Raw genomic sequence first — 52,002 nt, forward strand, 5'->3', positions numbered from 1 at the left:
CGGGCATCCCAAGTGGAAGCAGGTGAAGCTCGAGCTCCCTGCGCTGAGCCAGGGGTGGCGCTACTACGGCCCGATGGAAAAGCGCTTGCGTGCGTGCATTGCCGGCCAGAGCGGCTTTGGCACGCCGACTTCGACCAGGGCGCCAGCGCCTGCCCGCCCCTGCACCGAGCAGGAACTGGTGCTCGGCATCTGCAGGCGGTAACAAGTCGTGCGGCGAGCCGGGCAGTGTAGACTGCCGGGTTTATCCAATTTGGCAGCATGGTGCAAGTGTCACGGCGCACAGGTTTCACCGGCTCGGCGCTCATTCGCTTGCTCGCTCGGCTGGCCGACACCGGCGTCCCCGAACCCAAACAAGCCTTCGCGGATCGATTGAGTCAGTGGGTCAGCTGGACCGACGCCATCTCCCTGGCCGGGGCGTTGGATGGCGGTCCCGCGACGGCGCCCTCCGGCGCACGAGTTCCCCTGAGCGCCGAAGAAAGCGAATGCACCCGCGCGCGCGCCACCCTGGTGCACGCCATCGCCGCGCCGATGGAAGCGGCGGCGGACTTCTCGCCTTACCGCCAGCGCTACCTCTCCCGGCAACAGGCGATGGAGGCGAGCGTCGGCCCCCTGCGCGAGCGCCTGCGAGCCAGGCTGGCGGCCGGATCGCCGGCAATGGCCCGTCTGGCCGCGGTGGACGCCGTCATGGAGCAGGCGCTGGGTGTGCATGAGCACCGCTTGCTGTCGACCGTGCCCTCATTGCTCGAAAAGCACTTCAAGCGCTTGCGCAAGGCCGACGAGACAGCGCAGGTCGCCGCAGTCACCGCGGCCGAGTCCGTCGGCGGGGTTCACCCCGGCGCGTGGCTGGATGTGTTCCGCAAGGACATGCAAGGCGTGTTGCTCGCTGAATTGGACATTCGATTTCAACCGGTCGAAGGGCTGCTCGAAGCCCTTCGCGTGAGTTAACCAGGCCTTCATGACCAGATTTCTTCATTTCACCGCCTTCTTCGTCGGCCTGGCCGCCGTCTGCTGGGTCGGCGTCGGCTACATCGGCTCGAACCCGCTGGCGCTGGCGATCACCGTGCTCATCGGTGCCTTCTACCTGATGGGCGCGCTGGAGCTGCATCGTTTCCACCAAGCCACGTCCGGCTTGACGCATGCCGTCGCGGACTTGACCGCGCCCCCGGCGAGCCTGGGCCCATGGCTCGACCAGCTGCATCCCTCCTTGCGGAATGCAGTGCGCCTGCGCGTCGAAGGTGAGCGCGTCGGCCTGCCGGGCCCGGCCCTGACGCCTTACCTCGCAGGGCTGCTGGTGCTACTCGGGATGCTGGGCACCTTCGTCGGCATGGTCGTCACGCTGAACGGCACCGGGACGGCGCTCGAAAACGCATCGGATCTGCAAGGCATGCGCGCCTCCTTGGCTGCACCCGTCAAGGGCTTGGGCGTGGCGTTCGGCACCTCGCTGGCCGGCGTGGCCGCGTCTGCGATGCTGGGCCTTGTCTCCGCCCTGTGCCGGCGCGACAGAATCCAGACCGCGCAGTTGCTCGACACGCGGATCGCGAGCACCTTGCGCGTCTTCTCACAGGCCCACCAGCGCGAGGAATCCTTCAAGCTGCTGCAGCAGCAGGGTCAGCTGATGCCCGCACTGATCGACCGGCTGCAGGCCATGATGGCGACGATGGAGCGGCAGAGCCAGGCGCTGAACGAACGACTGATCACCAACCAGGACACTTTCCACGACAAGGCCGAGGCCGCATACGCCACCCTTGCCTCCTCCGTCGACCAGTCACTGAAGGAGAGCCTGACCGAAAGCGCCCGGGCCGCGAGCGCGACGATCCAGCCGGTCGTCGAAGCGACGATGGCGAGCATCGCGCGCGAAGCCACCTCGCTGCACCACACCGTCGAGCACGGCGTGCAACGGCAACTGGATGGCCTGTCGAGCCGCTTCGAGGCCAGCACCGCCACGGTGGCGGACCTCTGGAAGACCGCGCTCGCGGGGCATCAGAGCACGAGCGAAGCGCTGTCCAGGGATTTGCGCACCTCGCTCGACCGCTTCGCCGAGACTTTTGAACAGCGCTCGGCATCGCTCGTGGACGGCGTCTCTGCCCGCCTGGAGACCGCGGTCGGCAGCGTGTCAGACACCTGGGGCAACGCCCTGGCGCAGCACGAGCGCGTGAGCGAGAACCTGTCGAAGGGCACGCAAGGCGCCCTGGCAGCGGCTGCGGCGACCTTCGAGCAGCATTCGACTTCGCTTTTGCGCACGGTCGACGAGGCGCACGCGACCCTCCAGACGGAGATGGCGTCGCGCGACGCGCAACGCCTGGGCGCCTGGACCCAGGCGCTTGCGGCCATGGCCGCATCGCTCCAGCAAGAATGGCAGCAGGCGGGCGCGCGCACCGAGAGCCAGCAGCACGAAATCTGCAGGACGCTGGCCGAGACCGCGCGCGACATCTCCACGCAATCCGAGGCGCACGCGAAAAACACGATCGCCGAAATCGCCCAGCTCATGCAAGCCGCTTCGGAAGCGCCTCGCGCCGCCGCCGAAGTCATCGCCGAACTGCGCCAGAAGCTGTCCGACAGCATGGCGCGCGACAACGCGATGCTGGAGGAGCGCAGCCGCATTCTCGAAACGCTGGAGACTCTGCTCAGCGCCGTGAACCATGCCTCCACCGAACAGCGCTCGGCCATCGATGCGCTGGTCGGCGCGTCGGCGGAACTGATGGACCGTGTCGGCACGCGCTTCAACGACAAGGTCGAGGCGGAAACCGGGAAGATGGCCGAGGTCGCCGCACACATCACCGGCAGCGCCGTCGAAGTGGCGAGCCTCGGGGAGGCATTCGGCTTCGGCGTGCAGTTGTTCAGCGATTCGAACGACAAGCTGGTGACGCATCTGCAGCGCATCGAAGGTGCGCTCAGCAAGTCCATCGCGCGCAGTGACGAGCAACTGGACTACTACGTGGCGCAGGCGCGTGAAGTCATCGACCTGAGCATCATGTCGCAAAAGCAGATCGTCGAGGACCTGCAGCAACTCGCCAGCAACCGTTCAACGGCAGGCAGCGAAGCGTGATGACAGAGGAGCTCGACGCCGGCGTGGAGCCGACCGTGCCCGTATGGGCCGTTTTCGGCGACCTGATGTCGGGGCTGCTGGGGGCCTTCGTGCTGATCCTGGTGTGCGTGGTCGGCATGCAACTGGATCTCTCGACCAAGCTGGAGGCCGAGGTCAAGCAGCGGCAAGAGGCGGCGCAGCGTCTGCAGGCACTCGAAAAAGCACTGGCCGGGCCTTTGGCGGCAGGCCGGGTGACATTGAACAACGGGCGCATCGGCATCAGCGGAAGCGTGCTGTTCGCGGTCAACTCCGCCGAGCTTCAGCCCGAAGGCCGGCAACTGCTGAGGAGCCTGACCGGGCCGCTGGCCGCATACCTGCAGGCCCGCGACGAAATCCTGATGGTGAGCGGCTTCACCGACGACCGGCAGGTGCGCGGAGGCAACCGCCAGTTCGCCGACAACTGGGAATTGTCCGCACAACGCGCCCTGACGGTGACGCGGTCGCTGATCGAAGAAGGCATCCCATCGTCCTCGGTCTTTGCCGCAGCGTTCGGCTCCGAGCAGGCAGTGGCGTCGAATGCCGATGCCGAAGGTCGGTCGAAGAATCGGCGAGTCGAGATGGCGCCCACGCCGAGGCCTTCCAACTCCCACGTGAATTCCCGTGAGTAGCGACGAAGCGAGCGACGCCCTCGCGATGATCGACGCACGGCGCCGCCGTGGCGATCATCGCTTCGACCCCGTCCGCTTTCGTTTCATCGAGGCCCTGGCCAAGCGGTCCGCCACGCACCGTGGTGAAGCGCGGCGGATCCTCGACGGCAAGGTCGCCAGACTGCTTGCGGCGTATGCCGGGGATCTCGAAAAGGCCCCGCCCTCCGACGGTGGCACCGCGAAGCAGAACGCGAAGGTGCAGCGCCAGCGCGGCGCGCTCGGAGCGCTCGTCGATCACATCGGCCAACATGCTTCGCCGCTGGGTGACGATCCGGCGACAAGGGATGAACTGAAGACGCTCACGCAGTTCAGAAGCACCTGGTCGCGGCTCAGCGCCGATCGACGGCTGACTCAATCCCAGGCGACGGTGCCGCAGAATGCCGGCCCGCTCAACTCGCACCATCTCGTGCACCGATCGCTCCGGTTGATGCGCGACGTGTCGCCGGAGTACCTGAGCCGGTTCATGTCGTATGTCGATGCCTTGCTGGGGCTCGACCAGTTGCACAGCGCCGGTGGTCCCGGCAGCGCGGACGCTCCACGCGCCGAAAAGAAGGCCGCCCGCGGCAAGTCGGGCTGACGCGATTCATGACGGGATCCGGATTCGGAGAATGTGCGTAGAGTCTACGCATCTGTCGAATTCACGATGACCGACCTGACCGCGACCACGGGCAAAAAGTAGGCGGCCGCTGGCAGACATCGCACCGCCGGAATGCGCAAATTCGAAGGATTGCGTTTTCACGCTTCTGGAGAGCAACTAATGCCGGTGATTTGCGCTGTCTGCAATACCGAAAACCGCGACGCCGCGATGTTCTGCCATGGCTGCGCGCGCAAGTTGCCTACCTTCGCGGCCACTGGACCTTCTTTGCTGGATTCGATGAAGCTGAGGCAGGCGGGTGGCGAGTCGTTCGCTGCCGACGCTGCCGACGCTGCGGACGCTGCGGACGGCCCGGGCCGCATCATGATGTCTGCCGAAATGCGCAGGTTCTGGATTCACATCGGCGTGCTGATACTCGCTATTGCGCTCGGCTTCCTCGGCTGGTTTGCCTATGTGACACGCAAAGTACCCTTGCATGCACCGGAAACGGCGAAGGTTCTGCGCGCAGCGCCTGTTGCCCCGTCCGGCCCGCCAACGGCAACTGTCACGGCGGCGCCAAAGGTGCGGGAGCCGGCCAAGCCTCTGGAGCCCGTGCCGCTCGGCACCTCATTGGCCGCGGGAGAAGTCGAGGTTCCACCAGGTCCGGCCGCGGCGCCGGTGCACCCTCCGGTCGTGTCCGCTCCGCCGCCCCCTTCGCCCGAGCGGAGGCAGCCGCCGCGCGCCGCCCCGCCCGCTCGCGCAATGGCACTCGATCCCAGGGCCGGATGCGAGACTCTCAATTTCATCTTTGCCGCCCGTTGCGAAGCCGCGCATTGCGACAAGCCGGAATACACGAGGCACCCGCGCTGCGACCTCGTGCGAGAGGAGCGTCGGCGAGACGAAGCACGGCGCAATCCGACACTGGCCTTCTGAACCGCCGCCGAAGCCGGCATCAGCCACGGGCAGGCAGCCAGCTTCCGTGAAAGCCGGAGGGCACCCGGTGTGAAAGCTGAACGGTGGCGATCGGACCATCGACCAGCGCCTGCGCATTGAAGACCACCAGGTCGCTGCGGCATTCGGCCGCGCGGTAGACGGTCGCCAGCAACCAGCCCTCGCCTTCTGGCGCATCCGGCGCTCGCGGGACGAACACAGGCTCGGACACGCGATCGCCCGGCGGCAGGTAATGCAGCGTGCGATGGCCCGTCACGGCGTCGTAGTGCGCCAGGCCTTCGTTGCCCGCGCCGTAGCGAGCCTCACGCTGGCAGGCGTACCAGCCGTGGCGGTAAGGCAATCCGGCTCGGCGTTCGTCGATGCGCGGAAACTCGCCCGCGAGGTCGTCCAGCGGCTGCTGTTCGAATCGGTTGCCGGGTGCCGAGAGATCGAAAGTCCAACGGCACAGTCGTGCCACGCTGCGCTGCGGATCGGTCGGCCGGCCATCGGGATAAGGAAACAGCGGCGGTTCGTCGTAGCGCATCACATCGGCCACGATGCGGTGGGCGCCCTTGTCGTCCTGCTCCTCCCATGCATTCATCACGTGGAAGACATAGCCAGCATCGCCTTCGAACCAGCGGATGTCCTCGACGCGGCCGTCGCGCGGCATCACGCCGACGCGAGCGCCGAGTTCAGGCTCCCACGCGAAAGGCGGCAGGCCCCGCTGCGCGCGGGCCATGCTGGCCGACAGCGGCAGCACGGGGAACAGCACGTGGCCCTCGGTCACGGCGAAGTCGTGCACCATGCTCGCGTACGGCGCCTCGAAGCAATCGAATCGCGTGACATGGCCTGCCGGATCCATGGCACCGTAGGTCATGCCGCTGGACAGCGGCCCGGTGGTGCCGTAGCCGAAGAAGAGCATCTCGCCGGTCACCGGATCGGTCTTGGGGTGTGCGGTAAAGGGGCCATTCAACCCACCACCGAAGTCGAAAGGCCCACGCGTGGCGAGCGTGACGGGATCGATCTCGATCGGCAGGTGAGCTTCTTCCAATGCGAGCAGCCGACCCGCGTGCCATGCGACATGTGTGTTGGCGACGCCCTCGTCCGCTACTCCCGCAGCAGCGCCATCACCCTCTTTGGGTAGCCCGAAGCCGTCGAACAGACGGCGGCCGGCCTGGTGCTCGGCCTTCCAGTGGGCAGTGCGGACCCAGCGGTTGCGATAGCTCGCGCGCCCGTTCGCCAGTTCGAAGGCATGCAACATGCCGTCGCCGCCGAACAGGTGCGCATCGGCGCTCGGGAACTGGGGATTCGGGCCGTTTCGGTACAGCGTGCCGTTCAGGCCGGCGGGCAGTTGGCCCACGATTGGCAAGAAGGCGGCTTCGGCCTCGAAGGTGATCGGGGCGCCGTTCACGCGCCGGGGAGGGGTTTCCTGGGTCATTGCAGGTTCCTTGGAGTTGATATTGACGCTGTCAACACTCGAATTGGAAAACTGTTCAGAAGCGAAGTCAAGTAAAATTGACGCCGTCAACATCAACGCGCACCGTCGCCCTCCTACGCCCGCCATGCCCGCCCCCGCCACGAAGACCCGGCGCGAACCCGCATCTGCATCTCGCGGGCGACCCAATCCCCTTGCTGCCCCCTATCACCACGGCGCGCTGCATGCCGCCCTGCTCGCAGCGGCACAGGACATCCTTGAAAGCCAAGGGCTGGAAGGTCTGACGTTGCGCGCTGCCGCGCGTGCGGCCGGTGTCTCGCACGCGGCGCCCAAGAATCACTTCGATGACCTGACCGGCTTGTTGAGCGAGCTGGCGGCAGTAGGCTTTCGCCAGTTCGCCGATGCGCTGCAGCTGGCGGCTGCTGGCCATGCCGTCGCCTCGCCTGAGCGATTCGAATCCATCGGCCACGCCTATGTCGCCTTCGCGCGCGAGCATCCGGCGATGTTCTTGCTGATGTTTCGCAGCGAGCGACTCGACATGGAGCGGCCCGCCTTGCGAGAGGCGATCGAGCTGGCCCGACAGGCGCTGGCCGGTGCCGCTGCCGGGCGCCTTGGTTTGTCGCAGGAAGCGGGTGCGCCGGTCACTCCCGATCAAAGCGCGACGATGGTCGCGGCGTGGTCGCTGGTGCACGGCTTCGCCATGTTGTTGATCGACGGTCGACTGAACCCGGTGTTGGCGCGCAGGCCCGAGGGTGCTGACTGGCAGACCTTGCTCACTGCAGTGTTCAATTCGCGCCGGGCGAGGTGACGCCTAGTCGCTCCCTGCAACCCCGCGCATCAAGTTGACTTGGGCTGCACAAGCTTGATGACGCTCGAGAAATCGAGCGCGCCATGTCCGGCCAGGCTGTGCGCGGCATAGAGATTGCGCGCCAGTCCGCCCAGCGGCGTGGCGGCGCGCACTGCGGCGGCGTTCTCCTGGGCGAGCCCCAGATCCTTGAGCATCAGGTCGGTGCCAAAGCCGCCGGCATAGCCCTTGGAGGCCGGAGCAGCCTCCATCACGCCGGGCAGCGGGTTGTACTTCTCGAGGGCCCAGTTGCCGCCCGAACTCCGCCGCATGATCTCGGACAGAACCTTGGGATCAAGCCCGTTGGCAACGCCCAACGCGATGGCCTCGGACGTGCCGATCATCAGAATGCCGAGCAGCATGTTGTTGCAGATTTTCGCCGTCTGGCCTGCGCCTGCACCACCGGCGTGGAAGATGTTGGCCCCCATCTTCTCGAGCACGGGCCGGGCGCGTTCGAGGTCGGCTTCCGAACCACCGACCATGAAGGTCAGCGTGCCGGCGATGGCACCGCCGGTGCCGCCCGACACGGGCGCATCGATCACGGCCACGCCACGCTTCGCGCCTGCCTCGGCCACCTTGCGGGAGGTCGCGGCGGCGATGGTGCTGCTGTCGATCACCAGCGTGCCGGCGGGAATGCTTTCGAGCAGCCCCGGCTTGCCGTCGCTGCCGAGGTAGAGCGCCTCGACGTGCTGGCTCGCGGGCAGCATGCTGATCACCACCTCGGCACCCGTGAGCGTGTCGGCCGCGGACTTGGCGATGGCTACGCCGTCCGCGCCGAGCTTCTTGCATGCGTCCGCCGACAGGTCGAAGGCGCTGACCGCATGTCCGGCCTTATGCAGGTTCAATGCCATCGGGCCGCCCATATTGCCCAGTCCGATGAATGCGATCTTCATGTGAGTGTCTCCGTTGGTTTTGTGAGGTCGGCTCAGACGAGCGCGGCGAGCGGGTGCGGGCCTTCGGCGCGCACCCGCAAGTGGTCTTCGATGAACTCCGGCGTGATCTCTTCGAGCGTCGCCGGACTCCAGCGCGGAGTGCGGTCCTTGTCGATCAGCACTGCGCGGATACCTTCCGCGAAATCCTTGTGGGCGCAGAAGCCGAGCGAGGCCCAGTACTCCAGCCGGAACACTTCGGCCAAGGACATGCGCGGCACACGCTGCCAGAGTTCGAAGGACAGGGCGGCCGAGCTGGGCGCGCCCTTGGCGAAGGTCTTGGCGGCGTTCTGCAGCCAAGGATCGTCGGACTTCAGTTCGTGCAGGCGCCTCGCAATGTCGAGCAGGTCGTCGCCGGCCATGAGTTCGTTGATGGTGTCGAAATGCTCGCGCACCTTGGACGGCTGCTTCTCTGCGCCTTCACCGGCCTGCGCGAGAAGGCGCGACAGTGCGGCCCGGTCGACCTTGGCTTCGCCCTTCCACGCATGGGCGGAGATGGCTTCCAGCAACTGCGACTTGCGCTCCTGCGGCACCACGATGTCGGCCAGGCCGCAGAAGATCGCATCCGCCGCGTTGAGCGGCGCCGCCGTGAGCGCGAGGAACAGCCCGACCCGGCCCGGCGTGCGACGCAGGAACCAGCTGCCGCCCACATCGGGGTAGAGGCCGATGCTGATCTCGGGCATCGCGATGCGGCTCTGCAAGGTCACGACGCGGTGCGAGGCGCCCGCCATGAGGCCGACGCCGCCCCCCATCACGATGCCGTGGCCCCAGCACAGGAAGGGCTTCGGAAAGGTGTGGATCAGGTGGTCGAGTTCGTACTCCTCGCTGAAGAAGCTCTCGGCGTAGGTGTTGCGCGCAGGCCCACATTCGAGCAGCGTCTGGTAGAGCTGGCGCAGGTCGCCGCCGGCGCAGAAGGCCTTCTCGCCACTCGCGTCCAACAGCACGCCGACGACGCCTTCGTCCTGCGCCCATGCGCGCAGCTGGGGAATGAGGAGCCGCACCATTTCCACCGACAGCGCATTGAGCGAAGCGGGCGCGTTGAGGGTGGCGACGCCGAAGCGCTTGCGGTTGGATGCCTTGATTTCTTTGAAGAGGACGACGGGGTCAGTCATGTTTCTTGGCAGGTTCATCGAATGTCGCTGTCGCCCTCGAGGAGCTTGCGGGCGACGATGACGCGCATGATTTCATTGGTGCCTTCGAGGATCTGGTGCACGCGCGCGTCGCGCACCAGCCGCTCCAGCGGGAATTCGCTCAGGTAGCCATAGCCGCCGTGCAGTTGCAGTGCATCGTTGCACACGTTGAAGCCGGCATCGGTGGCGAAGCGCTTGGCCATCGCGCAATAGGTGCTCGCGTCGGCATGGCCCGCGTCGAGCTTGCTCGCGGCGAGCCGCACCATCTGGCGTGCGGCGACCAGTTCGGTCGCCATGTCGGCGAGCTTGAACTGCAGCGCCTGGAAGCTCGCCAGGGGCTTGCCGAACTGCTGACGCTCGTGCAGGTAGCGACGGGCCGCATCGAGCGCCCCCTGCGCGGCGCCGACCGAACATGTCGCGATGTTGATCCGCCCGCCATCGAGGCCTTTCATCGCGATGCGGAAGCCCTCGCCTTCGCTGCCCAGCAGGTTCTCCGCCGGCACGCGCACGTTGTCGAAATTGATGGTGCGGGTGGGCTGGCTGTTCCAGCCCATCTTGTGTTCCTTCTTGCCGTAGCTGATGCCCGGCGCGTCCGCCGGCACCGCGAAGGCGGAGATGCCGTTCGCGCCGCCACCGCCCGTGCGCGCCATGAGCACCAGCACGTCGGTCGAACCCGCGCCCGAGATGAAGGCCTTGCCACCGTTGATGGCGTACTCATCGCCTTGCAGCTCGGCGCGCGTCTTGAGCGAACCGGCGTCGGATCCGGCGCCCGGTTCGGTGAGGCAGTACGAGGCCAGCTTGCGACCGCTGGTCAGGTCCGCGCCCCAGCGCTCGCGCACCGCGGGGCCGCCCCATGTGCCAAGCATCCACGTCGCCATGTTGTGGATCGTGATGAAGGCGGTGGTCGACGGATCCACCGCCGCCATCTCCTCGAACACCAGCGTCGCATCGAGGCGCGGCAACGCCAGGCCGTCGATGCTTTCTGGCGCATAGAGCCCGCAGAAACCCAACTCGCCGGCCTTCGCGATCGCGTCCTTGGGGAAGATCGCTTCCGCGTCCCACTGGGCGGCATGCGGCGCGAATTCGGCCTGGGCGAATTCGCGCGCCGTGTGCGCAAAGGCCCGCTGCTCTTCAGTTAGCTCGAAGTCCATGCGGACGAGCTTACTTGAGGCTGATCGTCGTGTTGAGCCCGTGCGCCGTGCTGTCGTCGAACCAGCGCGAGGTCACCGTCTTGGTCTGCGTGTAGAACATGATGACCTGCTTGCCGTACGGACCCAGGTCGCCAAGCTTCGATGCGCGCGAACCGGTGAACGAGAACATCGGCACCGGCACCGGGATCGGCACGTTGATGCCGACCTGCCCCACGTCGATGTCTTCCTGGAAGCGACGCGCCGCCGCGCCCGACTGCGTGAAGATCGCGGTGCCGTTGCCGTTCGGGTTGGCGTTGATCAACTCGATCGCTTCGTCGATGCTGTCGGCGTTCGCCAGGCACAGTACAGGGCCGAAGATTTCCTGGTCATAGATGGTCATCCCAGGCTTGACGTCGGCGAACACCGTCGGGCCGACGAAGTTGCCCTTCTCGTAGCCGGGGACGGTGGGCTTGCGGCCATCGAGTGCCAGCGTCGCGCCATCGGCCAAGCCGCGTTCGATCAGGCCGTTGACGCGGTCGTACGCCGCGCAGGACACCAGCGGGCCGACGTCCACGCCCTTCTCGGTACCGGCGCCAATCTTCAGCGTCTTCGCCTTCGCGACCAGATCCGGCACCCACTTCTGCGCATCGCCCACCAGCACCGCGACCGACACGGCCATGCAGCGCTGACCCGCGGCGCCGAAGCTCGCACCGGCCAGCGCATTGAGCGTCTGCTCCTTGTTGGCGTCGGGCATCACGATGGCGTGGTTCTTCGCGCCCATCATGCATTGCACGCGCTTGCCGGCGACCGTGGCGCGGTTGTAGACGTGCGTGCCGACCTTGGTCGAACCGACGAACGAGATCGCCTTGATGTCCTTGTGGTCGCAGATCGCATTGACCACGGCCTCCCCGCCATGCACGACGTTGAGCACGCCGGCCGGGATACCGGCTTCGAGCGCGAGTTCGCACAGGCGCATCGTGACCATCGGGTCCTGCTCGGAGGGCTTGAGCACGAAGGTGTTGCCGGTGACGATCGCCATCGGGAACATCCACAGCGGGATCATCGCGGGGAAGTTGAAAGGCGTGATGCCTGCGCAGACGCCGAGCGGCTGCAGCAGCGTGTACGTGTCGACACCGTTGGCGACGTTATTGGCCATCTCGCCGAGTTGGAGGTTGCCGATGGCCGATGCATGCTCGACCACTTCGAGGCCGCGGAAAACGTCGCCCTCGGCATCGGGCAAGGTCTTGCCCTGTTCGGCCGTGAGGATCGCGGCCAGCTCGGCCATGTTCTCGCGGATGAGCTGCTGGTACTTCAGGAAGATGCGGGCGCGCGCGCCGATGGGGGTCTTGCGCCAGGTCTTGAAGGCTTCCTTGGCGGAGTCCACGGCGGCGTCGACTTCGGCCTGCGTGGCGAAGGGCACTTTGGCGAGCACTTCCTGCGTGGCCGGATTGACGATGTCGCGCCACTCGGTGGTTTTAGATTCGACGAACTTGCCGCCGATGAGCAGCTTGACGGTGGCGATTTTGGTCGCGGGCGTGGTGGTGGCGTCCATGTACTTTGTCTCCTGATTGGGGGGTGCAGGAGGGGGATGCTAGCTTTGCACTTTTGCATTAGCAATAGACAAATACGCACCCGCGATCTGCATAATTGCACATCATGGATTGGGACAACCTGCGCTACTTTCTGGAGCTTGCGCGCTCGGGCACGCTGGTCGGCGCTGCGCGGCGGCTGGCGGTCGACCACACGACGGTGGCGCGGCGCATCCAGGCGCTGGAGAAGCAGGTGGGCACGGCCCTCTTTTCGCGCGAGGCGGATGGGCATCGGCTGACGGAAGCGGGCCGCCGGCTGCAGCCGCAGGTGGAGGCGATGGAGAGTGCGTTTCTCACGGTCGAGAGCGCGACGCCTACGTCGGACGAAGGGTTGTCGGGGTTGGTGCGGATCGGCGCGACGGAAGGCTTCGGCACGATCGTGTTGGCGCCGCATCTCGCGCTGTTCGCCCAGCAGCATCCGAAGCTGGTGATCGATCTGCTGGCAATGCCTCGGCTGGTGCATCTGTCGCGGCGCGAAGCGGACATCGTGATCTCGCTCGAACGGCCAGCGCGCGGACCGGTGGTGGTGACCAAGCTCACGGACTATGTGCTGCGCCTGTACGCATCGAAGCCCTATCTGGCGAAACACGGAGCGATTCGCACGCGCGACGATTTGCGCGGGCACACCTTCATCAGCTATGTGGACGATTTGCTCTTCAGCAAGGAGCTGCAGTACCTCGACGAACTCTACAGGCCGGATTCATTTGCGCTGCGCAGCACGAGCATCCTGGCACAGCACCAGGCTACGTTGGCGGGCGCGGGGATCGCGGTGTTGCCGGCATTCATTGCCGAACGCGACAAGTCATTGCGTCGGGTGCTGCCGGATGAAGCCAACTTCACGCGCACGTTCTGGATGTCTGTACCTGCTGAGACTCGGCACTTGGCACGGATGAAGGCGACTTGGGATTTCTTGCGGGAGACAGTGGAGGGGCAGCGTTCTCTGCTGTTGCCGGACTGACTCTTGGCTCAACCCCAACGTCTCAGCGTCGTCGGCCGGCACAGGGCACGCCGCCTGAAGAACTAGCCAGTCAAGCGACAGCGAGATTAGAAGGGGCAGCGCCAGCAATCTGGCGCAAGGCGCGTTCAAAGACCTCTACGGGCTGGCCACCGGAGATCAGATGCTGGTTGTTGATGATGATGGCCGGCACCGAATGAATCCCGGCATCCGTGTAGAGCCGCTCGCGCTCACGAGTCTCGCCTGCGAACTCATCGCTATCGAGGATTGCTCGCGCCCTTTGCGGGTCAAGCCCAGACTCACTCGCGAGGCGCACCAGCACCGCAGGGTCTGACGGATTCTCGCCATCGGTATGGCATGCCTTGAGCAGCGCCTTCTTCAATGCGACCTGCTTCGCCACATCCTCCAGTTCGGCCCAGTGCAGCAGTCGGTGCGCGTCGAAAGTGTTGTAGACACGCGAGCGCCCTTCACGCCTGAACTCGAAGCCGACGGCCGCGCCTCGCGCACGGATCGCTTCACGCGCCTGCGCCTGCTGCTCGCGGCTGGAGCCGTACTTCTGGTTCAGATGCTCGAAGGCGTCCTGGCCTTCGCGGGGCATTTGCGGGTTCAGCTCGAAAGGCTGAAAGCGCAGTTCGGCAGTCACGTCCGGCGCAACGTTCCTGAGAGCGGCTTCGAGCGCACCAAGGCCGACGGCACACCACGGGCAGGACACGTCGGATACGAAATCGATTTGAAGTTGGGTAGGCATGGGACGAATGATGAGGCCGCCCGTCCAACTTTCAACCGTCGCGGCGGCGATCACCCCACAGGCTTTGCGCCTTCGCGATCGACCAGTTCCCGACCGAACTGCGCCACCAGGCCGCGCAGCCAACGGTGCGCCGGCGAATGGTGCACACGGTCGTGCCAGAGTTGATAGAAGCGCATGCGCGGAAAACCGTCCGGCGCCTTCAGCAACGCCAGCGGCAACAGGTGCGCGTGGTACTCGGCGAAATGGCGCGCCGTCGTGAAGATGAGCTGCGTGCTGGCCGCGATCGACGGAGCCAGTCCGAAGTAAGGCACCTGCACGCGCGCATCGCGCCCGAGACGCCGCTCGCCGAGGTAGGTCTCGACCACGCCGCGCTGCGCCATCGCATACGGGACCGGCACGACGTGCCCCGCAGTCAGATAGTCCGCCTCGCTGACCTGCGTCGCGCCCTGCGCCAACGGATGGTCACGCGCCATCAGGCAGACCAACTCGTCTTCCAGCAACAAGGAGATGTGCAGGTGCTCGGGTGGCGAAGGCCAGTTGCCGATGACGAGGTCGAGTTCGTCATCGCCGAGCGCCCGTTCGAAGTCGAAGGTGGGGCCGAGCGCACGAAGCTCGATGCGGCAATGAGGCGCCTCGATGCCCACGTGCTGCGCGAGGCGCGCGATCCACGAAGGCGCGATGTAGTCGGGCGATGCGATGCGGAAGCGCTGCTCCGCGTGGGCCGGCACGAACTCATCGGGCTCGACCAGCAGTGCCTCCAGCTCGCTCAACGCCCGTCGCGCCTGACTCGCAAGTCCCGCTGCACGGGCGGTCGGCACCATGGTCGTGCCGTCGCGCACCAACAGTGCATCTCCGAAGATCTCGCGCAAGCGCTTGAGCGAGCCGCTCACCGCTGGCTGCGTCTGTCGCAGACGTGCAGCGGCACGCGACACGCTGCGCTCTTCCACCACCGTGGCGAGCACGCGCAGCAGATGACCGTCGAGCAGATCAACGCCGCGTTGCATGGTGTTTTCCCGTAGTCGCTGTCTATCGATATGTCCGATGCAGTCTATAGCGATTCGCATGCCGCGGCGGTATCGACAGGTCGGGGTGTCGGCTGGCCCAATCCCCAGACCCCTTCGAGACCCTCATTGACCCGCCAAGGAGTTTGTTCATGGCCACCCTGGAAATCCCGCAACGCGCAGCGCCCACCGCTGCGCCCAGCGCGCTCGACGCGGCATACAGCCGCATCACCTGGCGCATCATTCCTTTCATCTTCGCGCTCTGGGTGCTGGCCTGGATCGACCGCGTCAACGTCGGCTTCGTCAAGCTCACCATGCTCGACGAACTGGGCTGGAGCGAAGCGGTCTACGGCCTCGGCGCCGGCATCTTCTTCCTGGGCTACTTCTTCTTCGAGGTGCCGTCGAACCTGCTGCTTCAGAAGATCGGCGCGCGCAAGACGATCATGCGCATCACCATCGGCTGGGGCATCGTCTGCGTCGCGACCATGTTCGTGAAGACGCCGGCAATGTTCTATTTCCTGCGCTTCCTCATGGGCGTGTTCGAGGCCGGCTTCTATCCCGGGATCATCCTGTACCTGACCTACTGGTACCCGAGCGAGCGGCGCGCCAAGGCGTTCGGCATCTTCATGTCGGCGTCGGCGATCGCGGGTGTTCTCGGCGGCCCGCTGGCCGGCAGCATCATGAACAACCTGCACGGCCTGAACGGCTGGTCGGGCTGGCAGTGGGTGTTCCTCATCGAAGGTGTGCCCTCGGTCATCGCCGGCTTCGTGACCTGGTTCTACCTGACCGACCGCCCCGAGCAGGCCAAGTGGCTCTCGGCCGAACAGCGCCGCCTGGTGCACGAGGACCTGGCGCGCGACGGCAAGGCGCTCGGCCATCGCGAAGAGAGCCTCATCGCATCGCTGAAGGACCGCCGCATGTGGCTGCTGATCCTGATCTTCTTCTGCATCATCGCGGCCAACTCGTCGCTGACCTTCTTCGGCCCGTCGGTGGTCAAGGAAGTGGGCTTCACCAATCCCGCGACCGTCGGCTGGATCATGGCTTTCTCGTACCTCTGCGGCGCGGTCGGCATGATCTACAACGGCCTGCACTCCGATCGCCATCAGGAGAGCCGACTGCACTGCGCTTTCGCGGCGGCGCTCGGCGCAGTCGGCCTGGCACTCACCGCGCTCTTCATGAAGCAGAGCCCAATGCTCGCGCTGGCCGCACAGACCCTTGCCATCGTCGGCACCATGAGTGCGATCCCCGTCTTCTGGCAGCTGCCGGGCCGTTTCCTCGCCGGCGCCGCCGCAGCGGGCGGCGTAGCCCTGATCAACTCGATCGCCAATCTCGCGGGCTTCGGCGCGCCCTCCATGCTGGGCGCCATCAAGGCGTCGACCGGCCTGCTCTCGCCGGGTCTCTTCATCGTGGCTGCCGTCGAAATCTGCGCCGCGATCCTCATCATCGCGTTCGTGCCGCGCTTCGTGAAGAAGGCGGTGGCCCGATGAGCGCCGTACTTGCTTTCGAAACGCCGGCATTGACGCTGGCCGACATCAACCAGCTCGACCGCGTGCGCTTCGTCGCCGCGCTGGGCGGTGTGTTCGAACACTCGCCGTGGGTCGCGACCAGTGCGTGGGCCGAGCGCCCCTTCGCAAGCATCGACCACCTGCACCGCACGATGATGGGCGTGGTGCGCGCAACGTCCCGCGAAGTGCGCATCGATTTCCTGCGCATGCATCCGGAACTGGCGGGCAAGGAGGCCCAGGCCGGCACCATGACCGGCCATTCGACCACGGAGCAGGCCGGCCTCAACGCGCTCAGCCGCGACCAGTTGCAGACGCTGCGCGCGCTCAACGCCGCGTATGCGGCGAAGCACGGCTTTCCCTTCGTGATCGCCGTGCTCGCCAACACCCGGGCGCAGATCTTCGAGGCGCTGCGCACGCGCACTGAACGGGATACCGACACCGAACTCGCAGCCGCGCTGGAGCAGATCGCGATCATCACGCGGCTGCGGCTCGGCCGGCTGCTGGCGTCACCGGTGATGTAGCAGCGCGGAACAAAGAGACAGGAGACAAGACACCATGGCTTCCCCCACCCTCACCCGCCGCGCCTTCCTGCCGGCAGGCCTCGCGCTCGGTAGCCTGGCCGCGGGCACTGCGGCTGCGCAGAACGCGCCAGCCGGCCTGACGACGGCACCGGTCTCGCAGATCAATCTGAGCCCGCGCCTCACGATGCACGCGATCGACACCCACAACGGCAGCCCTGGCGCCGGCATGAAGGTGCAGCTCTCGATGCACGACGGCAACGACTACCGCGTGCTGCGCCGCTTCGAAACCAACCGCGGCGGACGCACGGACGAGCCGCTGCTGGTCGACCAAAGCTACCAGCCCGGCCGCTACGAATTGCTGCTGCAGGTCGAGGACTATTTCGCGGCGCGCGGCACGGCGCTGCCCAAGCCGAACTTCCTCGCGCAGGTGCCGGTGCGCTTCCTGATCGCCAATCCGGCGGAACGCATCCACCTCGCGATCCTCTTCACGCCGTGGGGCTACTCGTACTACCGCGGCTCATAACCAGCATAAGGAGACAAGGACCATGGCCGGCATATCCACCCATGTACTCAACAGCGGCACCGGGCGTCCCGGCGCCGGCATGCGCATCGACTTCTCAGTGCGCGAAGGCGACCGCTGGAAACTGGTGAAGAGCATCACCACCAACGCCGACGGCCGCACCGACCAGCCGGTGCTGGCGCCCGACGCGGCCCGCACCGGGCAATACGAACTGCTCTTCCACGTCGGTGACTACTTCCGGCGCCAGCCGGGAGGGAACGACACGCCCTTCCTCGACACGGTGCCGGTGCGCTTCGCGATCTTCGACACGCAACAGCACTACCACGTGCCGATGCTGTGCACGCCGTGGAGTTGCTCGACCTACCGCGGCAGTTGAGCGCCGCGGCTGCAGCGCATCACAGGCTGCGCCAGAAATCCACGAGCAACTGAGTGAACTCCACCGGCCGCTCGACCGCGCTCAGATGCGCGGCCTCGATCGTGGCGAGACGCGACCCCGGGATCGCCGCCACCATCGCCTCGGACATCGAGGGCGGCGTGGCCTCGTCGCGCGTGCCGGCGATCACCAGCGTCGGCACCGAGATGCGACGGTTGCTCTCGCGAAAGTCGATGGCCGCGACGGCATTGCAGCTCGCGATGTAGCCGGCCGCATCGGTACCCACCAGGGCGTCGTGCAGCGTCACCGCGGCTGCGGCGCCTTCCGGCGTCGAGACGTATTCCGGCGTGAGCCAGCGTGCCACGGCACCTGGGGCGATGGCAGCCACGCCTTGCGCCTGCACCGTCTCCACGCGCGTGCGCCAGGGCGCAGCATCGGGATAGTGCGCCGACGAGTTCGCGATGACGACGCTCCTGAGCAGCTTCGGATGCTTCGGCGCAAGCGCCTGCGCGGTCATGCCGCCCATCGACAAGCCGACGAAATGCACCGGCTCGCCTTGCGCCTCGCGCTCGATCACCTCGGCCGCATCGTCGGCCAGCGTCTGCAGCGTGAGCGGTCCGGCGATGACTTCGGAAGCACCGTGATTGCGGTGGTCGTAGCGCACAACCGTATGGGCGCGCGCCAGCAAGGCTGCGACGCCGTCCCACATGTGGAGGTCGCAGCCCAGCGCGTGGCTCAGCACGACGATCGGGCCATTGCCCTCGCGCACAACGTTCAAACGGGTCATGGAGTTTCCTTTCGTGAATGGGAGAGTTGCAGACGTGGCAGCCACAAGTAGGCGATCAGCACCAGGGTGACGCCGGCCAGCGCCATCGGCACCACCATCGGCCAGGCGCCGTTGCTGAACTGGGGATTGACGAAACTCGCGGCGATCTGCCCGACGACGAACGCGACCGCCATCATCGCAAAACCTGACCACGATACGGCGCGCCCCGCCAGGTGCGGCAGTTCGCCGACGGCGCCGGCCTGCCCACAAGGCTGGTGAATGCCGTGGCCAACGCAGTAGATCGCGTGGCCCAGCAGCAGCGGCCAAGCCGACATCGGCAACATCCAGCATCCCAGCGCCTGCACCAGCGGGCCGGCAAGACTCAGCAGCGAGCCCATCTGCACCGTGCGCACGGCGCCATGGCGCGTCAGCAGACGCCGACACATCGTGGTGCTGAAGATGTAGACCAGCGATCCGCCCGCCGGAATCCAGCCGTACCAGCCTGGCGAAAGCCCGAGAAAGCTGATGTAGACCATCGGCGAAAACAGCAGGAAGCAAAACAGGCCGCCGTAGGTCACAGCGGAGACGGAGGCCCAGGCGCGAAAGCTCTGGCTCGCGAAAACCTCGCGAACGCTGCCCTTCGGCGCGGACGGATCGGACGACCTGACCCGGGTCTCGGCAAAGCCGCGCAAGCACAACGCCCACAACACGAGCGCATACACCGCCATGCCACCGAGGACCCAGCGCCAGCCCGTCGCCTGCACCGCGTACGCGCCCAGCACTGGCGCGATGAGTGCCACCACGCCGAGCCCCGTCAGGCCGCGCGCCATGACATGAGGCCCTTCGTGCGCCGGGTAGAGATCACGCACCGCCGCGCGCGCACAAACCAGAATCGCCGCCATCGAAAAGCCTTGCAACGCACGGCAAGCCACGAGCATGGGAATGCCCGGCGCCACCGCGCAGCCGAGCGCTGCCAGCGCATAGATGGCGAGACCGGTCAGTAGCACGGGGCGCCGACCGAAGCGGTCCGACAGCGGACCGCAAGGCAACTGCCCGAAGCCGAAGGCGAGAACGAAAACAGTGAGGCTGGCGCTGGCGGAACCGAGATCCTGCGCAATGGCCGGCAGCGCCGGGAGATAGCTGTCGGTCGCCACCGGCTGGGCGGCGAGCAGCAGCGGCAAGAGCAACGCGAAGGAGATGCCGCTGCGCGCGGCAGCCCCGGTCACTTCGGTGCGTCCGCGAGCAGGCCCTTTTCACGCAGGATGCCCGTCGCGATGCCGAAGGCATGATTGGCAACGGGCACGCCGCAATAGATCGCGGCCATCATGATCACTTCCTTGATGTCGTCGGGCGTAAGCCGCGATTCGGGTGGACCGTCGAGCGCCGCGCGCACATGCATCGCGAACTCTTCATAGGCGTGAATGCCGAGCATCATCGACAGCACCATGTAGCGGCGCGTCTTGTCGCCCAGCGCGGCGCGGCCCCAGATGTCGTTCCACGCGTGGCGCGTGATGAGTTCCTGGAACTCGCTGTTGAAGGCGTTGCGGTTGGCGAGCGACTTGTCGACCCAGGCGTCGCCGAGCACGCGGCGGCGGTTGACGAGGCCGCCTTCGTACGAATCCAGGGAGGCGTTGGCCGGTGTTTCGGGGGAAGTCATCGTGCGGTGTCCGGTGTGTTGAGTTGAGCCTGAAGCGCCAAGGCCTGCGCCAGCGCGATCGCGCCGGCCGGCTCGGCCAATGCCGCATCGAACCATTCGTCCGCGGCGTCGCGCGGCAATTCGGCGCGCAGGCGTTCGATATTGGAACGCATCCGCTCGACGTCCACTTGCAGCCCGGGCAATGCCCCCGCGAGCGCGCGCACGCTGCCATGCGCGGACATCAACAGTTGCGGCCACTCGGCCAGTTCGGCCTGCCAGGCGCCGAGAGCGCGTTCGTGCTCCTGCGGCATCGCGCTCAAGAGCGCTGCCACGCGCTGGGGCGCCCGTTGCGCGGCGGCGAGCGCGACCATCGAAGCCACCGGGTTGCGCTTGTGTGGCATCGCCGACGATCCGCCGCGCCCCGGCTCGCTGGGCTCGGCGAGTTCGCCGACCTCGTACTGGCCCATCAACGCGATGTCCTTCGCGATCTTTCCGAGGCTGCCGACCATGAGCCCCAGTTCGCAGCCGAGCGCGATCCATTCGTCACGCTGCGTGTGCCAGGTCGCGCCGGGATCGCCCAGGCCCAGCGCCTGGGCCATGTGGCGGCGAACTTCAGGCCCCTGCCCTTTCATTTGCGAGAGCGTGCCGACGGCACCGCCCAGCTGCACATTCAGCGCCCGCCCGGCCGCTTCGGCAAGGCGAGCCTTGCTGCGCACCAGCGGCGCCGCCCAGCCGACACACTTGAACCCGAAGCTGGTCACCGACGCAGGCTGCATCAGCGTGCGCGCCAGGATGGGTGCGGTGGCATAGCGCTGCGCGTGCTGCAGCAGCGCCTGCGCCGCCTTGGAGAGATCTTCCTCGACCAGCGCGACCGCCTCGCGCGTGACGAGGGCCATCGCCGTGTCGATCACGTCCTGGCTGGTGCTGCCGAAATGCACGAAGCGCACCGCCTCGGCATTGAAGAGGCCCACGGCTTCCTTCAGGCTCTTGACCAGCGGGATCGCGACACTGCCCGCGCGGCCGCTGTCGCGCACGATCTTGGCAACGTCGAACAGCTCGACCTTGCAGCTGCCGACGATCGAATGCGCGGCCGATTCGGGAATCAGCCCGACCTGCGCCTGCGCGCGCGCGAGCGCGGCCTCGAAGCGCAGCATGGCGTCGACGAAATTGCGGTCGCTGAATGCGGCCAGGGTTTCGGACGTCGAGAGAAAACCTTCAAAGATGCTCATGGAAGTGCTCAGTAGGCCAGCGTTGCCACGGCCCGCAGGTCTTCCGGCGTGGCGGTGCCATAGCCGAAGAATTCAAGATAGGCCGGGATCATCTCGAACAGCATGTCGGTGCCGACCTGGACGATGCAGCCTTTGTCGCGAGCGGCGCGCAGCAGCGGCGTGTATTCGCTCTTCATCACAACCTCGCCGACGAAGGTGGTCGGCGCAATGCGGCTGACATCGAAGGGCAGCGGATCGCCCTCCTTCATGCCCAGCGGCGTCGCATTGACGATCACGTCGTAGCCGGCCGGATCGCTGGAACCGGTGGTGACCTTCAACTTGGGGTAGTGCGTGCGCAGCCGACCTGCGAGCGCTTCCGACGACGCAGCGTTGAAATCGTAAAGCCCCATCTCGGCGACGCCTGCCGCAGCCAGCGACGCAGCGATGGCCGAGCCCACACCGCCGCTGCCCGACACCAGCACACGCGCACCATCGAGCGCACGGCCCTTGCGCAGCACGCCGCGCACGAAGCCCGCGCCATCGAACTGGTCGCCCAGCAAAGTGCCATCGGGCCGCTTCAGGATCGCATTGCACGCACCGGCGATCTTCGCGGTGGGCGTGACCTCGTCGACCAGCGACATGGTCGTGATCTTGTGCGGCATGGTCACCAGCGCCCCGCGGATGTTGGTGAGGCGGAACACCGAGGCCAGCACCTCGGGGTAGTCCTCGGCCTTGACGCCCATCGGCATGACGACCGCGTCGATGCCCTGCTTGTCGAACCAGGGGTTGTAGATCATGGGAGCCTTGAAGCTCTCCGTGGGGTACCCGAGGTGGGCGATGAGGGTGGTCTTGCCGGAGATCATGATGTTCCTTGGTTGGCATACGCCGGCACACCGCCGGCAACATGCGATTCGCTGATCCAGCGCGCGCTCTTCATCGCACGCTGGCCGATGACCACGGGGTCGGAATTCACGTAGTCGTCATTGAACACCTCGAAGGTGTAGTGGCCACGATAGCCCTTGTCCTCGAGCAACTGCACCATGTCGCGCACGTCGTGCAGGCCTTCGCCCGGGAACAGGCGCTGGTGTCGGGCGAGCTCGATCATGTCGGCTTGGCGGTCGCTGTACTCGAAGAAGTAATCGGCCAGTTGCACGAGGAATATCTTCTCCACCGGTACTTCGGCCAGTTGCTCGAGCGTTTCGGCGGTGTCGTCTCCATGCACCGACATGTGGAAGAAGTCGAGGTTGAGGCCGACGTTCTCCCGATCGCAGCGGCGCACGATGTCCCACGCCTGGTGCCAGCGCTTGGTGTGGCGGCCCCAGGAGAGCGCCTCGTAGCAGATGCGGATGCCGAGCGGCGTGGCCAGAGTGGCCAGGGTGCGCAGGTCTTCCGCTGCGCGATCGGGGTCATCGATCGCGAGCGGCGAGGTGGTCGAGCAGCACAGCAGCATGTCGGTGTCGACCAGCGACATCTGCCGCAACTGCTCACGCGCCATTTCGAGCCGGTGCGGGCGCATGGCGTCGGGCGCGCACTCGAAGTCGCGCAGCGGCTGGAAGTCGGTGACCTTCAGGCCGCTGTCCTTCACCAACTGCGCAGCCTTCTCGACGCCGGCCGGATGATTGATCAGGTCCCGCGCCCACAACTCGACACCAGCGAAGCCGGCCGCCTTCATGCACTCGAGCTTGTGGCCGAGTTCTCCCCCCATGGTGACGGTGTTGAAGCCGAAGCGATCGAGGGCAATGGCCATGAGGTGTTCTCTAACTTGAAGGCGCGCAGGGGAGCGTCAGGCCACGCTGGCGGAGTGATAACGCAGCGGGTGTTGGATTTCATCGGCCATCGCCGGCGGGTAGATGAGTTCGCGCAGGAAGTTCGCGTCATGGCGCACGCCATTCGCCGCATCCTTGTGGCCGAAGAAATCGAGGTAGTGCGGCATCTGCTGGATCAGCATCTCGAAGCCGGCCTGCGCATTCAGGCCACGCGCCCGCGCGGCGCGCACCAGCGGCGTGGGCTGGTTTCGCAGCAGGATGTCGAACAGCGCGGCATGCGGCTCCATGCGGGACACGTCGACGGGCAGCGCGTCGTCCGGCGACAAGCCCAGCGACGTCGCGTTGACGACCAGGTCGTAGCCTGCGGGATCGTTGCTCTCCACGGCCACCGTGGTCGCATCGAAGAAGGAATCGAGCTTGGCCGCGACACCCGCCGCCTTGCCGGCCGCCGTGTCGTAGAACGCGATGTGCTCGGCACCATTGACCGTGCCGCCTTCGGCCAGCGCCACGCCGATGGCCGCCGCGCTGACACCGGCACCGAGGATAAGCACGCGCTTGCCACGAAACGGAATGTTGTAGCGGTCCAGCGCGCCGATCAGGCCCTCGCCGTCGAACAGGTCGCCCTCGAGTTCGCCGTTGTCGATGCGGCGCACCACGTTGACCGAGCCGGCCACGCGGCCGAAGAGGCCGCAGCCGTCGAGAAGGTCGACCAGCAGCGGCTTGTGCGGCGGCGCGATCGCCATGCCGCGCACGTTCTTCCCGAGAAAGGCCGCCTTGACGAACACCGCCAGATCACGGCGCGGCACCTGCACAGGCGCCATCACGGCGTCGATGCCGAAGCGCTCGAAGACGGCATTGAACATGCGCGGCAGGCGCACGTTTTTCACCGGGTCACCAGGGAGCAGATAGAGAGCGGTGCTGCCGACGATGGAAGGAAACATGGGATGGTGCCTCGCTTGAAGTTCTGTTCGACTATCGCGCGATTCCGGAAGAAACGTCGCTAATGTAGTAGCCGGGGAGTCTAGCCAACACCCCAATAGGCATCAGAAATGCGATCATCGCTCCTATTTGTTCGACAATCGAACGATTTCAGGGTTTCTCCCGAAGCACGCATGACCACAGACCTGTCCCCTGCCCCGTTGGGCCTCGACAAGCGCGACTGGATCGCCGGACTGGAGCGCGGCGTATCGATCATCGAAGCCTTCGATGACGAACATCCCCGCATGACCGCCAGCGAGGCGGGCCAGCGCACGGGCATGACACGCACCGCCGCGCGCCGCTATCTGCTCACCTTGCAGCACATGGGCTATGTGGCGAGCGACGGCAAGCTCTTCTGGCTCACGCCGCGCGTGCTGCGCCTGGGGCAGTCGTATCTGGAATCGGCCCGGCTGCCGCGCATCGTGCAGCCCTTCCTGCAGCGTGTCGCGGCCGGCACGCACGAGATCGCCTATCTCAGCGTGATGGATGGCGACGAAGTGGTCTACATCGCGCGCAACGGCCCGAACCGCAGCATGAGCACCGGCTATGTGCTGGGCGCGCGCGTGCCGGCGCAGGTAACGGCTGCCGGCATGCTGATGCTCGCGATGCGCAGCGACGAGGAGCGCAGCGCGTGGCTCGCGGCGCGGGAACTGGCCGTCTTCACGCCACACACCATTTCGAGCAAGGAGCGCATGAAGCTGGAACTCGCGCGCATCCAGGCCCAGGGCTGGGCGCTGTCCGAGCAGCAACTCGACTTGAACTCTCGCGGCATCGCGGTGCCGCTGCGAGACCGTCGCGGCGACCTGGTGGGTGCGCTCAATGTGACCATGCCGATGGGTCATGAAAGCAGCGAAGACGCGGTTGCCCGCGTCTTGCCAGTTTTGCGCGAAACCGCGCAGGCCATGAGGAGCTTGATCTAGCTTACGCAACCGCCTTGCTCAGCCTCGCCTCGGCCAGGGTCTTCTCGCGCAGGCGCTCGTAGTCCTGCTTGGGCACCGGTACCGCGTTCGGGTTGCCCAGGTCCTTCATGTGGACGCGATAGGTTTCGCGTGCACTCAGGACGGCCAGCGCCGAGATGATCGTGATGCCGAAGGTGAGCGCGCCGATCGTCAGCGGAATGTTGGTCGCGCCGGGAGGCGCCACGGCGACGAAGAGAGCGGGCAACAGGGCTGTGGCGGCAGTGCCGAGGTTCTGCGAGATGGCCATGGCCGAAACCCGCGTGCGCGTGGGGAACAACTCCGGATAAAAGCTCGGGAACACGGCGTTGTAGCCCTGGTACACGATGCCCCACATGAGCAGCGACATGACGATCGCCATCGGCACGTTGTGGATGCTGATCGCATAGAGATAGCCGAAAGACAACAGCCCCGCACCCAGCGCACCGATGATGATGGGCGGCTTGCGTCCGACCTTGTCGGAGAGGTTGCCGATGTAGGGGATGACGAGGACCGCGAGGATGTTGCCGAGCACCGGAATCCAGAGATAGATGTCCTTCTCGAAGCCGATCCCATAGGCGGGCTGGACCGCGTAGGCAGCGCCGAAGACGGTCGCGACCACCGGGATGACGTTCATCAACGACGCGCAGATGACGCGGAGCATGTCGCGCCAGTTGTTCGTCAGCGCCTCGACGACCGGCGCCTTCTGCACCTCGCCCTGGCGGACTTCCTCTGCGAAGGCAGGGGTTTCATCTACTTCGCGGCGAATGATGTAGCCCGCGATGATCACCACGAAGCTCAGCAGGAACGGAATGCGCCAACCCCACGAGAGGAACGCATCCTGGGGCATGTAGTGCGCGAGTGGCAGGAACACCGCGGCGGCCAGGATCTGGCCGGCCTGCACGCCCTGCAGGCTGAAGCTGGCGAAGAAGCCGCGGCGGCCGAAGGGCGCATGCTCGAGGATCATCGAACTCGCGCCGGAGATTTCGCCGGCGACGGCAAAGCCCTGGACCAGGCGCAATGCGACGAGGAGCGCCGGGGCGAGCAGGCCCACCTGGCTGTAGGTCGGCAGCAGGCCGACGGCGATGGTCGAGAACCCCATCAGGAACATGCACACGATCAGCACGTGCTTGCGGCCGCGGGTGTCCCCCCAGTGGCCCAGGACGAAGGCGCCGATGGGCCGTGCGATGTAGCCCACGCCGTAGGTCGCCAGCGACGCGATGATGGCGATCTTCGGATTGCCCGACGGGAAGAAGATCTGCGGAAAAATCAGCGACGCCGCGGTGGCGTAAATGAAGAAGTCGTAGTACTCCAGCGCGGAACCGATCCAGCCGCTGGCGGCTGCCTTCCTGGACTGGTGTCGGCCTTGCGGCTCATGATCCGTGGCGATGCTCATTTGTCTCTCCGATAGGGGGTGAATTCGATGGGTCTGTAAACAATCGGGACGGGATTTCAGTCGATGAATGAACTGAAGGTCGCGACTGTGAAGCGGCGGGCGCTTATTCACAACGCTGCGGAGACGTCCGTCGATCGATCATCGAACGCGGTTGTTCACTGTTCGCGCAGAGTCAGGGTTTGTACCAGGAATTCGGCGCCCCTCGGCGCCTGAGCCCGAGTCCGATCAAGCCCAGACGGCAGCCACAACCGCAGCGGCACCCGAGGCGATCAGCGCCAGCGCCCAGACCGCATCGAAATCGAGCCATGCAGTCCGCAGCGCGCGCAAGCCGAGATAGCGGTAGACCACCCAGGCGATTCCCAGGCCCGAGGCGATCATCGCGATGCTGTGGACGAGCGAAACCGTGATCGCGATCCCCACGCTCGAACGCATCAACGACATCATGGATTCATGGTCGAAGTTGCTGAAGGCCATTGCGGCCTCCACCTTGCCCGCAGGAAGCGGCTCGCACAGCCCGAGGAGGATCGGCAGCAGCATCAGCGCGGCGCCGTGCGCCGTCGCCATGAGGAAGGACCACAGCGCCAGTTGCGTGGGCCGGATGCGTCCGGACCATCGATGACGATGCGGCAGCACCAGTCGCGAGACGCCGAACAGCATGACCCCTGCGCCGACGCCGATGCGGATCTCCTGCCCCCATTGCAGCATCCACGCGAGCATCGCGAAAGGCACGAGCACGAGCGCCGTTGCGAGCAGATGTCCGACGCCCAGCGGCACCCAGGTGGCGAACACCGCGGTATTGCGCTTTTCGCCCAGGCCATTGGCCACAGCGAGCGGCCAGCCCATGGCGGGGTTCAGGCCGTGGTAGATCCCTATCGCCACCACGCCGGCCCAGAGGGACGCCGTTGCCGCAACGCTCACGATGGACCCGGCATCGGCTCGATCCGCCTCAGGCCGACGGATAGCAGAACGAATCGGTCGAGCAGTCGCCGCCCTGCAGGCGGATCTGGTGCGCGCCGTAGTCCGCGCCGAAATCGACGACGAACTTCTTGTCCAGCTCGATGCCGCCGTCCTTGCCGACGTTGCACATGACCTGCCGACCCGGTATGCCGTCGGGGTAGAACTGCGTGTCCCACTTGCTGTAGAGCGAATTGGTGAAGTACACGCGCTTGCCATCGCGGCTGATCTCGGTCATCTGCGGCCCGCCGCCGAAGGCCGAGCCGTTCGGATGCGGGGTGTGCTTCGCGATGCCACCGATGCGCACGCTGCCGGCCAGGCGCGGATTCATCGGATCGGTCACCTCGTACTGGCGCAACTCGCCCGTGCCCCAGCACGCGACGTAGAGGAATCGATCGTCCAGCGAGAGGTCGATATCGCTGATCAGCGGCGGCACGGCGCCGAATCCCTTGAGCAGTTCCGGCAACAGCGACGCATCGGCGGGCTCCGGCGGAATGACCGCCGTCTTCTTCGCATGGAACTCGCCGCCTTCGCGCCACCATGTCCAGATCGAGCCTTCGAGGTTGGTGGTGTCGACCACCACGCCGACGAAGCCGTACTCGCGTGTCGGATCGTGCGCAGGCCGGATTTCCAGCGCCATCTGGTGGTTGGCGCCCAGGTCGATGGTCTGCGCATGCCGACGCGCCCGCAGGTCCCAGAAATGAAGCTGATGGCCGTAGCGATTGCCCAGCAGGTCCTCGGCGACGATGCCGTTCTCGAACTGCGGCGGCAGGCCCCATTCACTCGACACCATGTAGTCGCGCGGCAGGTTCCACCAGAAGTCGTAGTGCAGTTTCTGCGGGCCGCGGTCGATCTCCCATTTGCCGAGGATCTCGAAGCTTTCGCAGTCCATCAGGAACACGCCGGGCGGCCCCTCCGTCCCATCCGCGCCGGCACCGCCGAGCGTGCTGATGTAGAGACCTTCTGGTCCGCAATGCACCGTGTGCGGACGCGAGTAGCCCGTCTTGCGAACAACCTCCTCGGGCTCGATCACCCGCACGATCGTGGGGCGCGCCGGATCGGGCTGCGTGTCGACGACGTAGACCCGCGATGAGCGTATGCCCGGGATGATCAGATAACGACGCTTCAGGAAGGCATGGCCCGACATGGGCGACAGCGCCGAACTGCAGGCGTTCCAGCCGAAGTGATGGAACTCGTCGCCGCGGTTCGGCATGTCGAGTCGGTACAGCACGGTGCCGTAAGTCTTGGAGGATGGGTCGACGTCGACGACCGCCAAGGCATCGGGACGGGAGGCGTCCGGCGAGAGAAGCGCGGTGTAGGCGATGCGCTCGGGCTCGGCTTCCATCGCGAGGCGCGGCGAGGGATGGAAGGTGGGGTCGGTTCTCAGAGATTCGAGCATGACAGGCTCCTCCAGAGGTTTTCGACGTGACCGGTCTGGCGACAGAGTGGTCGCGCGACAGTATGCGCGCCGCGAGCTAACGCTGGTAGCCCTTCCGTGCATCACAAAGTGAACACCGATACCGTGATGACGCCAAGGCGCCGCTCGGACACCGTGGCAGCCCCGAATACATACTTTCTTGCATTTTCTCGGGTTAACCCCCAAGGCCATGAAACCGCTGGCTCCTACTATTTATTCAACTTGAATTAATTAATGACGCACGGCTCAGCAGCCGCGGCGGCAGGAGACAGCCAGTGAAATCAGTCGGTCCCGGTCGAGGCACGAATTCGGTCAACCTCCGCCTCTACAACGAGCGCACGCTGCTACAGCGTCTGCGCCGTGCCGGCGAGGCGTCGAAGGCGGACCTGGCCCGCTGGGCACAACTGACGAACACGGCAGTCGGCAGCATCGTGCAATCGCTGGAAGAGTCGCGGCTGATCGAGCCGGCCGGCCGGCGGCAGGAAGGCCAACGCGGCCAACCCGCGGGGCTCTACCGCATCAACCCCGAAGGCGCCTACGGCATCGGCGTGCGGCTGGACCGCACGAGCATCGAAACGGTGCTGATCGATCTCGGCGGCAAGATCCTGGCGCGCGAGGCGCACGACCTGCTGCTCCCCCACCCCGATCAGGCGCTCGCGCTAGTTCGCAAGGACGTCGGCCGGATGCTGACCGTGCTCGACACCGCACAGCGCCGCCGCTTCATGGGTGTCGGCCTTGCCCAGCCCTACAACCTCGGCAGCTGGCTGCGCGAGCTCGACCTGAAAGCGGACTTCCGCATGTGGGACGAAGTGGACTTCGGCACCCTGCTCGCGCAGGCCGTCGAGCAGCCTGTCTTTAAGGAAAACGACGGCAACGCGGCAGCGATCGCCGAGATGTTCTTCGGCGTCGGGCGCGAGGAAAACGACTTCCTCTACGTTTTCATCGGTGCGGCCCTGGGTGCAGGCGCGGTGATCGGCGGCGAGAGCCTGCGCGGCAGCAGCGGCAACGCAGCCGACCTCGGGCTGATGCCGGTGCCGCCCAGTCGCCTGGCTTCGGCGCCGGCGTCGGACCGGCGCTGGGACATCCTGCTCTCGCGCGCATCACTCAATTCGCTGGCGCGCCATCTGCGGCATAGCGGCGTCACGGTGCACGGCCATGCGGACCTGGAAGCCTGCGTGCAGTCGGACAGCGCCGAAGTGCGCGAATGGCTCGACGACTGCGTGGATGCGCTGGTGCCCTCGATCCGCGCATCGCTCGCCGTGCTCGACCTGCCGGCGGTGGTGATCGACTGCGACATCGACAGCGGCATCGTCAGCGAACTGATGAAGCGCGTCGATGCCGGCTTGCGGCTGATCGCGCCCGAGGCGCGCCAGACGCCTCGCATCCTGCGCGGCACCTTCCGCGCGGACGCCGGTGCCATCGGCGCCGCGAGCCTGCCCATGTTCTTCAACTTCTCACCGCGCGCCGACGTGCTGCGCGGCCGTCCGCACCCCGCCAACCAGGAGACCGCCAATGCCTGACTCCCCCACTGCGCTGCTCGAACTGCGCAAGATCTCGAAAACCTTCCCGGGCGTCAAGGCGCTGCAGGATGTTCGCCTCAGCGCTCGCGCCGGCCACGTGCACGCGCTGATGGGCGAAAACGGCGCCGGCAAGTCGACGCTGATGAAGGTGCTGTCGGGCGCCTACATGCCCGACCCCGGAGCGGAGATCCTGATCGACGGCAAGCCGGTCCACATCGACGGCCCGCTCGCGGCCAAGAACCTCGGCGTGTCGGTGATCTACCAGGAACTCAGCCTCGCACCCAACCTGACGGTCGCCGAGAACATCTACATGGGCCGCCCCTTGCGCCGCGGCGGCCTGGTGGATCGCGCCGGCATGGCCAGCGCCTGCGAGGCCACCCTGCAGCGCCTCGGCGCGGATTTCGTCGCGGCAACGCGTGTGGCGACGCTATCGATCGCGCAACGCCAACTGGTGGAAATCGCCCGCGCAGTGCATTTCGACTGTCGCATCCTGGTGATGGACGAACCCACCACGCCTCTCTCGACCCACGAGACCGATCGTCTCTTCGCGCTGATTCGCCGCCTGCGCGACGAAGGCCTCGCGATCCTCTACATCAGCCACCGCATGGACGAGATCGACGAGCTGGCGGACGAGGTCACGGTGCTGCGCGACGGCACCTACGTCGGCACGCTGGATCGCGCCGAACTTTCGCGAGACAAGCTGGTGAAGATGATGGTGGGCCGCGACCTGTCGGGCTTCTACCGCAAGGAACACCACGGCCAGCACACCGGCGCCAAGGCGCTCACGGTGCGCGGACTCAGCGATGGCCGGCGAGTGCACGGCTGCAGCTTCGAGCTGCACTCGGGCGAGGTTCTGGGCCTGGCAGGGCTGGTGGGCGCAGGCCGCACCGAACTGGCGCGCCTGATTTTCGGCGCCGATCCGCGCACCGGCGGCGAGGTTTCGCTGAACGGCGCCGGCGCGGTGCTCAACATCCACAAGCCGATCGATGCGATCCGCTCCGGCATCCTCTATCTCACCGAGGACCGCAAGGGGCAAGGCCTGTTCCTGGATCTCTCGGTGCGCGACAACATCAACGTGATGGTGTGCCCGCGCGACGCGAATGCGGGCGGCGTCATGGACGGCAAGCGCGCGGCGCAACGAGCGCGCGACGCGATCTCGCAGCTGTCCATCCGTGTGGCGTCGGCCCGGGTCAACGTCGGCTCCCTCTCGGGCGGCAACCAGCAGAAGGTGCTGCTCGCGCGCCTGCTCGAACTCGCGCCGCGCGTGCTCATCCTGGACGAGCCGACCCGGGGCGTCGACATCGGCGCCAAGAGCGAGATCTACCGGCTCATCGACGAGTTGGCACGGCGCGGCGTCGCGGTGCTGGTGATCTCGAGCGAGTTGGCCGAGGTGGTCGGCATTTGCGACCGCGTGATCGTGATGCGTGAAGGCCACCTCGTCGGCGAGGTCGGCGGCGGCAGCGGACAGCCCATCACCCAGGAAAACATCGTCGCGCTCGCCACCGGCGCGGTTCCCACCCACACACCGACGCTTCACTGAGACGGCCCACTGGAGACACGCAATGAACAAGCAAGCATCGCCCGCCATCGCGGCGACGGAGAACCCCGCCCTGCCCTCCGCGTTGCGCGGCGCCACGGGCAAGGAAATCATTCGCGCACTCGGCATGCTGCCGGTGCTCATCCTGCTGTGCATCGGCTTCAGCTTCTCGAGCGACAACTTCTTCAGCTTGCAGAACCTGTCGATCATGACGCAGCAGGCGTCGATCAACATCGTGCTCGCGGCCGGGATGACTTTCGTGATCCTCACGGGTGGCATCGACCTGTCGGTCGGCTCCATCCTCGCCGCGTCGGCCGTGGTGGCGATGCTGGTGTCGAACTTTCCACAGTTCGGCATGCTCGGCATCGCCGCGGGGCTCGCCTGCGGGCTGCTGTTCGGGCTGATCAACGGCGTGCTGATCGCATTCGTCAAGCTGCCGCCCTTCATCGTCACGCTGGGTTCGTTGACCGCGGTGCGCGGCATCGCACGGCTGATCGGCAACGACACGACAGTGTTCAACCCGCAGCTGCCCTTTGCCTTCATCGGAAATGGCGAGGTGCTGGGCGTGCCCTGGCTCGTGATCATCGCCTTCGCGGTGGTGGCGCTGTCGTGGTTCATCCTGCGGCGCACGGTGCTGGGCCTGAACATCTACTCGGTCGGCGGCAACCCGGAGGCCGCTCGGCTCGCGGGGATCAAGGTCTGGGCGGTCCTGCTGTTCGTGTACTGCACCTCGGGGCTGCTGTCGGGACTGGGCGGCGTCATGGCCTCGGCACGGCTCTATGCGGCCAACGGGCTGCAGCTCGGCGCTTCCTATGAACTCGACGCGATCGCGGCCGTGATTCTTGGCGGCACCAGCTTCGTCGGCGGCACCGGCTCGATCCTCGGCACGCTGATCGGCGCGCTAATCATCGCGGTGCTCACCAACGGCCTGATCCTGATGGGTGTCTCGGACATCTGGCAGTACATCGTCAAGGGCCTCGTGATCATCGGCGCCGTCGCCCTCGATCGCTATCGCCGCAAGGATTCCGCAAGGACCTGACCTCATTCACTCGCTCAACTCAACCACACGGAGACTCACTCATGCGTACCAAACAACTCTTCGCTCTCGCCGCCATTGCCGCTGTCTTCGCCCTGCCCGTGGCGCACGCCCAGCAGAAGGAATTCAAGAACGTGGGCATCACGCTCGGCTCGATGGGAAACCCCTTCTTCGTCTCGCTCGCCAAGGGTGCGGAAGCGAAGGCCAAGCAGTACAACCCCAACGCCAAGGTCACGGCGCTGTCGGCCGACTACGACCTGAACAAGCAGTTCTCGCAGATCGACGGCTTCATCTCCGCCGGGTCGGACCTGATCCTCGTCAACGCGGTGGACGCCAAGGCGATCGAACCCGCGCTGATGAAGGCGAAAAAGGCCGGCATCGTGGTGGTCGGCGTCGACGTGGCGGCCAACGGTTCGGACGCGACGGTGCAGACCAACAACGTGCAGGCCGGCGAGATCGCCTGCCAGTTCATCGTCGAGAAGCTCGGCGGCAAGGGCAACGTGATCATCCAGAACGGGCCACAGGTCTCAGCCGTGATCGACCGCGTCAACGGCTGCAAGACGGTGCTCAAGAAGAGCCCCGACATCAAGGTGCTTTCGGATGACCAGGACGCGAAGGGCTCGCGCGAAGGTGGACTCAACGTGATGCAGAACCACCTGACGCGTTTTCCGAAGATCGACGCCGTCTTTGCCATCAACGATCCGCAAGCCGTCGGCACCGACCTCGCGGCCAAGCAACTCAACCGCAAGAACATCATCATCACCTCGGTCGACGGCGCACCGGACATCGAGACCGCGCTCAAGGCCGACACCCAGGTGCAGGCATCGGCCAGCCAGGACCCGTTCATGATTGCGCAGAAGGCGGTGGAGATCGGGCGCGACATCCTCAACGGAAAGAAGCCGGCTGAACAGATGACCCTGCTGCCGTCGACCCTGATCACGCGCGCCAACGTCAAGGACTACAAGGGCTGGCAAGCACCCCGCTGAGCAGGAGATCCGCCATGTTCGTGGTTTGCGGCGAAGCGCTGATGGATGTCTACATGGGTGAGGCCACGTCCACCGGCATGACGCTGGACGCGCGCATCGGCGGTTCGCCGCTCAATGTGGCGCAGGGGCTCGCGCGGCTGGCGCGGCCGGTAGCCTTCCTGACCGGGCTGTCGACCGATGCGCTCGGCGAGCGGCTGCTCGCGTCGCTCCGGTCCGAGGGCGTCGACACCTCGCTGATCCTGCGCAGCGAGGCACCGAGCACGCTGAGCGTAGTGAGCGTGGATGCCAGCGGCGTTCCGCGCTACGCCTTCCACGGCAACGGCGCGGCGGACCGGCAGATCACGCACGACACGCTGCCCGCTCTGCCGCCCGCCACGCGGGTGCTGCAGTTCGGCTCCTATGCACTGGCGGTCGAGCCGGTGGGCAGCGCCCTGCGCGCGCTGGCGGCACGCGAGCGCGATCGGCGGCTGATCGCCTACGACCCGAACGTGCGACTCAATGTCGAGCCCAACCTCACGCACTGGCGGGCGGTGGTCGAGTCGATGGTGTCGATTGCGCACCTGGTGAAGGTGAGCGACGAGGACCTGGGCCTGCTCTACCCGGCGGAGACGCCGGAGCAGGTCGCCGCCCGCTGGCTCGCGCAAGGCGCCGCGCTGGTGGCGGTGACGCGCGGCAGGCATGGCGCGAGTGCGTGGACGCGGGCTGCCCAGGCTGCCGCTGCGTCACCCGAAACGAAAGTGGTCGACACCGTCGGCGCGGGCGATACCTTCCAGGCGGCCCTCCTGACCTGGCTGGACGAGCATGACGCGCTCACGCCCGAAGCGCTGTCGGCGCTCGACAGCGGATCGCTCGACGCCCTGCTTCGCTTTGCGGCACGCGCTGCAGCGATCACCTGCTCGCGACGCGGCGCGGACATGCCGCGGCGGGCTGAGTTGGACTGAGGGCCTGGCCCAGGGTCAGGCCTGGGCGTCCACTCTTTGCGCTCGCCACGCACACATGCTCGCCACCGCAGCCAGCACCGTCGCGACCGAGAACATGACCACGTAGCCAAACCGCTGCGCAATCGCGCCGCCGGCCAGCACACCAAGCACGCCGCCGAAGCCATACCCGATCACGGTGAACAGCGCCTGCCCGCGCCCTCGCAGTCGTCCCGGGAAGTGGCGCGACACCATGGCGATGCAGGCGGTGTGATGGGCAGCGAACGAGAGCGCGTGCAACGCCTGCGCCACCACGAGCGCCCAGATCCACTGCCCGCAGGCCGCGGTGATGGCCATGCGCACAACGGCTGCAATGCCGCACAGAAGGAGCCAGCGCGGCATCGCCATCAGGCCCAAGAGCCGCCCTTGCAGGAAGAACCACGCGATCTCGGCGACGACCGACAGCGCCCACAACAAGCCGATCGTGCCTTTGCCGTAGCCGAGCGAATCGAGGTATAGCGACAGGAAGCCGTAGACCGCGAAGTGCGCCATCACGTGAAAGAACAGCGAGACGAAGAACCAACGCACTGCCGGCACTCGCAGCACAGGCCCGACTGGCTCCTTGGCCTGAGCGTGGGCTGTCACCGGCTCGCGAACGTCGGGCAGCCGCCATGTCGCGATCAACACGATGGCGAGCGTGCCGCCGGCCCATGCCGGAAAGTGGCGCATGCCGAAGCGCTCGAACCATTCGCCGGCGAAGAACACGGTGACCAGGAAGCCGGCCGAGCCCCACAGGCGGATACGCCCGTAGCGGCCCCAGTCCCCAGCGACCAGATGCGCCATCGCCGCCTCGGTCAGGGACATCATCGAACTCGTGTGCGTGAACATCACGAGCAGCACCAGCCCCAGCCACCATGCCCCACCGTTCCACCACAGGCCGAAGGACGACACCAGCGCCACAGCCGCGCTAAAGCGCAGCAGCTTCACGCGTTCGCCCGTGTGATCGCTGAGCGCGCCCCACGCGTAGGGCGCGAAGACACGCGTGACCGACTGCACCGACGTCAGCAGGCTGATGACGAAAATCGGCAAGCCCAGTTCCTTCAGCCACAGCGGAAGGTACGGGTTGAAGAAACCGATGTGAGCGAAATAGCTCGCCGAAAGCGCCGCAAAGGCCAGAAGGTGGCCGCGGCCACCCGCCACTTGCGGGGCGGACACTAGAGGAAGGACGCCTGGGGCGACGGGGACTCGGCGCCGGGCGACGTCGGGTCCTGCTGCATGTTCACTTCGCCGCACTGCGCGCGATTGCGCAAAGCGTGCTCCATCACGACCAGGGCGAGCATCGCCTCGGCGATCGGCGTCGCGCGGATGCCGACGCAGGGGTCATGACGGCCCTTGGTCACCACCTCGACCGGCTGATTGTTGACGTCGACGGACTGGCGTGGGCTGATGATCGAGCTGGTCGGCTTGATCGCGATGCTCACTTCGAGGTCCTGCCCCGTGCTGATGCCGCCGAGCACGCCGCCCGCGTTGTTGGTCACGAAGCCCTCGGGCGTGATCGAGTCGCCATGCGTGGTGCCGCGCTGCGTGACGCTGGCAAAGCCGGCGCCGATCTCGACGCCCTTGACGGCGTTGATGCCCATCATGGCCCAGGCGATGTCGGAATCCATCTTGTCGAAGAGCGGCTCGCCGAGGCCGACGGGCACCTTCGAGGCGGTCACGCGGATGCGCGCGCCGCAGGAATCGCCGGCCTTGCGCAGCGCGTCCATGTAGGCCTCGAGCTGCGAGACGTCGGCGACGGGCGCGAAGAAGGGGTTGTTCGGCACGTGGTCCCAGCTTTCGAAGGGAATCACGATGTCACCGATCTGCGCCATGCACCCGCGGAATACGGTGCCGTACTTTTCGAACAGCCACTTCTTGGCGACTGCACCGGCAGCCACCATCGGCGCCGTCAGGCGCGCCGAAGACCGACCGCCGCCGCGCGGATCGCGAATGCCGTATTTCTTGAAGTAGGTGAAGTCGGCATGGCCGGGGCGGAACTGCTGCGCGATCTGGCCGTAGTCCTTGCTGCGCTGGTCGGTGTTCTGGATCAGCAGCGCGATCGGCGTGCCGGTGGTTTTGCCTTCATAGACGCCGCTGAGGATCTGCACCGCATCGGGTTCGTTGCGCTGCGTCACGTGGCGGCTGGTGCCGGGGCGGCGGCGGTCGAGGTCGCCCTGGATGTCGGCCTCGGTGAGCGCCATGCCGGGCGGGCAGCCGTCGATGACGCATCCGATCGCGGGTCCGTGGGATTCGCCGAAGTTGGTCACCGCGAAAAGGGTGCCGAAGGTATTGCCGCTCATGCGGGGATTATCCCAACAAAGTCGCTTCCCCTTGCGCCGAGGCTGGCGCGGGCGGCGTTCCGACCCCGCGCAGCATGATCGCGGCCAGCAGTGCGGCCGCCAGCGCCACTGCTGCGCTGATGGACGCCGTCGTCTCGAAGGCCTGCGCGAACGCCTCGCGGGATGCCTCCATCAACCGGTCGCCCGCCGCTCCGGCCAGCCCTGCCGCCACGTCCGCCGCCGCACCCAGGCTGGAACGTGCGGCTTCGGCTGCCGCGGGCGGCACGCCGGCCAGCGAGGACTCCGACAGCGCATGCCTGTAGACGCCGACGATCACGCTTCCCAGCACGGCGATGCCAAGCGCGCCGCCGAGTTCCGAACTGGTCTCGGAGATCGCCGACGCCGCACCGGCGCGCTCCGGCGGCGCGGTTCCCACCAGCATGTCGACCGCCAGCGTGAAGACGAAGGACAGCCCCAGCGACAGGATCACGTAGCCGACGATGAGCATCGGCAAGCCGTTCTCCCGATCCAGCCCTGCCAAGAGCCCGAAGCCGGCAGCGGCAAGCACCAGCCCTCCCGCCACGACGAAGCCCGGACGTACCCGCCGCACGATGCGCGGAACGAGGTTGGACCCCACGATGAAGGCCAGGCTCGACGACACCGACCACAGGCCCGCCTTGAGCGGCGACAACCCGAGCACGAGCTGCAGGTATTGCGCAATCAGCAAAAAGGCAGCAAAGCCGACGAAGAAGCCCAGTGTGTTGATGAGCAGCGCCGCACTGAAGGCCGGCGCGCGGAAAAGCCGCAGGTCGATCAACGGGTCGGCCAGCCTCCTCTGGCGCCGAATGAAAGCGAAGCCGATCGCGACTCCCGCGGCCATCACCCCGACCGGGAGCGCGCCCATTCCCGCCTCGGCGATGCGCTTGAGTCCGTAGATGACAGCCAGCACGGCGACAAGGGACAGTGCCGCGCTCGGCAGATCGAGCCGGCCGGACTTTTCGTCGCGGTACTCGGGCAGGAGCAAGGGACCGAGCACGAGCAGCAGCGCCATGACCGGCACGCCCACCAGGAACACCGAGCCCCACCAGTAGTGCTCCAGCAGCAAGCCGCCGACCAACGGGCCGATGGCGCCGCCGACCGCAAAGCTCGCCACCCAGATGCCGATCGCGACGGTGCGTTCTTCCGCATCGAGAAACATGTTGCGGATCAGCGAGAGCGTCGACGGCGCGAGCGTGGCGCCCGCTATGCCCAGCAGCGCCCTCGTGGCGATCAACATCTCCGAACTGGTCGAGAAGGCGGCGAGCACCGATGCGATGCCGAAGCAGGCCGCGCCGATCAGCAGCAGCTTGCGCCGCCCGATGCGGTCACCGAGCGTGCCCATCGTGATCAGCGATCCCGCGAGCATGAAGCCGTAGATGTCCACGATCCACAACATCTGCGCGCTGGTGGGGCGCAGCGCCGCGCTCAGGTGGGGCACCGCCAGGTTGAGGACCGTCAGGTCCATCGAATAGAGCAGGCACGGCAGTGCGATGACGGCAAGGCCGATCCATTCGCGCGCCGCGGCCTTGGGGTTTGCTTTGGCGGAGTTCATCGCGCGTCTCCCTGGGCATCGCCACGCGGCGCGGACACGGGCCGCACCTCGATGCTGCCCACGCACGCCGATGGAATGCCTGCCGCCATGCGCACGGCCTCGTCGTCGCTCGCAGCCTCGACGAGGTAGAAGCCGCCGAGCTGCTCATTGGTCTCGGCGAAAGGACCATCCGTCACGGACAACTTGCCGTTGCGCATGCGGACGACCACGGCCTTGTCGGATGACTCCAACCCTTCGGAGGCGATCAGGTTCCCGCTGGCGCTCAACCGGTCGTCGTAGTCGAGGTGCGCATTCACGAAGGCCGGCAGCTCGTCGGGCGGGATCGCGTTCATCTGTGCGTTGGTCGCGAAGATCATGCAGAGGTATCTCATGACGCGCTCCCTTGCATGCGCTCGACCTTGGCGATGGGCCGCACTTCGATGCTGCCCATGCGCGCCAGCGGAATCCTCGCTGCGATCTGGATCGCCGCGTTGAGGTCTTTGGCTTCGACGAGGATGAAGCCGCCGAGCTGCTCTTTGGTCTCGACGAAGGGCCCGTCCGTCTGCGAGGTCCTTCCTCGCCGCACTTGCACGACCTTGGCGTTCTTCACGCGCTGCAACGCATCCGCAACGACCAGCTGACCACGCGACTTGAGTTCTTCGTCGTAGGCGATCGATTCGGCGGCGAGCGCAGCGCTCGAGCTGTCGGAAAACGCATCGAGCAGCGCTTCTTCGAAGTAGACCAGGCACAGGTATTTCATGGGCATCTCCAGAGCTTCGAGTGATAGGACACCCACTGGTCGATTGGCAGGCCCCTGAATCGACATTCGTCGATCGATACGCGCTCGAAAATTTGTATCGGCATGCATCGCCTGCCCTGCTCTGCAAGCCTAAGCCGGCAACGACGCCAATCGTCTTTCCAGGAACTTCCGCTCCGGCGCCTGCCGGGCGAGCGTCAGCGCACGTTCGTAGGCCGCGCGAGCCTGCGCCGTGCGACCGAGGCGGCGGCAGAGGTCCGCGCGCGCTGCGTGGGCAAGGTGGTAGTCCCCAAGTTCGCCACGCGCGAGGATGCCGTCGATCAATGCCAAGCCTGCCGCCGGTCCGTCGCGCATCGCGATCGCGACGGCACGGTTGAGTTCCACCACCGGTGAGGGCTCGGCTCTCGACAGAACCTCGTAGAGACCGACGATCTGTGCCCAATCGGTCGCGGCCGCGTCGGCCGCCTCGGCATGCACGGCCGCAATCGCAGCCTGCAGCGTGTACGGACCGAAGCGGCGCGACGACAATGCTTGCGCCACCAACGCCATCCCTTCCGCGATCAGCTCCCGGTTCCAGAGGCTGCGGTCCTGCTCGTCGAGCAGCACCACATCGCCGGAGGCGGACGTGCGCGCGACACGTCGCGATTCGTGCAGCAGCATGAGCGCCAGCAGGCCCATGGCCTCGGGCTCCGGAAGCAGGTCGAGCAAGAGCCGCCCCAGCCGGATCGCCTCGGCGGACAGATCGGGTCGCGTCAGCGTCTCGCCCGAGGATGCGGCATAGCCTTCGCTGAACACCAGGTAGACGACGCGCAGCACGGCATCCAGTCGGTCCGGCAGGTCGGCCGCCGAAGGCACCTGGTACGGAATGCCCTCGTCGCGGATCCTCGCCTTGGCGCGAACGATGCGCTGGGCCATCGTGGGCGCCGGCACCAGAAAGGCGTTGGCGATGTCTTCCGTCGCGAGACCGCATACCTCGCGCAGCGTGAGCGCTACCTGCGCGTCCGGTGTCAGCGCGGGGTTGCAGCAGGTGAAGACCAGACGAAGGCGATCGTCCTCGAGCAATTCCGCGTCGTCGTCCCATGCGGGAGCGGCACCGATGGCCGTCTCGACGGCATCCGCCGCGTCATCCCAGGCTTCGAAGCGCGCACGGCGGCGGATGGCATCGATGGCCTTGAAGCGCCCCGCCGACACCAGCCAAGCCCGTGGATGCGCCGGTACACCCTCCGTCGGCCACTGTTCGAGAGCGGCGCGGAAGCCGTCGTGCAAGGCTTCCTCGGCCAGATCGAAATCGCCCAGTAGCCGGACCAGCGTGGCAAAGATGCGGCGCGATTCGTCGCGGTACACCGCGTCCACCGTTTCGCGCACGCCATCCGACGCGACCGGCCGCGGGTTCATCCGTCGGCTCTCGCGCCGCCGAGCAAGACTTGCAGCTTCACCAGGGAGCCGGTCCAGCCGTGGTTGTGCCCATCGCGCGCGGCCTCGTCGAAGAAGTCCTCGTGCCTCAGCGTCAACTCGGTGCCACGACCGGCGGGCTCGATCGACACCGTGACACGCGACACGCGCTCTGGCGTGGTGACCCAGGACCAGCTGAACACGAGCTTTCGGTCGGGCACGATCTCGCGGTAGAGGCCGCTGACCTCATGGCGCTCGCCGTCGGCAGCAACCATCACGACGCGAAATCCGCCGCCGATGCGCAGGTCGACCTCGGCGACGGGCACCGCAACGATCTCCTCAGGTCCGAACCACTGCTTCAGCGCTTGTGGCTCGGTCCACGCCCGCCAGACTTTGTCGGGGGAGGCGTCGAAGTGGCGTCGGAGGGTGAGCGATGGGCGCTCTTCGTCGCGGGTGGCTGGGCTCGCCATGCGGTCTCCTCTTGGTGATACAGGAAGCGGGCCAGCGCGTCGAGGCGTCCGGCCCAGAACTTTTCATAGCGAGACAACCACACGGCGGCCTCCTGCATCGGCTGAGGGGACAGCTCGCATCGCACGATGCGGCCCTCCTTCGTGCGGGACACCAGTCCGGCGTTCTCGAGCACCCGCAGGTGCTTCATGAAGCCGGTGAGCGACATGCCGTGCGGCTGTGCAAGTTCGGTCACGGTGAGGCCGCCACCCTCCCCGAGTCGTTCGAGCACCGACCGGCGCGTCGAATCGGAGAGCGCGGCAAAGATGGCATCGAGAGTGCCGTCGTCAGAGTGAACCATACGGTTGAGTTTCAAAGCGCGACGAACCGATGTCAAGGCAATTTCTGGAATGGTTTATGCGTGCTGCGGCGCAGCATCCCTACCTTCAAAACCTCCGAGGAGCGCACATGCTGGACCGTACCGACACGAAGTTCTCCCACGTCAAGCCCGGCGACACCGAGTTCGTCTCGGGCGGGTTGCGCGACTTCTTCCTGTACCGCGACCTTGGCATCGCAGAGGCCACCCATGGCAAGGTGATCGCGCACCTCGTCAAGGCCAACATGGCACCGGAAACGGGCACCGGCTGGCACCGGCACGAGGCGGACTTCCAGATCGTCATCATGGTGAAGGGCTGGGCCCGCTTCATGTACGAAGACAAGGAAACGCTGGTCGAGGCCGGTGATGTCGTGCACCAGCGACCCGGCATCCGGCACTTTCTCTTCGACTACTCGCCCGACATGGAGTATCTGGAGATCGTCTCGCCGGCCGACTTCAAGAGCGTCGACGTCGAACCTGCCTGCGAGGTCCCGCCGCCCACGCCGTGGAAATAGCCAGATCCTCCAGGCCCGACGGGAAGGGACTCTTCAGTCTTTCTTGAAGCTTCAGGGAATTCGGACTGAAAATCGCTTGATGCCTACCCAGTCGCTCCCTCCGCTCAACCGTCAGTTCGTCGCCCACTTCGGAGAAATGGGCAGCAAGTGGGGCATTAACCGCACCGTCGGCCAGATCTATGCGCTGATCTTCATCTCCGAACGGGCGCTCAATGCGGACGAGATTGCCGAGTTGCTGGAGTTCTCGCGCTCCAATGTGAGCATGGGCCTGAAGGAACTGCAGGCATGGCGGCTGGTGCGCCTGCGCCATCACCCGGGCGACCGGCGCGAGTACTTCGAGGCACCTTCCGACGTGTGGGAGATCTTCCGCGTCCTGGCCGAGGAACGGCGTCGCCGCGAGATCGAGCCCACGCTGTCGATGCTGCGGATGGCGCTGCTCGAAGAGCCCTCTTCCGACGAGGAACGCCATGCGCAGCAGCGCATGCGCGAAATGCACGATCTCATCGACCGGCTCATGAAGTGGTTCGACGACGTGCAGCGCCTCGCCCCCGAGACCGCCATGCAGCTCATGGGTATGGGCGCCACCGTGACCCGGGTCCTCGGGCTCAAGGACAGGTTGACCGGCGCCAAGGAAAAGAAGCCGGCTTCGTAGCGCCTATGGCTTGTTCAGTTTGTCTCGGCGGATGGCCTCGTCGTCCATCAGCTCGTACCACATCGCATTGAGCACCGCGAAGGTCGCGGCAAGGGGCAGCCCCAGGATCCAGGCGAAGTACCACATGAGTGAGTTCCTTGTTTGATTCTTGGAGGGCGGATCAGTAGGCGTGCCCGCGGTCTTCGCGGATCGCGTCGGCGTCCACCTTGCCTCGGAGCACGTAGTAGACCCAGCTCGTGTAGGCCACGATGATGGGAATGAAGATCGCGGTCACGACCAGCATGATGAAGAGCGTGAGGTGGCTGGACGACGAGTCGAACACGGTGAGGCTGGCGCGCGGATCGATCGACGACGGCAGGATGAACGGGAACATCGAGACGCCCACGCTGAGGATGATGCCTGCGATGCTCAAGCCGCTCGCCATCAGTGTCAGCATCTCCGCGCGCATGCGAAGCCCGAGCAACGCGACCAACGCGCCACCAAGGCCCAGCGCCGGAACGACATACAGCCACGGATACGCCGCATAGTTGGTGAACCACGCGCTCGCGTGCACTTCGACGGTCTTCAGCAAGGGATTCGAAGGACCGTCCGGCGGCAGCGAGCTCGTGACGCGAAAGCCGTCCACGAAGGACCACAGCATGAACCCGGCCAGCGCATAGAGAACGACGGTCGCTACCGCAGCGACGCTTCCGTAGGCCCGTGCGCGCTGGGCGACGAGGCCCTGTGTCTTCAATTGAAGCCACGCGCTGCCGTGCATCACGAGCATGGCGACGGACACCAGTCCGCACAGCAAGGCGAACGGATTCAGCAAGCCGAAGAAGGAGCCGTCGTAGAAGATGTGCATGTCCGGCCCGAAACGGAAGGGCACGCCCTTGAGCACGTTGCCCATCGCCACGCCGAAGATCAGCGAAGGCACGAAGCCACCGACGAACAGGGCCACATCCCAGCGCGCCTTCCATTTCGCATCGTCGCGCTTGCCCCGGAACTTGAAGGCCACGGGTCGCAATATGAGTGCGACGAGGATCGCGAACATCGCGAGGTAGAAGCCTGAGAACGAGACGGCATAGAGCTGCGGCCACGCCGCGAAGATCGCGCCGCCGCCGAGGATCAGCCAGACCTGGTTGCCCTCCCAGATCGGGCCGACGCTGTTGATGATCACGCGACGCTCGAGGTCGTTGCGGCCGGCAAACGGCAGCAGCATGCCGGTCCCCAGGTCGAAGCCATCGGTCACGGCAAAGCCGATCAGCAGCACGCCGAGCAGCAGCCACCAGACGACACGCAGGAATTCGTAGGAAAGCAGTGTGTGCAGGATCATGGTCGTGCTCCGGGTTCAGTCGGCGGAAAGGGGCGTGGACCGAAGTGCGGTCAGCTCGGGGTCGGCTTCGGCGCGGTAGACCGAGGGCGCCGGCACGGGATGTTCCTTCGGGCCCTTGCGGATCGCCTTAAGCATGAGCTTCATCTCGATGACGATGAGGATCGTGTAGACGAGCGCGAAGCCGAGGATGGTGATCAGCAGCGTGGTGGCGCCCAGATTCGACACGGCGACCGCGGTCGGAAGCACGCCTTCGATCACCCACGGCTGGCGTCCGACCTCGGCCACGATCCAGCCCAGCTCGGCGGCCAGCCACGGCAAGGGAATGGCGAAGACCGCCACCTTGAGGAGCCAGGGGTAGGCGTCGAGCTTGCGCCGTGCCGAGAGCACGAAGAAGGTGGCCGTGAGCACGATGAAGAACATGCCGAGCCCGACCATGATGCGGAAGGACCAGTACAGCTGCGCCACCGCGGGCACGGTGTCCTGGGCCGCCTGCGCGACCTGTTCGGGTGTTGCCTTCCGCGGGTCGTCCACGTAGCGCTTGAGAAGCAGCGCGTAGCCCAACGCGTGCCCGTTCTGCTCGAAGATGTTGCGGGCCGATTCCGGTACCGCGCCCGTGCTGCCGGCTTCGCGTATCTGCTGCAGGGCGTCGTAGGCCGAGATGCCGACGCGGATGTTCAACTCGGCGCGATGCACCAGGTCGTCGATGCCGGGAATCTCGGTGGTGAGAGAGCGCGTGCCGATCAGACCCAGCAGCATCGGGATATGAACGGCAAAGTGCGTCTCGCGGGTCCGCTGGTCGGGGAATCCGAAGGCCGTGAAGGCCGCTGGCGCGGGCTCGGTCTTCCACATCGCCTCCAGCGCGGCGACCTTCATCTTCTGGTGTTCGGTCGAGAGGTAACCGCTCTCGTCGCCCAGCAGGACCACCGAGAGGGAGGCCGCGAGGCCGAACGAGGCAGCCACCGTCATCGAGCGCTTCGCCAACTGCAGATGGCGGCCCTTCAGCACGTACCAGGCCGACACGCCGAGCACGAAGATGGACGCCACCGTGTAGCCCGCCGATACGGTGTGCACGAACTTGGCCTGCGCCACCGGGTTGACCAGCACCTCGAAGAAGTCCGTCACCTCCATGCGCAGGGTCTGCGGGTTGAAGGCTGCGCCCACGGGGTTCTGCATCCAGCCATTGGCGATCAGGATCCACAGCGCCGAAAAGTTGGAGCCGATGGCCACCAGCCAGGTGACGATCAGGTGGGCCACCTTCGACAACTTGTCCCAGCCGAAGAAGAACAGCCCGACGAAGCTCGCTTCGAGGAAGAAGGCCATCAGCCCTTCGATCGCGAGCGGCGCCCCGAAGACGTCGCCCACGTAGTGGCTGTAGTAGCTCCAGTTCATGCCGAACTGGAACTCCATGACGATGCCGGTTGCAACGCCCATCGCGAAGTTGATGCCGAAGAGCACGCCCCAGAACTTGGTCATGTCGCGCCAGATGGTGCGGCCGGTCATGACATAGACCGTCTCCATGATCGCGAGGAGCACGGCGAGGCCAATGGTCAGCGGGACAAACAGGAAGTGATACAGCGCCGTGAGGGCGAACTGCAATCGTGACAGGGCGACGATGTCGAAGTCCATGGGGTTCCTTTCGTGTTCTTGCCTATCGCTCGTATCTCAGTCCGGCCGCAGCGCGCTCAGTGCGGCATCGAAGGCGGGGGTGCCGCGCTTCAAGTCCGCCGCGATGCGGCCTTCCTTCATGCAGACCAGGCGATCTGCCAGGGCGGCCTCGCGCCGCAGGTGGGTCGCGATCAGGAGCGTTTGACCTGCGGCTTGGACTTCGAGGCGCTGCAGCACATCGTGCGCCGTCGCAGTGTCCAACGCTTCGGTCGGCTCGTCCATCAGCCAAAAGGGTACGTTTCGCAGCAGCAGCCGTGCCAGCGCCAAGCGTCGCGACTGGCCGCCGGAAAGTCCCAGGCCGCCCTCGCCGAGCGGGGTATCGAGTCCCGAAGCCATCGCCTTCACTTCCTGCGCGAGGCCGGCCAATTGCAGCGCGCGCCAGATTCGGGCGTCGTCCGCATTGGGGTCGGCCAGCCTGAGGTTGTCGCGCAGGCTGTCCTGGAAAAGCTCCGTGCGTTGGGTCAGCAGGCAGTGCGGCTGGACACGGACGCTGCCGCATTGCAGCGGCAGTTCGCCCGCCAGGGCCGCGAGCAAGGTGGACTTGCCGGCGCCGCTGGGGCCTATGAGCGCTACACGCTCTCCTGAGGACAGAGTCAATGAGACCTTGTGCAATGCGGCGGCGCGACTACCGGGATGGGCCACAGTGGCTTCGGTCATTTGCAGTGCATAGCCTTCGCCGAGCTTGCCGGTCACGGCCAGAGCGGGCGCCTCCTGCTGCGCCATGCGAGGCGCCAAGCGCCGGGCCGCCAACCAGGAACGACCGGCTTCGAGCGCGCCGCGACGCAAGGCGGCGAAGGGCTCGATGGCAGTCAGCGCAACCAACAGCGCGAGCGCCGCGGCCGGCGCTCCGATCGAGCCCTCGCCGACGAGCCAACCCACTGCGATCAGCACCCCTGCCAATGTCAGCGTGCCCGCCATGCCGTAGGCCATGCCTGTTCCGGCCTCCAGACGATTGAGCACCAGGTCGGCCTGGGCCAGATGGCGATCCGCCGCGGCGAGCGCTTCGCACTGCGCATCGATCCTGCCAGCCATGACCAGTTCCGTCTGGCCCGCCACCAGATCCACGGCGCGCGCGCGCAAGGCTTCCATCGCCTGTGCACGCCGGACCGCGGCGGGCTGCGCACGCGCCGCGGCCACCAATGCGATGCCCCAGCCGGCGCCGATCAACCAGAGCGCGAGCGCCACGCCCATCCATGGGCTCATGAAGCCGAGCACGATGCCCGCCAACAATGCGGCGCCGAACGCTGCGCCACCCGGCACGAGCATGCGCAGATAGAGCGACTCGAGCGCATCGATGTCGGCCGTGAGGCGGAACAGCAATCGCGCGGGACGTGCCAGCAATTGGCGCGCGGCATCGGGACGCGCCCATCCGCGGAAGAGCCGCTCGCGCAGTGCGGCCAGCACGGCGAAGGTGGCGTCATGGGTGACGAGCCGCTCACCGTAGCGCGATGCCGTGCGTCCCAGAGCGAGCAAGCGAATGCCTGCCGATGGCATGAACACGTCGAAGCGGATCGCCGTCATGGCGTTGAGACCCGCGAGCGCCGTGGCGGTGATGAACCATCCCGAGAGACCCAGCAGCGCCATGCCCATCAACACGGTCAGCGCAGCCATCGCAGCACCCAGCGCGAGCCGGCCGGGCTCCGCGGCCAGGAAGGGAACGATGACCGGACGAAGATCGCGCCAGAGCTTCACGCGGCCTCCTCTTCGAGCACTGCATCCAGGCGAATCACGCGGTGCATTCGCGCGGCGAGCACGGGGTCGTGCGTCGCCACGATCAGGGTCTTTCCGCGCGCGAGTTCGAGCAGTGCATCGGCCACGCGCTCCGCGGTTTCGGTGTCGAGGTGGGCAGTCGGCTCGTCGACCAGCAGAAGGTCGGCATCGGAATGGGCGGCAACGCGCGCCAGCGCCAGCCGCACGGACTCGCCGCCGGAAAGTCCGGTGCCGCCCTCCCCCAGCGCGCCGCTGGGGTGCGCCTGGGCCACGCCGTCCAGGGCCGCAAACTGCATCGCAACTTCAACCTGCGGCGTGTGGACGCCTGCACGTCCCATCGCGACGTTGGCCTGAACGGAGCCCGCGAACACGTGCGGCTTCTGGCCCATCCACGCCATGCGACCGCGCAGCGCGACGGCCGTGCGGTCCGACAGCGGCACGCCGCCGATCACGATCTCGCCCTGCTGAACGGGCACCAGACCGGCAATCAAGCTCAGCAGGGCCGTCTTGCCCGAGCCGCTCGGGCCCAACAACGCAACATGCTCGCCCGCAGCGACACGCAGGTCGTAGCCTTCGAAGAAGGCATGCTCGCCGGCGTGAGCGAAACGCAATCCGTGGATACGGATCGACGGCGCACCTGCCACAGCCAGGCCTTGCTGCGACGCGGTCGCTTGCGCACCCGGCAGCGGCACGCCATCGCGCGCAAGGCCTTCAAGCGAATCGAGCGCCGCCTCGCCGGCCGCGCGGTCATGCCACACCGCCGACAGCTCGCGCAGCGGCTCGAAGAATGCAGGCGCCAGCAGCAGGATGAACATGCCCTGGCCCAGGCTCAGGCGAACGCCCCAGGTGCCGAATTCGAAGGTCCCCAGCAGATGGAAGCCGACATACGCCGCCACCATGGCGACACCCAGCGCTGAGAACAGCTCCAGCACGGCGGACGACAAGAAAGCGATGCGAAGCACCACCATCGTTCGTTCGCGCAGGCTTCTCGCTGCCTCGCCCAGTCTTCGGGCGGTGGCGTCGATGGCGCCGAGGGCGCGCAGCGTCGCCAGCCCTCGAAGGCGGTCGAGCAGGAATGCGTTCATGTCGCCCACTTCGATCAGCTGTGCCTCGCTCGCGGCCTTGGCTCGCCAGCCGACGATCGCCATGAAGATCGGGATCAGCGGCGCCGCGATCAGCAACACCAGCGCTGCAACCCACGACAGGCTCGCGACGGCCACCACGATCACCAGCGGAACAACCGTTGCGCGCCAGCGGGCCGGGCCGTAGCGCACCAAGTAGGGCACCACGGCCTCGGCCTGCTCGGCAATCACGCTGGCGGCGAGTCCCGAAGCAGGCCGCGCACTGTCGAGTGGCGAGCGCGCGGCGAGCGCGGCGGCCACTCCCGCACGCAGAACGGACAACTGCGAGCGGGCTGCCGCATAGACGCAACGCATGCCCCAGGCTTCGCAGATTGCTCGCAGCAAGCCCAACAGAAGGATGCCTGCCGCGGGGCCGGCAACCATGTCGACGCCTTCGCCTTCGCCTTCGCCCAGCCGCTGCACGGCCCACGCCAGCAGTGCCGCTTGCGGTATCCACAGCAGCGCCGCGAAGCCCTGAACCAGGCTCCCCAGCCCTGGAGAGTCGAGGGAGCGCAAGCCGGAAGTCGAAGCGGGTTGGTTCACTTTTTGAATTCGTGTAATTTCAGTATTTACTGAAAACTCGGCAATCATAAGAGATGTCGCGCTGCGTCGACGATCTTCGCCGCAAAGCCCGCACCAGAATGCCAAATCCCCATGACGCAACCGCTAAGCTCCAGTGTCGATCGACGGAGAACGCCAATTGAAGATCCTTTCCATCACGCCGACCTACTTTCCGGAAATCGGGGGTATCGAATCCTTCGTGCGTGAACTCGCGACGCGCATTTCGCGCGGCGGCACGCAGGTGGACGTTGCCCATGTCTCGGCAAACCATGCAGCCTTCTCGGTGAGCGAGATGGACGGCCTCAAGGTGTATCGCGTGCCGGTGACCGGCAACCGCCTCGTGGGCTATGCACGAGGGCTGGGGCGGCTGGCGGCCGGCTACGACCTGCTGCACGTGCACGACCCGCATCTGATGGTGCTGACGACCAACATCATCCTTCAGTGTCGAAACGTTCCGGCGGTCTTGAGCACGCATGGCGGCTTTCATCACACCAGGCAGCACGAGGCATTCAAGTGGCTCCACGAGCGCTTCCTGATGCGCAGACTGTTGCGGCACTACCGCAAGGTCCTGGCCGGCAGCGATTCGGACATGGTCTACTTCGCCCGCTATTCGGACAACATCGCGAAGAACGAAACCGGCATCAACTTCGGCAAGTTCCAGAGCGGCCGCACGACCGGCACGCCGGACCCGACCCGCTGGATCTACTGGGGCCGGTGGTCGCGCAACAAGCGCATCGATGCGGTCATCGACACGGTCGCCCTGGCGAGGGACAACGGCATCGCGATCGACCTGCTGATCGCCGGCCCCGATTTCGACAAGCTGGGTGAATCACTGCGGGCCCGGATCGACGCTCTCCAGTTGGGCGACTCGGTCCGGATGCATCCGTACATCGAAGATGCGGCCCTGCTGCAGGAACTGCAGCAACGCACCGTGTTCATCACGGGCAGCGAATACGAAGGCTTCGGCATCGGCATCGTCGAGGCAATGGCGGCAGGCAAGATCGTGGTTTGCCGCGACATCGAGCCGATCAACGGCTTCGTCGACAAGTCAGAGACCGGCTTCTTTCTCGACTTCGACAACGGCCCGAAGGATCTCGCCACGGTGCGCGAGATCACCAGCCTGGACCCGGCGCGCTGCGAGGCGATGTCGAGCGCCGCGCAACGCAAAGCCAAGCGCTACGACTGGGAATCCGTGGCGCTGCGATTCGCGGAACACTACGCGAAGGCGCTCTCCGGCCGGGACCAGGGCGGGGCCCTGCGCGCCCGCTAGACTAGCTCGAAAACACCAGCCCACAGGCCAGCAGGCCCGCAAACAGGCCCAGCACCGCGCGCCAGGTGGCAGGCCGCGATTCGACCCAGCGATACAGAAACAAGGCCGCCGCGATCGACAGCGCAAAGGTGACGAGAAGTCCCAGCAAGTCGATCCAGGGCGTTGCAGGCATCAACCGGCTCACCACTGCGCTCACCAGCAAGAGCACCGGGAAGTGGATGAGGAACAGCGAATACGAGATACGCCCCAGTCGCACCAGCGGCTCGCCCATCGACGGCCAGGCGGCAGGCTTCAGCCCGTCGAGGTGCTGGACGATGGCGACGCAGAGGGCAGTGACCAGCGCCGTCGCGATGCGGCTGCGCCAATCGAGCGCCAACGCCGCGGCACCGAGCAATGCCAGCAAGACGACGGAAAAGGCCCAGGTGCTGGTCCGAGTCGCTCTTCCGATCCAGAAAACCAGCATGCCCAGTCCATAGGAGCCGAAGAAGTACAGCGCCGTGGTGTCGAGCTCCTCGTGTCGGTTGAACACCGCCAGCGAAGCGATGACCAGCGCCAGCACGAGCCCCGCGACCAGCCAGCGTGATCGCTCGGGCCGCACGGACCAGCGCCGCTGCATCAGCTCCGACAAAGCGATCGCTGCGAGCGCGAGGACGAAGAGCTGGAAGTCGATGGCGACGTACCACACGCCGGTCGACAAGGCGTCGTAGCCAAGGAGGTCCTGCAGCAACAACCCGTGCGCCAGCAACTGCGCCATGCCCGGCGGTGCGGGCACGGCCTCGTCATCGAGCCACGGGCGGACCAGGGCGGCGACCAGCACACTCAAGATCAGCGCCACGAGATACGGCATGACCAACCGCCCGTAGCGCTGGAAGACACGCACCAGCGGCCGATCGACGCGCAGGACGCCATCGGGCGCGAGGCTCCCTGCAGCCAGGAAACCGGCCAGCACCAGGAACACCTGGACGGCCAGCCGTCCGTCTTCCGCCAACCAATCGAACAACGCTGGCGCGAGCGTAGACGCGCCCTCTGGCATGGGACCGTAGCGCGAGAGGTGATGCGCGACGATCACGGCGCAAGCAATGCCCTTCACCGCGTCGAGAAGGGGCATGCGCCCCAGGGAAGCTGGCACGGGAGTGCCCATGGTCACGCGCTCAGACTGCAAGGCGGCTACGCGCTTCCTGGTATTCGCGCTTGAGTTTCTCGATGAAGGCCGCGGCGCTCGCGACCTCGGTGACCGCGCCAATGCCTTGGCCCGAACCCCAGATGTCCTTCCAGGCCTTGGCCTTGCTGCCATCGCCACCGCCGAAGTTCATGGTCTTCAGATCGCCCTCGGGCAGGTTGGCCGGATCCATGCCCGCCGCCACG

Annotated in this window: 51 protein-coding genes and 2 pseudogenes; 21 read left to right on the forward strand and 32 right to left on the reverse strand. The window is 66.3% G+C overall.

All coding sequences use genetic code 11. From position 1 onward, the window contains the following. From QTI24_RS29910 to QTI24_RS29935, 6 genes and pseudogenes are all read left to right on the forward strand, one after another. A pseudogene (locus tag QTI24_RS29910) lies at nt 1–202 on the forward strand (TAXI family TRAP transporter solute-binding subunit); the annotation flags it as partial. Between the two features lie 56 nt (nt 203–258). Further along, on the forward strand, nt 259–945 hold the full coding sequence (locus QTI24_RS29915) for a DUF3348 domain-containing protein (RefSeq protein WP_286605426.1): 687 nt from the start codon (nt 259–261) through the stop codon (nt 943–945). A 10-nt stretch (nt 946–955) separates the two neighbouring features. Continuing rightward, nucleotides 956–3,046: a DUF802 domain-containing protein gene (locus QTI24_RS29920; RefSeq protein ID WP_286605427.1), complete on the forward strand. Its 2,091-nt coding sequence runs from the start codon at nt 956–958 to the stop codon at nt 3,044–3,046. Continuing rightward, entirely contained in the window at nt 3,046–3,693 is a 648-nt protein-coding gene (locus QTI24_RS29925) for an OmpA family protein (protein WP_286605428.1), read from the forward strand. The genes QTI24_RS29920 and QTI24_RS29925 overlap by 1 nt, the downstream gene beginning before the upstream one ends. Beyond that, on the forward strand, nt 3,686–4,309 hold the full coding sequence (locus tag QTI24_RS29930) for a DUF2894 domain-containing protein (RefSeq protein ID WP_286605429.1): 624 nt from the start codon (nt 3,686–3,688) through the stop codon (nt 4,307–4,309). The genes QTI24_RS29925 and QTI24_RS29930 overlap by 8 nt, the downstream gene beginning before the upstream one ends. A 297-nt stretch (nt 4,310–4,606) precedes the next feature. After that, on the forward strand, nt 4,607–5,239 hold the full coding sequence (locus QTI24_RS29935) for a hypothetical protein (RefSeq protein ID WP_286605430.1): 633 nt from the start codon (nt 4,607–4,609) through the stop codon (nt 5,237–5,239). Nucleotides 5,240–5,258: 19 nt separating this feature from the next. Here QTI24_RS29935 and QTI24_RS29940 read toward each other — a convergent pair whose 3' ends face one another. Further along, a complete protein-coding gene (locus tag QTI24_RS29940; protein WP_286605432.1) occupies nt 5,259–6,674 on the reverse strand; it encodes a carotenoid oxygenase family protein in 1,416 nt (471 codons plus the stop codon). 124 nt (nt 6,675–6,798) lie between these two features. On the opposite strand from QTI24_RS29940, the gene QTI24_RS29945 reads away from it, so the two are divergent. Further along, nucleotides 6,799–7,479 (forward strand): TetR-like C-terminal domain-containing protein, encoded by a 681-nt coding sequence (locus tag QTI24_RS29945; RefSeq protein ID WP_286605434.1) that lies wholly within the window; start codon nt 6,799–6,801, stop codon nt 7,477–7,479. A gap of 29 nt (nt 7,480–7,508) precedes the next feature. Here QTI24_RS29945 and mmsB read toward each other — a convergent pair whose 3' ends face one another. The 4 genes from mmsB to QTI24_RS29965 are packed head-to-tail and all read right to left on the reverse strand — an operon-like array spanning nt 7,509 to nt 12,256. Then, nucleotides 7,509–8,408, reverse strand: a complete 900-nt coding sequence (gene mmsB / locus QTI24_RS29950; protein ID WP_286605436.1) for a 3-hydroxyisobutyrate dehydrogenase — start codon at nt 8,406–8,408, stop codon at nt 7,509–7,511. A gap of 32 nt (nt 8,409–8,440) precedes the next feature. Further along, on the reverse strand, nt 8,441–9,556 hold the full coding sequence (locus tag QTI24_RS29955; protein WP_286605438.1) for an enoyl-CoA hydratase/isomerase family protein: 1,116 nt from the start codon (nt 9,554–9,556) through the stop codon (nt 8,441–8,443). Between the two features lie 14 nt (nt 9,557–9,570). Continuing rightward, entirely contained in the window at nt 9,571–10,725 is a 1,155-nt protein-coding gene (locus QTI24_RS29960; RefSeq protein WP_286605440.1) for an acyl-CoA dehydrogenase family protein, read from the reverse strand. Nucleotides 10,726–10,735: 10 nt separating this feature from the next. Then, entirely contained in the window at nt 10,736–12,256 is a 1,521-nt protein-coding gene (locus tag QTI24_RS29965) for a CoA-acylating methylmalonate-semialdehyde dehydrogenase (protein WP_286605442.1), read from the reverse strand. Between the two features lie 104 nt (nt 12,257–12,360). Between QTI24_RS29965 and QTI24_RS29970 the strand changes: the two genes are divergently transcribed. Continuing rightward, nucleotides 12,361–13,251 (forward strand): LysR family transcriptional regulator, encoded by an 891-nt coding sequence (locus QTI24_RS29970; RefSeq protein WP_286605444.1) that lies wholly within the window; start codon nt 12,361–12,363, stop codon nt 13,249–13,251. Nucleotides 13,252–13,321: 70 nt separating this feature from the next. Here QTI24_RS29970 and QTI24_RS29975 read toward each other — a convergent pair whose 3' ends face one another. Both QTI24_RS29975 and QTI24_RS29980 read right to left on the reverse strand, forming a co-directional pair. Beyond that, nucleotides 13,322–13,996 (reverse strand): DsbA family oxidoreductase, encoded by a 675-nt coding sequence (locus QTI24_RS29975; RefSeq protein WP_286605499.1) that lies wholly within the window; start codon nt 13,994–13,996, stop codon nt 13,322–13,324. Nucleotides 13,997–14,046: 50 nt separating this feature from the next. After that, nucleotides 14,047–15,000, reverse strand: a complete 954-nt coding sequence (locus QTI24_RS29980) for a LysR family transcriptional regulator (RefSeq protein WP_286605445.1) — start codon at nt 14,998–15,000, stop codon at nt 14,047–14,049. A 149-nt stretch (nt 15,001–15,149) separates the two neighbouring features. On the opposite strand from QTI24_RS29980, the gene QTI24_RS29985 reads away from it, so the two are divergent. The 4 genes from QTI24_RS29985 to uraH (QTI24_RS30000) are packed head-to-tail and all read left to right on the forward strand — an operon-like array spanning nt 15,150 to nt 17,919. Beyond that, complete coding sequence (locus QTI24_RS29985; RefSeq protein WP_286605446.1) at nt 15,150–16,484, forward strand: MFS transporter; 1,335 nt, start codon at nt 15,150–15,152, stop codon at nt 16,482–16,484. Continuing rightward, on the forward strand, nt 16,481–17,023 hold the full coding sequence (uraD, locus tag QTI24_RS29990; RefSeq protein ID WP_286605447.1) for a 2-oxo-4-hydroxy-4-carboxy-5-ureidoimidazoline decarboxylase: 543 nt from the start codon (nt 16,481–16,483) through the stop codon (nt 17,021–17,023). The genes QTI24_RS29985 and uraD overlap by 4 nt, the downstream gene beginning before the upstream one ends. 34 nt (nt 17,024–17,057) lie before the next feature. Beyond that, complete coding sequence (uraH, locus tag QTI24_RS29995) at nt 17,058–17,546, forward strand: hydroxyisourate hydrolase (protein ID WP_286605448.1); 489 nt, start codon at nt 17,058–17,060, stop codon at nt 17,544–17,546. 22 nt (nt 17,547–17,568) lie between these two features. Further along, a complete protein-coding gene (gene uraH, locus QTI24_RS30000) occupies nt 17,569–17,919 on the forward strand; it encodes a hydroxyisourate hydrolase (protein WP_286605449.1) in 351 nt (116 codons plus the stop codon). A 19-nt stretch (nt 17,920–17,938) separates the two neighbouring features. Here uraH (QTI24_RS30000) and QTI24_RS30005 read toward each other — a convergent pair whose 3' ends face one another. Genes QTI24_RS30005 through QTI24_RS30035 form a run of 7 tightly spaced genes read right to left on the reverse strand, consistent with a single transcriptional unit; the run spans nt 17,939 to nt 24,233 of the window. After that, nucleotides 17,939–18,703, reverse strand: a complete 765-nt coding sequence (locus QTI24_RS30005; protein WP_286605450.1) for an alpha/beta fold hydrolase — start codon at nt 18,701–18,703, stop codon at nt 17,939–17,941. Beyond that, nucleotides 18,700–19,908 (reverse strand): multidrug effflux MFS transporter, encoded by a 1,209-nt coding sequence (locus QTI24_RS30010; RefSeq protein WP_286605452.1) that lies wholly within the window; start codon nt 19,906–19,908, stop codon nt 18,700–18,702. Before QTI24_RS30010 ends, QTI24_RS30005 begins: the two co-directional genes overlap by 4 nt. Beyond that, nucleotides 19,905–20,339 carry a carboxymuconolactone decarboxylase family protein gene (locus QTI24_RS30015; protein ID WP_286605454.1) on the reverse strand — a complete coding sequence of 145 codons (435 nt, stop codon included), beginning with the start codon at nt 20,337–20,339 and terminating at the stop codon, nt 19,905–19,907. The genes QTI24_RS30010 and QTI24_RS30015 overlap by 4 nt, the downstream gene beginning before the upstream one ends. After that, nucleotides 20,336–21,547 (reverse strand): 3-carboxy-cis,cis-muconate cycloisomerase, encoded by a 1,212-nt coding sequence (pcaB, locus tag QTI24_RS30020; RefSeq protein WP_286605455.1) that lies wholly within the window; start codon nt 21,545–21,547, stop codon nt 20,336–20,338. Before pcaB ends, QTI24_RS30015 begins: the two co-directional genes overlap by 4 nt. 8 nt (nt 21,548–21,555) lie before the next feature. Beyond that, nucleotides 21,556–22,389 (reverse strand): shikimate dehydrogenase family protein, encoded by an 834-nt coding sequence (locus tag QTI24_RS30025; protein WP_286605457.1) that lies wholly within the window; start codon nt 22,387–22,389, stop codon nt 21,556–21,558. Beyond that, nucleotides 22,386–23,273 (reverse strand): sugar phosphate isomerase/epimerase family protein, encoded by an 888-nt coding sequence (locus QTI24_RS30030; RefSeq protein WP_286605459.1) that lies wholly within the window; start codon nt 23,271–23,273, stop codon nt 22,386–22,388. Before QTI24_RS30030 ends, QTI24_RS30025 begins: the two co-directional genes overlap by 4 nt. 36 nt (nt 23,274–23,309) lie before the next feature. Continuing rightward, nucleotides 23,310–24,233 carry a shikimate dehydrogenase family protein gene (locus tag QTI24_RS30035; RefSeq protein WP_286605461.1) on the reverse strand — a complete coding sequence of 308 codons (924 nt, stop codon included), beginning with the start codon at nt 24,231–24,233 and terminating at the stop codon, nt 23,310–23,312. Nucleotides 24,234–24,404: 171 nt separating this feature from the next. On the opposite strand from QTI24_RS30035, the gene QTI24_RS30040 reads away from it, so the two are divergent. Further along, complete coding sequence (locus QTI24_RS30040; RefSeq protein WP_286605462.1) at nt 24,405–25,190, forward strand: IclR family transcriptional regulator domain-containing protein; 786 nt, start codon at nt 24,405–24,407, stop codon at nt 25,188–25,190. A gap of 1 nt (nt 25,191) precedes the next feature. On the opposite strand, the gene QTI24_RS30045 is transcribed toward QTI24_RS30040, so the two are convergent. From QTI24_RS30045 to QTI24_RS30055, 3 genes are all read right to left on the reverse strand, one after another. After that, entirely contained in the window at nt 25,192–26,601 is a 1,410-nt protein-coding gene (locus QTI24_RS30045; protein ID WP_286605463.1) for an MFS transporter, read from the reverse strand. A gap of 225 nt (nt 26,602–26,826) precedes the next feature. Then, nucleotides 26,827–27,519 (reverse strand): hypothetical protein, encoded by a 693-nt coding sequence (locus QTI24_RS30050; protein WP_286605465.1) that lies wholly within the window; start codon nt 27,517–27,519, stop codon nt 26,827–26,829. Between the two features lie 28 nt (nt 27,520–27,547). After that, nucleotides 27,548–28,954, reverse strand: coding sequence for a selenium-binding protein SBP56-related protein (locus QTI24_RS30055; protein WP_286605467.1), 1,407 nt, complete (start codon nt 28,952–28,954; stop codon nt 27,548–27,550). 293 nt (nt 28,955–29,247) lie between these two features. Between QTI24_RS30055 and QTI24_RS30060 the strand changes: the two genes are divergently transcribed. The 5 genes from QTI24_RS30060 to QTI24_RS30080 are packed head-to-tail and all read left to right on the forward strand — an operon-like array spanning nt 29,248 to nt 34,992. Next, entirely contained in the window at nt 29,248–30,492 is a 1,245-nt protein-coding gene (locus QTI24_RS30060; protein WP_286605469.1) for an ROK family protein, read from the forward strand. Continuing rightward, the gene (locus tag QTI24_RS30065) at nt 30,485–32,032 is read left to right on the forward strand and encodes a sugar ABC transporter ATP-binding protein (RefSeq protein WP_286605471.1); all 1,548 of its coding nucleotides are present in this window, start codon (nt 30,485–30,487) and stop codon (nt 32,030–32,032) included. Before QTI24_RS30060 ends, QTI24_RS30065 begins: the two co-directional genes overlap by 8 nt. Before the next feature lie 22 nt (nt 32,033–32,054). Beyond that, on the forward strand, nt 32,055–33,068 hold the full coding sequence (locus tag QTI24_RS30070) for an ABC transporter permease subunit (protein ID WP_286605472.1): 1,014 nt from the start codon (nt 32,055–32,057) through the stop codon (nt 33,066–33,068). 41 nt (nt 33,069–33,109) lie between these two features. Further along, a complete protein-coding gene (locus tag QTI24_RS30075; protein ID WP_286605473.1) occupies nt 33,110–34,051 on the forward strand; it encodes an ABC transporter substrate-binding protein in 942 nt (313 codons plus the stop codon). Nucleotides 34,052–34,065: 14 nt separating this feature from the next. Beyond that, complete coding sequence (locus QTI24_RS30080; protein ID WP_286605475.1) at nt 34,066–34,992, forward strand: carbohydrate kinase family protein; 927 nt, start codon at nt 34,066–34,068, stop codon at nt 34,990–34,992. A gap of 15 nt (nt 34,993–35,007) precedes the next feature. Here the strand turns inward: QTI24_RS30080 and QTI24_RS30085 are convergent, their stop codons facing one another. The 8 genes from QTI24_RS30085 to QTI24_RS30120 form a co-directional block, all read right to left on the reverse strand. Continuing rightward, nucleotides 35,008–36,183 carry an MFS transporter gene (locus QTI24_RS30085; RefSeq protein ID WP_286605476.1) on the reverse strand — a complete coding sequence of 392 codons (1,176 nt, stop codon included), beginning with the start codon at nt 36,181–36,183 and terminating at the stop codon, nt 35,008–35,010. Next, on the reverse strand, nt 36,183–37,307 hold the full coding sequence (gene aroC, locus QTI24_RS30090) for a chorismate synthase (RefSeq protein WP_286605478.1): 1,125 nt from the start codon (nt 37,305–37,307) through the stop codon (nt 36,183–36,185). Before aroC ends, QTI24_RS30085 begins: the two co-directional genes overlap by 1 nt. A 7-nt stretch (nt 37,308–37,314) precedes the next feature. Further along, entirely contained in the window at nt 37,315–38,877 is a 1,563-nt protein-coding gene (locus QTI24_RS30095; RefSeq protein WP_286605479.1) for an MFS transporter, read from the reverse strand. Continuing rightward, a complete protein-coding gene (locus QTI24_RS30100) occupies nt 38,874–39,248 on the reverse strand; it encodes a YciI family protein (protein ID WP_286605481.1) in 375 nt (124 codons plus the stop codon). The genes QTI24_RS30095 and QTI24_RS30100 overlap by 4 nt, the downstream gene beginning before the upstream one ends. After that, the gene (locus tag QTI24_RS30105; protein WP_286605483.1) at nt 39,245–39,616 is read right to left on the reverse strand and encodes a YciI family protein; all 372 of its coding nucleotides are present in this window, start codon (nt 39,614–39,616) and stop codon (nt 39,245–39,247) included. The genes QTI24_RS30100 and QTI24_RS30105 overlap by 4 nt, the downstream gene beginning before the upstream one ends. A gap of 129 nt (nt 39,617–39,745) precedes the next feature. Beyond that, nucleotides 39,746–41,008, reverse strand: a complete 1,263-nt coding sequence (locus QTI24_RS30110) for an RNA polymerase sigma factor (RefSeq protein WP_286605484.1) — start codon at nt 41,006–41,008, stop codon at nt 39,746–39,748. Next, nucleotides 41,005–41,475, reverse strand: coding sequence for an SRPBCC family protein (locus QTI24_RS30115; RefSeq protein WP_286605486.1), 471 nt, complete (start codon nt 41,473–41,475; stop codon nt 41,005–41,007). Before QTI24_RS30115 ends, QTI24_RS30110 begins: the two co-directional genes overlap by 4 nt. After that, nucleotides 41,364–41,813, reverse strand: coding sequence for an ArsR/SmtB family transcription factor (locus QTI24_RS30120; RefSeq protein WP_286605488.1), 450 nt, complete (start codon nt 41,811–41,813; stop codon nt 41,364–41,366). Before QTI24_RS30120 ends, QTI24_RS30115 begins: the two co-directional genes overlap by 112 nt. A 107-nt stretch (nt 41,814–41,920) precedes the next feature. On the opposite strand from QTI24_RS30120, the gene QTI24_RS30125 reads away from it, so the two are divergent. After that, nucleotides 41,921–42,343, forward strand: coding sequence for a cupin domain-containing protein (locus QTI24_RS30125; RefSeq protein WP_286605490.1), 423 nt, complete (start codon nt 41,921–41,923; stop codon nt 42,341–42,343). 79 nt (nt 42,344–42,422) lie between these two features. Next, nucleotides 42,423–42,995, forward strand: a complete 573-nt coding sequence (locus QTI24_RS30130; RefSeq protein ID WP_286572427.1) for a GbsR/MarR family transcriptional regulator — start codon at nt 42,423–42,425, stop codon at nt 42,993–42,995. Nucleotides 42,996–42,998: 3 nt separating this feature from the next. Here QTI24_RS30130 and cydX read toward each other — a convergent pair whose 3' ends face one another. Genes cydX through cydD form a run of 5 tightly spaced genes read right to left on the reverse strand, consistent with a single transcriptional unit; the run spans nt 42,999 to nt 49,397 of the window. Beyond that, nucleotides 42,999–43,121, reverse strand: coding sequence for a cytochrome bd-I oxidase subunit CydX (gene cydX, locus QTI24_RS30135; RefSeq protein WP_286572428.1), 123 nt, complete (start codon nt 43,119–43,121; stop codon nt 42,999–43,001). 34 nt (nt 43,122–43,155) lie between these two features. Then, a complete protein-coding gene (cydB, locus tag QTI24_RS30140; RefSeq protein ID WP_286605492.1) occupies nt 43,156–44,310 on the reverse strand; it encodes a cytochrome d ubiquinol oxidase subunit II in 1,155 nt (384 codons plus the stop codon). A 15-nt stretch (nt 44,311–44,325) separates the two neighbouring features. Then, a complete protein-coding gene (locus QTI24_RS30145) occupies nt 44,326–45,936 on the reverse strand; it encodes a cytochrome ubiquinol oxidase subunit I (RefSeq protein ID WP_286605493.1) in 1,611 nt (536 codons plus the stop codon). Between the two features lie 36 nt (nt 45,937–45,972). Then, nucleotides 45,973–47,667: an amino acid ABC transporter ATP-binding/permease protein gene (locus QTI24_RS30150; protein WP_503011329.1), complete on the reverse strand. Its 1,695-nt coding sequence runs from the start codon at nt 47,665–47,667 to the stop codon at nt 45,973–45,975. Further along, on the reverse strand, nt 47,664–49,397 hold the full coding sequence (cydD, locus tag QTI24_RS30155; RefSeq protein ID WP_503011330.1) for a thiol reductant ABC exporter subunit CydD: 1,734 nt from the start codon (nt 49,395–49,397) through the stop codon (nt 47,664–47,666). The genes QTI24_RS30150 and cydD overlap by 4 nt, the downstream gene beginning before the upstream one ends. A gap of 109 nt (nt 49,398–49,506) precedes the next feature. Here cydD and QTI24_RS30160 point away from each other — a divergent pair, with 109 nt between their 5' ends. Beyond that, the gene (locus tag QTI24_RS30160) at nt 49,507–50,637 is read left to right on the forward strand and encodes a glycosyltransferase family 4 protein (RefSeq protein ID WP_286605496.1); all 1,131 of its coding nucleotides are present in this window, start codon (nt 49,507–49,509) and stop codon (nt 50,635–50,637) included. 1 nt (nt 50,638) lies between these two features. Here the strand turns inward: QTI24_RS30160 and QTI24_RS30165 are convergent, their stop codons facing one another. After that, nucleotides 50,639–51,745, reverse strand: coding sequence for an acyltransferase family protein (locus QTI24_RS30165; RefSeq protein WP_286605497.1), 1,107 nt, complete (start codon nt 51,743–51,745; stop codon nt 50,639–50,641). A 43-nt stretch (nt 51,746–51,788) separates the two neighbouring features. Next, nucleotides 51,789–52,002, reverse strand: a pseudogene (locus QTI24_RS30170) (nitronate monooxygenase); the annotation flags it as partial.

The organism is Variovorax sp. J22P240 (genome assembly GCF_030316855.1).
Lineage (GTDB): Bacteria > Pseudomonadota > Gammaproteobacteria > Burkholderiales > Burkholderiaceae_C > Variovorax.

Coding starts and splice junctions, on each gene's coding strand:
- QTI24_RS30165 (WP_286605497.1), bottom strand. CDS start 51,745: ATGCCCCTTCTCGACGCGGTGAAGGGCATTGCTTGCGCCGTGATCGTC.
- QTI24_RS30015 (WP_286605454.1), bottom strand. CDS start 20,339: ATGACTTCCCCCGAAACACCGGCCAACGCCTCCCTGGATTCGTACGAA.
- mmsB (WP_286605436.1), bottom strand. CDS start 8,408: ATGAAGATCGCATTCATCGGACTGGGCAATATGGGCGGCCCGATGGCA.
- QTI24_RS30125 (WP_286605490.1), top strand. CDS start 41,921: ATGCTGGACCGTACCGACACGAAGTTCTCCCACGTCAAGCCCGGCGAC.
- QTI24_RS30040 (WP_286605462.1), top strand. CDS start 24,405: ATGACCACAGACCTGTCCCCTGCCCCGTTGGGCCTCGACAAGCGCGAC.
- QTI24_RS30095 (WP_286605479.1), bottom strand. CDS start 38,877: ATGAACTCCGCCAAAGCAAACCCCAAGGCCGCGGCGCGCGAATGGATC.
- QTI24_RS29965 (WP_286605442.1), bottom strand. CDS start 12,256: ATGGACGCCACCACCACGCCCGCGACCAAAATCGCCACCGTCAAGCTG.
- QTI24_RS30030 (WP_286605459.1), bottom strand. CDS start 23,273: ATGGCCATTGCCCTCGATCGCTTCGGCTTCAACACCGTCACCATGGGG.
- QTI24_RS30025 (WP_286605457.1), bottom strand. CDS start 22,389: ATGATCTCCGGCAAGACCACCCTCATCGCCCACCTCGGGTACCCCACG.
- QTI24_RS30005 (WP_286605450.1), bottom strand. CDS start 18,703: ATGACCCGTTTGAACGTTGTGCGCGAGGGCAATGGCCCGATCGTCGTG.
- cydB (WP_286605492.1), bottom strand. CDS start 44,310: ATGATCCTGCACACACTGCTTTCCTACGAATTCCTGCGTGTCGTCTGG.
- QTI24_RS29955 (WP_286605438.1), bottom strand. CDS start 9,556: ATGACTGACCCCGTCGTCCTCTTCAAAGAAATCAAGGCATCCAACCGC.
- QTI24_RS29975 (WP_286605499.1), bottom strand. CDS start 13,996: ATGCCTACCCAACTTCAAATCGATTTCGTATCCGACGTGTCCTGCCCG.
- QTI24_RS29940 (WP_286605432.1), bottom strand. CDS start 6,674: ATGACCCAGGAAACCCCTCCCCGGCGCGTGAACGGCGCCCCGATCACC.
- QTI24_RS29915 (WP_286605426.1), top strand. CDS start 259: ATGGTGCAAGTGTCACGGCGCACAGGTTTCACCGGCTCGGCGCTCATT.
- QTI24_RS30035 (WP_286605461.1), bottom strand. CDS start 24,233: ATGTTTCCTTCCATCGTCGGCAGCACCGCTCTCTATCTGCTCCCTGGT.
- QTI24_RS30115 (WP_286605486.1), bottom strand. CDS start 41,475: ATGGCGAGCCCAGCCACCCGCGACGAAGAGCGCCCATCGCTCACCCTC.
- QTI24_RS29980 (WP_286605445.1), bottom strand. CDS start 15,000: ATGCAACGCGGCGTTGATCTGCTCGACGGTCATCTGCTGCGCGTGCTC.
- QTI24_RS29945 (WP_286605434.1), top strand. CDS start 6,799: ATGCCCGCCCCCGCCACGAAGACCCGGCGCGAACCCGCATCTGCATCT.
- QTI24_RS30130 (WP_286572427.1), top strand. CDS start 42,423: ATGCCTACCCAGTCGCTCCCTCCGCTCAACCGTCAGTTCGTCGCCCAC.
- QTI24_RS30070 (WP_286605472.1), top strand. CDS start 32,055: ATGAACAAGCAAGCATCGCCCGCCATCGCGGCGACGGAGAACCCCGCC.
- pcaB (WP_286605455.1), bottom strand. CDS start 21,547: ATGAGCATCTTTGAAGGTTTTCTCTCGACGTCCGAAACCCTGGCCGCA.
- QTI24_RS30110 (WP_286605484.1), bottom strand. CDS start 41,008: ATGAACCCGCGGCCGGTCGCGTCGGATGGCGTGCGCGAAACGGTGGAC.
- QTI24_RS30100 (WP_286605481.1), bottom strand. CDS start 39,248: ATGAGATACCTCTGCATGATCTTCGCGACCAACGCACAGATGAACGCG.
- QTI24_RS29935 (WP_286605430.1), top strand. CDS start 4,607: ATGAAGCTGAGGCAGGCGGGTGGCGAGTCGTTCGCTGCCGACGCTGCC.
- QTI24_RS30080 (WP_286605475.1), top strand. CDS start 34,066: ATGTTCGTGGTTTGCGGCGAAGCGCTGATGGATGTCTACATGGGTGAG.
- uraD (WP_286605447.1), top strand. CDS start 16,481: ATGAGCGCCGTACTTGCTTTCGAAACGCCGGCATTGACGCTGGCCGAC.
- cydD (WP_503011330.1), bottom strand. CDS start 49,397: ATGATTGCCGAGTTTTCAGTAAATACTGAAATTACACGAATTCAAAAA.
- QTI24_RS29925 (WP_286605428.1), top strand. CDS start 3,046: ATGACAGAGGAGCTCGACGCCGGCGTGGAGCCGACCGTGCCCGTATGG.
- QTI24_RS29970 (WP_286605444.1), top strand. CDS start 12,361: ATGGATTGGGACAACCTGCGCTACTTTCTGGAGCTTGCGCGCTCGGGC.
- QTI24_RS29985 (WP_286605446.1), top strand. CDS start 15,150: ATGGCCACCCTGGAAATCCCGCAACGCGCAGCGCCCACCGCTGCGCCC.
- QTI24_RS30145 (WP_286605493.1), bottom strand. CDS start 45,936: ATGGACTTCGACATCGTCGCCCTGTCACGATTGCAGTTCGCCCTCACG.
- QTI24_RS30105 (WP_286605483.1), bottom strand. CDS start 39,616: ATGAAATACCTGTGCCTGGTCTACTTCGAAGAAGCGCTGCTCGATGCG.
- uraH (WP_286605449.1), top strand. CDS start 17,569: ATGGCCGGCATATCCACCCATGTACTCAACAGCGGCACCGGGCGTCCC.
- QTI24_RS30075 (WP_286605473.1), top strand. CDS start 33,110: ATGCGTACCAAACAACTCTTCGCTCTCGCCGCCATTGCCGCTGTCTTC.
- cydX (WP_286572428.1), bottom strand. CDS start 43,121: ATGTGGTACTTCGCCTGGATCCTGGGGCTGCCCCTTGCCGCGACCTTC.
- QTI24_RS30045 (WP_286605463.1), bottom strand. CDS start 26,601: ATGAGCATCGCCACGGATCATGAGCCGCAAGGCCGACACCAGTCCAGG.
- QTI24_RS30120 (WP_286605488.1), bottom strand. CDS start 41,813: ATGGTTCACTCTGACGACGGCACTCTCGATGCCATCTTTGCCGCGCTC.
- QTI24_RS30055 (WP_286605467.1), bottom strand. CDS start 28,954: ATGCTCGAATCTCTGAGAACCGACCCCACCTTCCATCCCTCGCCGCGC.
- QTI24_RS30065 (WP_286605471.1), top strand. CDS start 30,485: ATGCCTGACTCCCCCACTGCGCTGCTCGAACTGCGCAAGATCTCGAAA.
- QTI24_RS29920 (WP_286605427.1), top strand. CDS start 956: ATGACCAGATTTCTTCATTTCACCGCCTTCTTCGTCGGCCTGGCCGCC.
- aroC (WP_286605478.1), bottom strand. CDS start 37,307: ATGAGCGGCAATACCTTCGGCACCCTTTTCGCGGTGACCAACTTCGGC.
- uraH (WP_286605448.1), top strand. CDS start 17,058: ATGGCTTCCCCCACCCTCACCCGCCGCGCCTTCCTGCCGGCAGGCCTC.
- QTI24_RS29960 (WP_286605440.1), bottom strand. CDS start 10,725: ATGGACTTCGAGCTAACTGAAGAGCAGCGGGCCTTTGCGCACACGGCG.